Genomic DNA, 57,203 nt, shown 5'->3' on the forward strand with positions numbered 1-57,203 from the left:
GTTCGTCCATGATAACCAACCGCGCCTCGGCGGCGATGGCGCGGCAAATCGCCACCAGTTGCCGATCGGCGATCGACAGTTTTTCCACCTTTTTATCGGGATCGATGCGTATGCCGACCCGCGCCATGGCGTCGAGCGCCGTCTGGCGCATCACCCGCTTGCGTACCCAGAAATGGCCGCCGGGCAGGTAACGGTGGATGGCGATGTTCTCCGCCACCGTCAGATTAGGGAACAGCGACAGGTCCTGGTAGATCACCTGTATGCCGTAATAACCGGACAGCTGCGGCGTCAGGGCGTGGAAGAGTTTGCCTTCCAGCGAAATGTTGGCGCCTTTTTCCGGCTGATAGACGCCGGAGATGATTTTAATGATGGTGCTTTTGCCGCAGCCGTTTTGCCCGGCCAGGCAGTGCACTTCGCCAATATTGAGCGTCAGGTTGATCTGGTCTAATGCCAGCACGCCTGGGAATCGCTTGCTGATATTCTCCAGGGTGATAAATGCGGGGGAGGCTGTCATAACGTTAACCTGTGCTTGCGTAGCGGCCGAAGCCCTGGGCGCAGCAAGCTGCGCCCCTACGAGGGTTTAACTACTTTCCCGGTGTGGCGAAATTACGCGAAAAATCAGAATCCAAGCGATTGGGCGTTGTCTTTGGTCACTTCCAAAATCTTATTAAACCGAATCACTTTGTGTTCCATATCGACGTCAGCCTTGCCAAGGCCCTCGATCGCCAGATCCTTGTTCACTTCCTTGCCCTGCAGCAGCTGGTCGGCCACCGTCACCAGCGCATAGCCGGCGTCTTTCGGATCCCACAGCAGCGCTTTTTTGATGTCGCCGCGCATCAGGTAAGGGGCGGCCTGCGCCGGCATGGCGATGCCCACCACCGCGATCTTGTCCTTGGCGCGTTTCTTGGCCACCGCCTGGCCGGCGCCGATCGGGCCGAGCGAGCCGAAGCCGATGATGCCCTTCATCTGCGGATAGGTTTTCATCAGGTCCAGCGTGGTGGCGTAGGATTTGTCGATGCTTTCCGCCACCGGCAGGCGCGAGGTGACTTCAAACATGTCCGGGTATTTTTCTTTCTGGTATTTGATGGCGGAATCGGCCCAGGCGTTGTGCAGCGGCACGGTCAGCGAGCCGACGTAGATCGCATAGCCGCCTTTGCCGCCCATGTCTTTCGCCAGCTCATCGACGTTGGCCTGCGCGTATTTCTCGCTGTCGATGGTCTCGATGTCCCACTGGCCGATCTGCTGGTCCGGGGATTCATGGGTCAGCACCACGATGCCTTTGTCGCGCGCTTTTTTCAGCACCGGCTCCAGCACCTTGGCGTCGTTCGGCACCACGATGATGGCGTTGACGTTCTTGGCGATCAGATCCTCAATCACCTTGACCTGCGCGGCCGGATCCGGCGTAGAAGGGCCGGTCTGGTAAGCGTTGACGTCGAGTTTTTTCGCCGCTTCGTTGACGCCCACTTCCATGCGGTTGAACCACGGAATGCCGGTCACTTTGGCGACCACGGCAATCTCATATTTATCAGCGGCGAACACAGGTGTTGTCGATAACATGCACGCAGAAACCACACATGCATTTAATAATGCGAGGTTAAATTTCATTAGCTGTACCTTTTTTTATCTGTAGGGGTGGCGGTTTTTCCACCGCTGCAGATTACAAAGGAATGGAAGAGGGGGCGTAGCTGAAGTTAACGAAATGTGATCTGCGCACAGTTAAGTAAAATATTGCAGTATTTAGTGTTAAATAAATGTTTAGTTATTTGGTGGTGGTAAATTTACTACCAATTAAGAAGCAATAAATAACCATATATTAACTTTTATTTAACAAATTGGCATCATTTGGATGGTGAGAAAGCATAAAAAAATGCCGGCGCAGAGGCCGGCATTGAAGCATTTAATCGATGTGTGAACAAGATCACCTTTAAGGCGGATTACAGTACGCCCTGCGCCAGCATGGCGTCGGCGACCTTGACGAAACCGGCGATATTCGCGCCGTGCACGTAGTGGGTTTGCTTGCCTTCGCCGCCGTATTCCACGCAGGCGTGGTGAATATCGGCCATGATATGTTGTAAACGTACATCCACTTTCTCTGCCCGCCAGCCGATGCGCGCGGCGTTTTGCGCCATCTCCAGCCCCGAGGTGGCCACGCCGCCGGCGTTAGCCGCCTTGCCCGGCGCGAACAGCACGCCGGCGTCGAGGAAGGCGTCGGTGGCCTGGATGGTGGTCGGCATGTTGGCGCCTTCCGCTACCGCCTTCACCCCGTTGCGGATCAGCGTCTGCGCCGCCTCGAGATCCAGTTCGTTCTGGGTGGCGCACGGCAGGGCGATATCCACCGGCACGTTCCACGGCTGCTGGCCGGCCAGATAGGTCAGGCCGCGTTCGCGGGCATAGTCCGCCACCCGGCCGTAGCGTTGGTTTTTGATCTCCGCCAGGTGCGCCAGCTTCTCGGTGGTGAAGCCGTCCTCGTCCACCAGGGTGCCGCCGGAATCCGACACGGTGATCACGCGCGCGTCCAGCTCCAGCGCTTTCTCGATGGTGTACTGCGCCACGTTGCCGGAGCCGGACACCGCCACCCGCATGCCTTCAAAGCCCAGGCCGTGGCGCTGCAGCATGGCATCGGTGAAGTACACCAGGCCGTAGCCGGTCGCCTCGGGGCGGATCAGGCTGCCGCCGAAGGAGAGACCCTTGCCGGTAAACACGCAGGCGGTGTTGTTGGACAGTTTCTTCATCATGCCGGCCATAAAGCCGACTTCACGGCCGCCGACGCCGATGTCGCCGGCCGGCACGTCGGTGTCCGGCCCCAGATGGCGATACAGCTCGGTCATCAGCGCCTGGCAGAAGCGCATGATCTCGCCCTGGCTTTTGCCCTTGGGATCGAAATCGGAGCCGCCTTTGCCGCCGCCCATCGGCAGGGTGGTCAACGCGTTCTTGAAGGTCTGCTCAAAACCGAGGAATTTCAGGATCGACAGGTTTACCGACGGATGGAAGCGCATGCCGCCCTTGTAGGGGCCGATGGCCGAGTTGAACTGCACGCGGAAGGCGCGGTTGACCTGCACCTGGCCGCGATCGTCCATCCAGCTGACGCGGAATTGGATAACGCGCTCAGGCTCCACCAGGCGCTCCAGCAGCGCCTGTTCGCGATAGCGCGGGTTGCGTTCGATAAACGGCCACAGCGAGGTGAACACTTCGCGCACCGCCTGCAGATATTCCGGCTGGTGGGGGTTATGGCGCTGTAACGAGGACAGGAAAGACTCTACCGATACGGCATATTCCATGGATAACTCCTTTTAGCATTAAGTTTTCCCCCGCTATTTCTTATAGATATGGGTATAGGCGATGCCCGGGGGAGGATGTTGTGTCTTTAGCGACTATATCATCGGAGGGCGGTTGATTATCAAGCGATTAATCGGCGTGGCGGCATGAAAAACGCCCGCAGGGCGCGGGCGTTGGGCAGTTAAGTTAGCAAGTGCTTACTTTATTCGTCTTCTTCATCGCGCAGCGGCACGATCAGCATATCGATGTGCACGGTATTGATCAGCTGGCGAGCGGAAGACATCAGCTTGCTCCAGAAATCCTGGTGGTGGCCGCACAGTACCAGATCCATGTCATATTTCTTGATGGCATCGACCAATACCTGCGCCAGATCGCCGCTGCCGCTCAGGGTCTCGGTGATCGGGTAGCCGGCGTTTTGCGACAGCTCGGTCAGCGCCTGATGGGTTTCCTCGGAGATGCGTTTTTGCATGTCGCCGAGATTGACGTCGATCAGGCCGGTATAGAGGTCGGAATAGTTGACATCGACGTGGATCAGAGAAACTTTAGCGTTGTACGGCCGCGCCATCGAGACGGCTTTTTCTACCAGGATCTTGCTTTCCGGGGATAGGTCCACCGCGATCAGTATGTGTTTGTAAGCCATAAGAATACTCCTTCCATAAACATGCCGATTAAAAGGGTTAGCAGGCGTTCCGTTTACCCGCCTTGCGCTTTTGGTTCCATAGTATCATTCGGATAACGCAATGATATGTTGGGGCGATCACACTGCGCCGCATCGAAAATCTCTCCGCCCGATACCTTTCGTTCTACACCCGCGCGGCGTAAAAGCCTATTGATTATGCGGATGCTGCCGGTCTGACCGCTTGAATTATAAGCGTTATTAAACAAAGTATAGCGCTAAATGCGCAATCAGCGCTCCAGATGCGGCTGCAGCAGGCTTTCAAACCATTCGTGAAACACCGCCAGGCGGCGTGAGCGCTGGCGACGATGGGGATAGATCAGGGCGATCGGCATGGAGGCGGCGCGGTAAGCGGGCAGGACTTCCACCAGTTCACCGGCGTCGAGCAGGTGTTGCACGTCGTAGCGCGGGATTTGCATCAGCCCCAGCCCGGCGCGGCAGCAGGCGATATAGCTCTCGGCGTTGTTGACCACCACCCGGCTGGGCAGTTCGAGCCGCTGCGTGTGGCCGTCGGCGGTCAGGTATTCCCAGGGGGATTCGCGGCCGGTTTTGGGCGAGGCGTAACCGATGTGCCAGTGGCCGGTGACGAGATCTGCGGGGTGAGTGGGATGCCCGTATTCGCTCAGGTAGGCGGGGCTGGCGCAGTTGATCAGCGCGATATGGCCGAGCGGGCGCATCACCAGGCTGCTGTCGTGCAGATCGCCGACGCGCACAGCGCAGTCGACCCCTTCCTGCACCAGATCGATGGCGCGATCGGCGGAGCCGAGCACCAGCTGCAGGTGGGGATGGCGCCGCAGCAGGCTGGGCAGCGCCGGCGCGATCAGCCGGCGGGCGATGCGGCTCGGCACGTCGACGCTGAGCCGCCCGGAGGCCTGGCGCTGGCTGGCCTGAAACGACTGATCGATATCCTCCACCTCGGCCAGCAGCGGGCGCAGCCGCTCGAGCAGCTGTTCGCCGTCGGCGGTCAGCCGCACCTGCCGGGTGGTGCGGTGCAGCAGGCGCACGCCCAACTGCGTTTCCAGCTGTTGCACGGCGGCGGACACCGAGGCGCGCGGCACCTCCAGCACATGGGCTGCGCGGATAAAGCTGCCCATCTCCGCCACCTGCACGAATACGCGGTATTGATTGAATCTGTCCATCGATGCGCCCGTTATTGTCCTTATTATTGCCGCTTAAAGCATTCTGCGGCGTTATCCGGCAAACCCTCCTTGCTCCAGGAAGGCTTGCTCCTGCGTGGTAGTATCGCGCAACAGCAGCTGATTGCGATGTGGGAAACGACCGAAACGGCGGATGATATCGCGGTGTCCCTCGGCGTGCGCGCGTTCAGCCGGCCCCAGTTGAGCGTTTAGCGCCACGGAAAGATCCTGATCGGCGAGATTTTCCGAGTGGGCGAACGGCAGGCAAAAAAACAGGCGCAGCGAAGGCTCGACGGCCTGCATGTAGTTCGCCGCAATGGCGATGCGGGCGAAGCGGCGCGCCAGCGGATCGGTGGCGTACATGTGGGCGGTGTTGCGAAAAGCGTTGCGCGGAAATTGGTCGAGCAGGATCATCAGCGCCAGCGCGCTTTCCGGCGTCTTAAGCCAGTCGTCGCCTTCACGCCGGGCCGCCGCCAGATGCAGGCCCAAAAAGCGCGCGCGAAAGCGTTGGTCGAAGCGCGGATCCTGCCGGAACCATTGCTCTGCGCCGGCGTCTCGCCAAAACCGCACCACCTCATCGGCCGTTTGATTATCGGCCGCGAGCGCATCGCTGCGCCGGCGGAAAAGGGTCGGCATGCCCGTCATTCCTTCTTCGCCTTGGTCGGCGCATTGCCCAAAATCATCGATGTACCGGCGTAAATGCCGCCGGACACCTCCATCGCCAACCGTTCGGCATCCTTGCGCCGCAGCTCGGCCATCAAATCCGCCGCGGTTTCCGGATCGGAGCCCAACGCCAACATAGCTTCATGCCCGAAAGACATGGCGGACTCTAAGGTGACGCGAATTTGGTAATCCACATTGGCCTTGATCAGCGCGATGGCATGTTCGCGGTCATGAGCGCGAGCCAGCACGCGGGCCTGCGGGAAGTGGGTTTTGGCGTGTTCGACAATCTGCGTGGCGGCTTGCGGATCGTCAATGCAGACCAAGATGGCGCGGGCGTGGCCGGCGCCCGCCGCATGCAGCACATCCATGCGCGCACCGTCGCCATAGTAAACTTTGAAGCCGAAGTCTTGCGCGTCGCGGGCAACCTGGGGTTCGCGGTCGATAATGGCGATATCGGCGCCCATCGCCAAAACGTGCTGGCTGACGATCTGACCAAAACGGCCGAACCCGACGATCAGCACGCTGTTGGTCAAGCCGGTGGGCTGTTCCGTGCCGTCCAACGAGGCGTCGGACGAGACGCGCAGGCGTTGGTGGATCAACACCGCCAGCGGTGTCAAAGCCATCGACAGCACCACGACGGCGGTCATGTTGGCGTTGGCTTCCGCAGGCAGCACCTGATTGGCCAGCGCAGCGGCGAACAGCACAAACGCAAATTCTCCCCCTTGCGCCATGAGTACGGCGCGGTCGAGAGCATCACCGTGCGAGCTTTTCGTCAACCGGGCCACGCAGTAAATACACAGGCCTTTGATGAACATCATCGCCAGCACGCCGCTGACGATCAGCGGCCAGTTGCGCGCCACCACGGCCAGATCGAGAGACATGCCGACGCCGAGGAAGAACAGCCCCAAAAGCAGACCGCGAAAGGGCTCGATGTCGGCTTCGAGCTGATGGCGGAACGTCGATTCCGACAGCAGCACGCCGGCCAAAAAGGCGCCCATGGCCATGGAGAGGCCACCCAGCTGCATCAGCAAAGCGGCGCCAAGCACTACCAGCAGCGCGGCTGCGGTCATCACTTCGCGCGCTTTGGCGTGCGCCAGAATGCGAAACAGCGGGTTCAGCAGCCAGATGCCGGCCGCCACCAGCGCGGCCAGCGCACCGGCGGCGATGGCGATGCCGCCCCAGGCGGAACCGGATACCGGCGTCGATGAACCGGCCGGCGCGATGAACGCCACCAGCGCCAGCAGCGGGACAATCATCAGATCTTCAAACAGCAATACGGCGACGATTTTCTGACCGCGCGGGCTGGCGATGTCGCCGCGTTCGCCCAACAGTTGCATGACGATGGCGGTAGACGTCAGCACGAATCCCATGCCGCAGATGAAGGAGATGGCCAATGAAAAGCCGAAGGCCATGCCGATGGCGGTGAGCAGCAGCCCGCAGCTCAATACCTGCAGGCTGCCCAGGCCGAAAATATCGCGCCGCATGTTCCACAGATGAGAAGGCCGCATCTCCAGGCCGATGATGAAGAGAAACATCACCACCCCAAGCTCGGCGGTGTGCAGGATGGTCTGCGCATCGTTGAACAAACCAAAGCCGAACGGCCCAATCGCCAAACCGGCTGCCAGATAACCCAGCACCGAGCCCAGCCCCAAGCGCTTGAACAGCGGCACGGCCACCACGGCGGCGCCCAGTAGCGTCACCACGTTGAGCAGGTCGCCGGCGCTTTCAGACATGGGCGAGGCGCCAGAATACGAACGCGGCGATGGCGGCGGGGATCGCGAACACCAGCAGCAGGATCGGCAACTCCGCCCGCAGGCTGTAGCCCGCGTGGGCGACGCCCACCCACATATTGACCGCCGCGATCAGCAACCAGGCCGGGACGAAAATTTTTGCCGCCAGCGCCATGCCCGCCGCACTGGCGCCCCAGAGCCAGCCGAACAGCACAAACAATCCCAGGAGAACCACGCCTCCGCCAATGACCATTAGCATGTGCATTGCAATATCCTCTACGCTGCGCCTCCTGGCGGGGGCGGACGCCAGACGCGCGCCCCCCATGCGGCGTTACTTGGTAGTATAGCCGCCGTTGATCAGGATAGTTTGGCCGGTAACCCACCAGCCGTCGCTGACCAGGTGGCGGATAAACGGCACCACGTCTTCGATATCGGTGAGGCCGGTTTTGCTGAACGGCGACAGCGCCGCCGCGCTTTGGTGATACGCCACCGCATCGGCGCCTTCGGCCGGATAGAAGAACGGGGTGTCCATCGGGCCGGGGCCGACCGCCGTCACGGAGATACCGCGTTCGCCGAACTCCTTGGCGGCGGCGCGGGTGAAGTGCTCCACCGGCGCCTTGGTGCCGGCGTAAGCGGCATAGAACGGCGTGAAGGCGCCGAGCAGCGAGGTGACCAGCGTGCAGATTTTACCGTTGTCGTTGAGGTGTTTGCCCGCCTCTTTCAGGAAGAAGAACGCGGTTTTGGCGTTGACCGCGGTCATCTCGTCGTACTCGGCTTCGCTGATGTCGATCATCGGCTTTTTCAGCACTTTGCCGACGGTATTGATGGCGATATCCGGCTTGCCGACGGCGGCGACCGCATCGGCGAACAGCTTCTCGACCGCGCCCGCGGTGGTCAAATCGGCCTGCAGCGCGACGCCTTGCGCCCCGGCGGCCTGGATGGCGGCGACGGTCTTATCCGCTTCGGCTTTGGAGGCGGCGCTGTTGTAGTGGATCACTACCGCTTTGGCGCCTTGTTCAGCCAAATCGCGCGCGATAAGCCCGCCGAGATTTTTGGCGCCGCCGGCGATCAGGACGGTTTTTCCCTTGATTGAATGGTTTGCCATAACAGTTTCCTTGGATGAGCGTAACGGAAACCTGAGTCTAGCCAGCGTGGTGGGAAAGATCAGCGGCGTGGGGCGGGATAGACTATCCAGGAAAAACGACTAATTGCAGACGAACGGTTATCACTTATAACGCCCCGGCGGGGGCGTTTCGGCGCGTGGCGGTAAATTTTATCCACTGATCAGGCCAGTTTGCGTTTCATTAACCTACAATGATGAATATGGGCCTCACCATTTCCCCTCTGAGTGGAATCACGCCGTGCAAATCTCTCTGTGCGGTGCGGTAACGTCTCCGGAGGCGGTGGGTTATGGGCATGGCCCGTGCAGGCAAAAAAGGGGATGAGAGCGGTAAGCTCCAGCAGAGTATCGGGTAATGAGGTAGGGCGGTTGGACCCGGCGGATGGCCGCGGATAACAACGCCTTGAGGGGGTAATCATGATCAGTACCGTCGCGCTGTTTTGGGCCTTATGTGTGGTGTGTGTGGTAAACATGGTGCGGTATTACTCTTCTCTGCGCGCATTGCTGGTGGTATTGCGCGGCTGCGATCCGCTGCTGTACCAATACGTCGATGGCGGCGGTTTCTTCACCGCCCACGGGCAACCCAGCAAGCAGCTGAGGCTGGTGCGCTATATCTTTGCGCAACGCTATGTCGAGCACCACGATCCGGAGTTTATTCGCCGCTGCGAGCGGGTGCGTGGGCAGTTCATGCTGACCTCGGCCCTGTGCGGCCTGGTGGTCATCAGCCTGATAGCGCTGATGATCTGGTATTAATGCCTTCCTGTTTCCCTTGATGCAGGCAAAAAAAAGGCGGCCCTGCGGCCGCCTTCCTCATGATGCTTATCGCTTAGATCAGCTTCAACGCAACCCAATACAGCGCACCGGAAAGCAGAATCGAGATTGGCAGGGTCAGTACCCAGGCCAACAGGATGTTCTTCACGGTTTTGCTCTGCACGCCGCCGCCGTCCACGATCATCGTCCCGGCAACCGCCGAAGAGAGGACGTGGGTGGTGGAGACCGGCATGCCGGTATAACTCGCCACGCCGATAGACAGCGCCGCGGTCATCTGGGCCGATACGCCCTGGGCGTAGGTCATGCCTTTCTTGCCGATCTTCTCGCCGATGGTGGTGGCCACGCGTTTCCAGCCCACCATGGTGCCGAGCGACAGTGCCAGCGCGACGGCGACGATGATCCACATCGGCGCGTACTCGACGGTCTGCAGCAGATCCTGACGCAGGTTCTTCAGGAAGCGCTGGTCGGCGGATGAGGTTTCCGGCAGCTTGGCGACTTTATCCGCCGTGTCGGTCACGCACATCAGCAGGCGGCGCAGGTGGCTGCGCTGCTCAACCGTCAGCTGATCGTAGCTTTGCAGGTTGGTCAGCATGCCCTGAGCCAGCTCGATCGCCGGCATGGCGCGCGAACTGTCGCAGTGGAACTCGGCCGGCTTGTTCGGCGCAGCTTCGTCATCCGGGCTTGGCACCAGCGGCGTCAGCGACACCGCATGCGACAGCGCGTCGCCGTGCTGCTGGTAATATTGCTGCAGGTGGGTCACGGCGTCACGCGTACGGGTGATGTCATAACCGGTTGCATTCATATTGACCACGAAGCCGGCCGGCGCAACGCCGATCAGCACCAGCATGATAAGGCCGATGCCTTTCTGGCCGTCGTTGGCGCCGTGCGAGAAGCTGACGCCAATCGCCGACAGGATCAGCGCGATACGGGTCCAGAACGGCGGCTTGCGTTTGCCGTCGACCTTTTCACGTTCCGCTGGGGTCATGTGGATACGCTGGCGTTTCTTGGTGCCACTCCAATAGCGGCGCAAGGCGAACACCATCACTCCCGCCACCATCATGCCGACCAGCGGCGAGAACAGCAGAGAAAGGAAAATACCAATCATTTTCGGGACGTTAAGCGCATCCACCACCGAAGTGTGGGTCATCAGGGCGTTGGTTAAACCGACACCGATGATTGCGCCTATCAGCGTATGGGAACTGGAGGCCGGCAGACCGAAATACCAGGTGCCGAGGTTCCAGATGATTGCCGCCAACAGCATGGAGAAGACCATGGCTAATCCGTGTGCTGAACTGACGTTCAACAACAGATCGGTAGGCAGCAAGTGGACGATGGCGTAAGCAACACTCAAACCGCCGAGCATTACGCCAAGAAAGTTGAACAAACCTGCCATCACGACCGCAAGTTGCGAGCGCATGGCGCGGGTATAAATAACTGTAGCGACCGCATTGGCCGTATCATGAAAACCGTTGATGGCTTCATAAAACAACACGAACAACAATGCGAGAATTAACATCAGGCCGGTATGGAAATCCAGGCCAGCGAACAAATGCAGCATAAGCGTTACGCCAGTTTGTGGACATGAACGCCGCGCATTATCAGTGACAACCGGGGCCGGGGAAAAGGAAAATATGACGTTTTTTTGATTTGGACATGACGAAATGATGACGCGCCTATAACAAAAATATGGAATATCAATGCGTTATTCTCCTCTGACCTCTGTAATATTTTCTTACTATGGCGTTGGCGGCGCCGGGGCTTTACAATCTGCCGCCGTGAATTTGGCGGTGACCGGCGGCGAAACGGCGTAATATGGCGCCCTTTTGTCGCGATTGTGGTTTTGATAAGAGAGGCTCAGGTGGAACAGTTTGATGTCGTAGTGATTGGGGCGGGCGCCGCCGGCATGTTTTGCGCCGCGCAGGCGGGGCAACTCGGTTGCCGCGTGTTGCTGCTCGACAACGGCAAAAAACCGGGCCGCAAGATCCTGATGTCCGGCGGCGGGCGCTGCAACTTTACCAACATGTACGCCGAACCGGCGGCCTACCTGTCGAACAACCCGCACTTTTGCAAGTCGGCGCTGGCGCGCTACACCCAGTGGGACTTCATCGATCTGATCAACCGCTACGGCATCGCCTACCATGAAAAAACGCTGGGGCAGCTGTTCTGCGACGACTCGGCGCAGCAGGTGGTGGATCTGCTGGTCAAAGAGTGCGAGCTGGGCCAGGTGACGATGCGCCTGCGCAGCGAAGTGCTGGGCGTGGAGAAAACCGAACATGGTTACGCGCTGGCGCTGAATGGTGAAAAAGTGAGTGCTCGCTCACTTGTGGTGGCCAGCGGCGGTTTGTCCATGCCGGGGCTGGGCGCTTCGCCGTTCGGTTACAAGCTGGCGGAGCAGTTCGGCCTCAGGGTGCTGCCGACGCGTGCCGGGCTGGTGCCTTTTACCCTGCATAAGCCGCTGCTGGAGCATGTGCAGACGCTGTCCGGCGTCTCGGTGCCGGCGGTGATCACCGCCGAGAACGGCGTCAGCTTCCGTGAAAGCATCCTGTTTACCCATCGCGGCCTGTCCGGCCCGGCGGTGCTGCAGCTGTCTAGCTACTGGCAACCGGGTGAGTATGTGAGCATTAACTTACTTCCTGAGCTGGATTTGGCGGCCTTCCTGGATGATCAACGCCGCCAGCACCCGAACCAAAGCCTGAAAAACACCCTGGCGCTGCAATTGCCGAAGCGGTTGGTGGAGTGCTTGCAAACCCTGGGACAACTGCCGGAGGCCACGCTGAAGCAGCTGAATGCGCCGCAGCAGACGGCGCTGGTGGAGCTGTTGCAGAACTGGCGCGTGCAGCCGAACGGCACCGAAGGTTACCGCACGGCGGAAGTGACGCTCGGCGGCGTCGACACCAACGAACTTTCCTCCAAGACGATGGAAGCCCACAAGGCGCCGGGGCTCTATTTTATCGGCGAAGTGGTGGACGTGACCGGGTGGTTGGGCGGCTACAACTTCCAGTGGGCGTGGAGCTCGGCCTGGGCCTGCGCCCAGGCGTTGGCGGCGCAGGAGCGTTAACGTTCAGCAGCGTGAAGGGGCTAGGCTGATTTAGAAGGCTATTTTATGATTATCCGACATCCGGAACACACCGTGATTTAATCGGCCGCCGGCCCCTTAAGCTCTATGCGATTGCCGTCCGGATCGCTGAAGTAAACCGATGGCCCGTCGCCTTCCGCGCCGTAGCGCGATTCAGCGGGCTCGACGGCGATCCCCTGCGATCGCAGATAGGCCAGCAGTTCGTCTTCGTTGAAAGGATCGATGCGCAGGCAGAGGTGATCGACATTTTGCCGGTGAGGATCGGGCGCGTCGCCGCCTTTTTTTCCAAGCTGGCCGTTCACGTCGACCAGATCAATCATGGCCGTTCCGGCGCGCAGGTGCACCAGCCCCAAATCGGGCCGCCGTTTGGCGATGTCGCAACCCAGCGTCTGGGTATAGAACCGCAGGCTTTTTTCCGCATCGCGCACGCGCAGAACCACATGATCGATAGTCTTCAGGCTGAAAGGGGGCATGATTTTCTCCCAGAATCGCTGCGTTACTCATCAGCATAATCGGCAACGCCCGATTTATCCTGTTTTCGCCCCCTATTGCTGCCAGAGCCGCCGCTTATCGCAGAGTCGCCACGATCTCTTCCAACGCCGCGCGCTGCGCCTCGCCGAGCGCGCTTTCCGTCGCCGCATTCTCCGCCAGCAGGGTTTGCAGGCCGATCAGCCAGTCATAGATATAAAACGCGGTGTTTTTGGTCGGCGTCGGCGCCAGCCGGGTTAACCGCTGCTGGCTGCTCCAGTCCACCGCCGGCTGCGGCGGCGGGGTAAAGATCGGCTGGCCGGGGTTGACGCGGCTCTCGGGGCGCGTTGCCGCATCGCGCCGCTGGAAGCCGAGCCAGGCGACGAAGTCGCCCAGTATCGCCAGCGCCTGGCTGATTTGCCGATCTTCACTCTGTTCCGGCAGGCCCCCGGCGCACAGCGCGCGTTCCAGCTCATCATCGAGCCGCAGGCGGCAGGCGGCGCCGATCAGCGCATCGACCAGCAGTTCCAGGTGCGGCTTTTCGACGCCGAGCAGCTCCAGCAACCGGCGGCTGTCCGGCAGGCTGCGCAGATGGTTGCTCCAATCCGCGAATACCCGCGCGGCAAAGGATGACGCGGGGGGCTCGCCGGGTGCCGGGGTTTCCGGTGCGCCGAACAGATCGATGTCGAGCCCGAACGGTACAGGCGTCGTCGTCGGGGCCGGCGCGGCGTGCTGCTGTTGCTGATAAAGCTGGCGCAACGTATCGCGCTGCGGCAACAGCCGTTCCAGCAGTTCGCCGTGGCGGCCGGCCTGCGCCTGCAGCGCGCGCAGCAGCTGTTGGCCGCGTTGCTGCGCCGCGTGCGGATCGGCGGCGGTGAGCCAGTTGCCGAGCAGGCTTTCCGTCAGCTCACGCTGCAACTCTTCGCGCTGTTCGAGCAGGCGCGCTTGCTTCTGGGCCGGGCGCGCCTGGGTGGCCAGGTAACTTACCATGCGGCGGCAATCCTGTTCATCCAGCGCCAGCAGCGTGGCCCAGCTGTCGCCGGGTTCGCCGACCTGGCGCTGTACGGCGTCGTCGGGACGCGCTTTGCCTTCCCCGCGTTGATCGAACGGCGTGATCGCCCAGATCAGGCCGGGTTTGCGGCGCTGGCGCAGCGCCGGGGTTTCTCCCTGAGTCTGGTTGACCCAGTTGGCGAGCGCCTGGCCGACGCGGGCGGTGTCCTGCGGCGTGGCGGCGGCATCGGCCACCAGCAGCAGGTTGGCGTGCAGGCCGTCTGCGCAGCGGGTCAGCAAATGGGCGCGTTTCGCCTGTTGCAGCCGCTGCGTCGGTTCCGCCTGCGGGCAGGCGCGGCTGCCGGGCAGGTCGATCAGCGCCACGTCGGCGGGCAGGCCCGCCTGCGCCGTCTGCGGCAGAACGGTGGTGACTTCGGCGGTCAGCCAGGTAAGATCGCTCAACGCGATCCTCCGTTCACCGCCGTGTTCGGCCATCACGACGATCGCGGCGTTTTCCGCTGCGGCGCTCGCGGTCAGCAGCGGTAAGGCGCGGTGCGGAGCATGAACCTGTCGGCTGCCGCCGAGGGCATGCAGCGTGTGCGCCAGCTGGCGATAATGCGCCGTCAGCGTCGTTTCCTCTCCCCACAGCGGCGCAAACAGGCGCGCGCGATCGTCGATGCTCAGCTGCGGCGCCAGCGCCACGGCCTGCGGCCAGAAATGCCTGTCCAGCGTCTGTTGCCCCTTGTCGCCGTGGCAGCGTTGGCTATCCCACAGCGCCAGCACATCGCTGTCGCTGAGGCCGTCGAGGGCGACGGCTTGGCGGTGACGCGCCAACGCTTGCAGATGGCCGGCGATCGCGCGGGCGTCCCAGTCCAGCCGGAAGCCGCCCATCGCGGCGGCATCGAGCGTGATGGCCAGCCACTGCGCTTCATCGAGCAGCGCGAGGGTGAGAGGATACTCGGTGGACGGCGTCGGCGCGGTGGCGCAGTAACGCACCGCCAGCGCGGCGTCGCCGTGCAGCCTTTCTGCGCCGGGGGCCAGCGCCGCCAGCAGGTGGGCCTTGGCGGCGGCGTTGTGGCCGTACAGGCCGATAGCGACCTGCTCAGGTTGCGCCTTCGCCAATTGCAGTGCGCGGTTATGGCAACGGCGCAGGCGCAGCGTCAGGCGATCGGCTTCCCGTTCCAAACGGGTGGACTGCCGGCGCGCGGTGTCCACCCAGGCGATCGCCTGCAGAATGCCGGCGCTGAGGGCGTGGTTCGGGGCCGATTGGGCGGTAGTGATAGCTTTCATCGTGGGTAAATGCTCCCGCTGTCTATCCAGTAGTGGGTCGCGCCGGAGGCGCTGGCAGCCAGGGTATTGAGTTTCAGTTGCAGATGGTGCGCCGGGACGGGGCTGCCGTCGGCCAGCAACGCCTGCGCGATCCTGACGCTTTCCGCGCCCTGTTCGGCGCTGGCGGTAATGGCCAGCCGCAGGGTGATCACCGCGTCGCCGGCCAGTTTGCGCGCCAGCTGGGCGTCATTGATGGTCAGCGTATAGAGCGGCGAGGCCGGCCAGCGTTCGTTGTCCAGTTGGCGGAAGCCCAGGCGCAGCGGGCCGCGCAGCTGGAAGCTGCCGGCGGGGTCGAGCGCGAAGTCGGCGCGATCCAGATCGATGTCGCGGTAATAGACGTTATCGTCCGCCAGCATGTTGTTGCCGTCCAGCATGCCCAGGTGGCGAATGGTGGAGTAAGGCTGGAAATCGCCGACGTTGAAGTAAAAGCTCTCCAGCCGCAGGTCGATCGCCAACAGGCACAACATGGCGCCCACCGCGGCGGTGGATTTCGGGTTGTCGATGCGGCCGCGTTTGTTGAACGGGTACCAACTGCGGGTGTGGTAGCCCTCGAGCGGCAGAATGCGGCTGGCGGGCAGCGGCTGCAGGTGGCGCAGCAGCGCCTGCACGCCGGGGAAACGCGCCGGTCGGCCGGTCAACAGCAGCACGTCGCAGGTATACAGCGCCACCACCTCGGCCAGCAGGCGCAGGCAGCGGCCGATGCCGATGCGATCGGACAAGAAGGCGGCGTGCAGATCGGCCAGGCGGATCACCAGCGGGGTGTGCAGAATCTCGAAGGCGTCGCTGTCGGCTTCGCGCTGCACCTCGCCGTTGATAAACGCCAGCACCTGCGGCGTCGGCGGCTGCGGCAGCAGATCGCCCAGGCTGGCGGCGATTTCCGCCCGGCTGTCCAGCGGGTCGTATTCTTCATAGGCGCCGAGCAGCGCGCGCCCGGCGGGCATGAAAATCTGCAGCGCGGCCTGCTGGCGCAGGGTGGAAAGCCCGTCCATACGCCCTTCGTTGCCGAACAGCCTGTCCATCAACGCCGGGGCGGCGCTTACGCCGGCGGCTTCGAACGCCTGCTGCACGGCGGGCAGGATAAACTGCTGGATGGCGTCCAGCAGGATATCGTCGCCGGCGACCTTAAAGCCCTCGCGGAACAGCAGGCGCGGGTTGATTTTGATGTTGTTGCCCACGCCGTCGTCGAGCGAATAGTGCGTGATCGCCAGATCGGTGGTGCCGCCGCCGATGTCGATGGAGGCGATGCGCAGCGTTTTGCCCGCCTGCTCATCCGGCGCCAGCGGCCGGTCGGGCCGGGCCATGGCGGCGAAAAAGGCGTCGGTGCGGCCGGCGAAGTTCACCTGGGTTTCATTGTACAGATAGACCATCTGGCCGCAGGTGGCCTCGTCCCACTCCATCTGCACCTGCGGCGCCGGGAAGCGGGCGTGCGCGCCGTCGAACGGCGCATCCTGCGGGTGCCAGTCGAGGGCCTTCCACACCAGCCCGATCGCCTCCTGCATGCGGCGGCGGAAGATCTCGCGCTCCGGTTTCGGCATCGCCGAAGGCAGCGTCAGAATGATGGCGCGCAAACGGCGCGGCGCGGCGGCGTTCGGCATGCGGCTGCGCTGGGCGATGCTGTTGATCTGCATCAGCGCCTGCGCCAGCAGCTCGCTCAGCATCAGCGTCATCACCGCGCTGCGGCTGTAATGGGCGGCGAACACCGGCAGCCGTTGCGCCGTCGGCAGGGCGGACAGCGGCACGCCTTCGTCGTTGATCAGGGTGGTCAACGGCGCGGCGGCGGCCATCGGCTCGTGCCGCTCGTTGAAGCGCCAGCCGGGCGCATAGCGCTCCTCGTCCCACAGGTAGCGGCGCGGGCTGGAAATGCCGGTAGTGCCTTCATGGCCCGTTCGCCGCTGCGCCAGTTGCGCGGCTTCGCGGCCGACGCGGGTGATGGACGGCCACTGGAAGGCGTCGTCGCGCCCGCTCTGGAAAGACAGATGCGGCTTGCCGAAGCCGGCCCGAGAAAACTCCACCCGGCTCTCGAACAGTTCGTTGTAGACGCGGTGCGGTTCGGACAGCGAACGCAGCTGCAGCTCGTAGGTTTGCTTCAGGCCGTTGCTCTCCTCCGGATGATCCTCGACCAGCACGCCGCAGGTGTGGGAGTTGCCGACGTCCAGCACCAGATCGACGTCGATCGCCGGTTGCTGCAGTGTCGCCGCCACCATCTTTATCTGCGGCACCGCCAGCTGATGGCCAAGCATGTGCAACAGATTGAGGTAGTGCGCCTGATACTCGAAGGTTTTCAGCCCGGCGTTGATCTCCACTTCGGCACGCTGCTCCCGCTCGGCGGCGCGCTGGCTGAACGCCTCGCGCAGCCAGCCGTCCACCCAGGTCAGATCGAGGAATTCGCCCAGCTCGTGGTTGCGGTGCGCCAGCGCGAAACGGAGATCGGTGCCGAGATCGCTTTCGCCCGGCGCCAGCGCCTCCTGGCCGGGCGCCGCGGCGCGGGTGTCGAAGGCCAGCACCACGCGCAGCAGGTTGCCGTCCTGATCCGGTTCATCCAACTGCACCACCTGCAGGCGCGCCCAGTTGTCCGGGCCCGACAAGAACAGGCCCGCCGGGGTGTGGCGCAAGCAGGGCAGCGGCAACCAGAGCTTATCCAGCAGGTGCAGCGACTGCTGCAGCGGATAGCTGAACTCCGGCCGCACCACTTCGGCGGCCTGGTCGCCCACGGCCGGCAGCTGGTATTTGCCGCTCTCGGCCTCCCATTGCAGGCGCAGCAGCGGGCCGCTGGCGGTCTTGCGCACGAATTTGCCGGGAAACTCGGCGTCCAGCAGCGGCGTCAGGGCAAAGTCCAGAAACTGAATGCCGCTGTCTTGAATCAGCGTAATGCCGTGTTTGTAGTCCGTAAGGGGTGCCAGCATCATTTACTCTCGCGCTTGAACGTCATGGGATAGGTGGTGTCCGCATCGTAGCGGCCGGTGCACTCCGCCGCGCCGGTGTCGCCCTGGCGGCAGACGATCTCCGGGATCTGGTAGCGGCTGCCGTCGCTGCAGCGCGCCTTGGTGCGGCTGTTGATCACCAGATTGCCGGACTGCATCAGCCCGGCTTCGACCGCCACCCGGCAGCTGACGCCGTCGCCGTAGGCGATGACGGCGATGCCTTTACCGCCGTTCAGACGATATTGCAGGCTGGGCCGCTTGCCGGTAATCGGGTCTTTCAGCGCCACCGTGGCGCGCCATTTGCCATTAAGGAAACGGGTGGAGCCGGCCTTCACCGCCTCGGGCGGCAGCACCAGCGCATTTTTGTCCAGCGGCGGCGGGATAACCGGCGCCGGTGGCGGCGGCATCAGCGTCGCGTGCGCCAGCGGCAAGCGCAGCTTGGGCAACGGCGCGGCGGTTTTTTCCGGCGGCGCCGGATGCTGGACCTCCGCCGGCATCGCCGGTTGCGGCGGCGGCGAGCGGTGCAGCCAGGCGGCCAGCGCCGCACTGCCCAGCAACAGTACGGGCAACAGCCAGATAGCGTAGCGCCGGCGCGGGCGAACGACGGCAGAGGATTCGATAGGCGCTGCCGGGGCGGGCGCCGGTTCAGGCTCGGCGGCCGGGGCCGGTTTTACCGGTTCGACAACGGCCGTCTTGCGCGGTGCGGCGGCGATCGGCGCCGGTTTTTCCACTTCCGATTCGAGCGGGCGCAGGCAGGCCAGCGGATCGTCCGGGCTCTGCGCCTGCGGCTTGATAAAGCCCCAGAAGGTCAGCACCGGCCGATCGTCCACCAGGTAAACGTGGTTGGGGTCGGGCATGTGCATCGCTTTGGCCAGCAGCGCGCCGAACAGGCGATGGCTGGGGTGATCGGTCGCCTGGGCCTGTTCCGTCAGGCTGCGGAAGATCGTCAGGCAGTGTTCCAGGTGGCGCACCGCCTGCGCGCGCTGGGCGTCGCTCGCCGCCAGCCAGGAGGTGACCTTGCCGGGGAAGGGCGCATACCAGTCGATGCGGGTGCCGCTTTCGTTCGGCTGGGGGATCGCCAGACAGTCGGCGGCCTGCTGCTGCCGGCGAAGACGCAGGGTTTCCCGCAGCTGCTGCGCGCAGGCGTAGATCGGTTGCCCGTTTTCGCCTAAAGCCAGCACATCATCCAAACTGCCACTGCGTAAGAAGGGTTTCACCACGGCACCGCACCTTGTCCTGTTCTGCAAAAACGCATAAAAGTCCATGATACCCCGCAGGCAGAGCCGCCAAACGGCCAAGGACAGCCCGAAAAACGCCCTTCTTTGGCGTTAGCGGAACCGGCACAGTGAAAATCTCGCTATCCGGACCTGTCCGTGAACCGCTTTATCTGAAAAATAGAACCTGGCCCCGGCAAGTGACGCCGGGGAACGATGTTCTCTTTCACTATGACATCGCCTCGCGGGTTGCCGATTTCGGTATGCCTCAGGCGTGCGGAGCGTTCACATGACGGACAGTCAGTCTGAAAAAACTCTCGTTGTTCCCCCTGCGCATCCCGCCGCCGGGCATTCGCCCCAGGGCTGGATGAACGGCTTCCTCGGCATGATTATTTTCAGCGGCTCGCTGCCCGCCACGCGGGTGGCGGTGCTGGAGCTCGATCCGCTGTTTCTGACGGCGGTCAGGGCGGCGATCGCCGCCTTGCTGGCGCTGTGTGCGCTGCTGATCACCCGCCAGGCGCGGCCGACGCGGGCCGATTTGCCGCCGCTGCTGTTTGTGGCGCTTGGCGTGGTCATCGGTTTTCCGCTGCTGACGGCGCTGGCGCTGCAGCACACCACCTCGGCGCATTCGCTGGTGTATATCGGCCTGCTGCCGTTGGCGACCGCCGGTTTTGGCGTTTTGCGCGGCGGAGAGCGGCCCAAGCCCGCTTTTTGGGCCTTTTCCTGTATCGGGGCCGGGCTGGTGGGGGCGTTCGCGCTAAGCCAGGGGAGCGGCGGCGGCTGGCAAGGGGATGCGCTGATGATCGGTGCGGTGCTGCTGTGCGGCCTGGGTTATGCCGAAGGGGCGGTGCTGTCGCGCCGGATCGGCGGCTGGCAGGTGATCTCCTGGGCGCTGGTGGCGGCGTTGCCGTTGACGCTGGCGGCCACCTGGCTGGCGGCGCCGGCCGGTTGGCCTGCCGTCAGCGGCGCCGCCTGGCTGTCGCTGGTTTACGTCTCGGTGTTCAGCATGTGGATTGGGTTTATTTTCTGGTATCGCGGCCTGGCGCAGGGCGGCATCGCCGCCGTCGGGCAGTTGCAGCTGCTGCAGCCGTTCTTCGGCCTGGCGCTGGCGGGCTGGCTGCTGCAGGAAACCGTCCAGCCGATGATGATCGCCGTGATGGCCGGCGTGGTGGTTTGCGTGTTCGGCGCCAAGCGCTTTTCCCGCTAGGCGCCGCTGCCGGCGCAGGCCAGGATCACCTCGCCGAGCCGTTCCACCGCCTGTTGCACCTGGCGGTCGGCGTAACCGCCCAACCCCAGTACCAGGCCCGGCTCACCGTGGCCGGGCGCATACATCGGCGACACCGCCCGCAGCGCCAATCCGGCTTCGTTGGCCTGCTGGGCGACCCGCACGTCGTCGAGATCTTTCCTCAGCCACAGCACCATGTGCATGCCCTGATCGCAGGGCTGCACTATCGCCAAATCGGCGGGGATATGCGTGTTGATCGCCTCGATCAGCACCCGGCGTTTCTCGGCGTAGACGCCGCGCATTTTGCGGATATGCCGGTCGAGATACCCTTCGGCGATAAAGGCGGCCAGCACGTATTGATCCGCGCTGGGCGGATGGCGATCCATCAGGATCCTGGCGCCGCAAAAGGCGTCGACCAGCGGTGGCGGCACGATGGCGTAACCCAGCCGCAGCGAAGGGAACAGCACCTTGCTGAAGGTGCCGAGATAGAGCGTTCGCTCGGGCGCCAGCCCCTGCAGCGAAGGGAACGGGTGGCCGGCGTAGCGCATCTCGCTGTCGTAGTCGTCTTCCACGATCCAGGCCTGCCGCTCTTTGGCCCAGCCCAACAGGGCGCTTCTTTTCGCCATGCTCATCGGCATGCCCAGCGGATATTGATGGGACGGCGTGACAAAGGCGGCGCGGGCGTCGGCGGCCAGGCGGATACCGGCGGCGACGTCGATGCCGTCGGCGGCGACGGGCACCCTAATCATGCGCCGATCGCGAAACAGGCTGTCGAAAATGGCGGTGATGCCGGCGTAGGCGGGGTCTTCCACCCAGGCGCTGTCGCCGGCGTCCAGCAGGATCTGTGCGGCCAAATAGAGCCCTTGTTGCGTGCCGGAGGTGATGAGGATTTGCTGCGGCGTGCAGTTTACCGAGCGGGAACGGCGCACATAGTCGCAGATGGCTTCGCGCAGCGGCAACGCGCCCAGCGGATCGCCGTAGCCTGACGGGGCGCCGGGGCCGCGCGCTCGGATGCGGTTGCCGAGCCGCCGCCAGATATCGTCGGGCGCGGTATCGCCGATCGGCACCGAGACGGTGAACGGCACCGGCGGCAACGCCCGCGCCTGGGCGGCAAAGCGCGCCAGATGCTGCGCCTGTGCGGAAAGCGGCACGGCTGTGGACGGAGCGGCCTGCACCGTGGCGTGCGGCGTGCGGCGCGGCGCCTGATAGTGGGCGACCCGGGTGCCGGAGCCGGGCTGCGGTTCGAGAAAACCTTCCGCCGTTAGCTGAGCGAACGCCTCCAATACCGTGCCGCGCGCCAGATTCAACGCCGCCGACAGCCGGCGCGTCGAGGGCAGCAGGTCGCCCGCTTTCAGATCGCCCCGGTGGATGGCCTGGCGCAGGGCCTGCGCCAGCTGGTGGCTAAGTTGACCCGCCTGACGATCGAGCTCGCCGAGGGCGGGGACGTCAACGGCTTTGGCTGTTCTGGGCATGCATTCCGGCTCGCTTTGCAGTGCGAAAATGAGTATTCAGAGTAAACCACTCTGGCGTCACTCGCGAGCCTGTTGTCGTTCAGTTCAGCTCCCGCTGATTCAGCAGCACCCGATTCAACTCGCTGTTTTTGCGCACGTTCAGCTTGCGCATCGCTGAACGTTTGTGGGCGCTGATGGTTTTCTGGCTGCGCTGCAGCAGGCCGGCGATGCTGCAGGCGGACATGCCGCTGCTCATCAGACCCAGCACCTTTTTCTCACAGTGGCTCAGCGCGGCGAGGCGGCAGGCCTGGCATTTCCATATGTCGGCGGCGTGCAGCGCCATCCACGGCTGCTGAATGAATTTTTCCAGCGCCATCTGCAGCTTGAGGCGAATGGCGTAAACCGAGTCGCGCCGGTGGATGCTGAACAGCGGAGACAGGTTTTTCACCTGTTGCTGGGCCGTGTCGTCGAGGATCAGCAAGGTCAGCTGCCGCTGGCGCGGGATGCCGTAGGGGCTCCGGTAGCAGCAGGCGCAGCCCCAGCGCTCTTCCGGCGTGCGGAACACGATTTCGATGTTATCCAACGCCTGCAGCGCCAGCGGCGAGAACTGCGGGTACAGGCGTTGGCATTCGTTCAGGGAGTGCAGATAGTCCTGCAGCAGCAGACGCAGCCCCTGCTGGTAGAAGTTATCGCTGTCGAACAGCGTGAAGCGAATATCTGGCATGGGTGGCTCCTTAAAAGGCCGCGGCGCCGCGCCGGAGCGAACGGTGACGGCCAATCGCCGGCGTTCGCGCGCCGGTCGTTTTCCTGATTTCCTTGGGGCGGTGCGGGGCTTATTGGTACGCCAGCACAAAATTGGCGACGGAACTGAATTCGCCTTCGGTAAGGCTTTTATCTTTCATCGCGCTCGGCCGGGCCTGGACATAGGCGCTGAACCTCAGGGCGTTGGGGCCGTCTTGCAATGTCACCGCATCGGTCGGCGTGCCCAGATCAATCGCTTTGCCAGCACCGTCAAACAGCGCGATAGCGGCGCCGTTGGCGCCATTGTTGATCGCCAGCTTGCCCGGCAGTTCGGCATCTTCGGTGCCGGTAAAGGTGGCGGTGACCGATTTGAAAACGGCGGTTTTACAGTCGGTTAAGCGAATGGAAAATGACACGGGGTTGGTGTGGCCGTAGCGGTACAAGGTTTTGATCAACACCGTATCCATCTCGACGGTCTGGTGAAGAGACTGCGGGTCGATATTGCAGGGTCTGCTTACCACGGAGCCGAAAAAGTCTATTTCCTTATTTTCCGCCGCGACTGCGGAGGAAAATAGAAAACCGATGCCGCACAGAGCGGTGATTGTCCGATAGCTCTTCATCATCACCACCATTAAATATAATTAATCAGCAAGATTACGGTCTTGCGGAAATTGCCTTCCTGTCCTTCCCCGCTGGCCTGCAATGAGGCGCTGTAGGATTTTTGCACCTGATCGCGGCCACTCATGTCGGCAAAGCTGTCGAACTGATTGTATTTAATCCATTTGGGGTTGGAATTATCGTGGATGCGCAAGGTTGAACCATTGTCCATATTCAAGCCGGTAGCGTCGGTCAGCGTGCCGTTTTTCACCATGAAATTGGCCTCCAGCGCGAAGCTGTCGCTGCAGCCGTTTTTGCGGATCAAGATGCTGAAATCCTTGCTCGCTACGGTGCCCGCATTGGGTTTCCAGGTCGGGATCTCACCGAAGTCAACGCCTTCCGGGGTTGAAAGCTCCACCGAAGCGGCGCACTGGATCACCTTGATTTTATCCAGCCCGGTTAGGGTGAAACGGTAATTTTTTCCCGGGTGGACGTTGATGCCGCCTACGCCATCGAGCTGAAAAACGGCGATCTGACTGGCGCCCCCTGCGGTGATTTCTCCGGTTTTTTGCAAATAAACCTGATAGTTGACATGACCGAGCTCCCGTTGCTTGGGGGTACGAAACATATCGGTTTGTACTCGGGAGTTGATCAAGCCGAGATCCCGGCCGTTATAAATCACCCCCATGGCGATGCCGGCGGCGAACTGCCGGTTGTCCGGATTGGGATAGAAATAAACCCATTCCCCCTTGGGTTTGCTGGCGTGCGCCCAGCACATAACGTCGCGGCTCATCGGTTTAGAGGTCCAAAGCCGGCTGCCGACCGGTAAGGTGGCCGGTATGGTCAACCGGCCGATATCCTCGCTCTCTTCGGTAATGCCGTTCTCGGTATTCAGGTGGCATTCCAGCGCCTGAGCGCCGAACGGCGTCGCCAGGCAACCCAGCAACGCCAGGCGTTTATAAATAGACCAGCTGGACATGCACCACTCCTTTGAATTGGTTTGCTTCGATGAACGGACGGGTTGATTCCAATTGAGCGCTGAACCACAACGTATTGCCGCCCGGCTGCAATACATAGGGGGCGCCGGGTTGGTTGAGGGACAATGCACGGCCCCGTTGATCTTTCAGCCGCAGGCCAACGCCTTGTACGCCGCCGTGCAGCTTCAGCAACTGCGGATTGTCGGGATCGCTTTCACCGAGGAACACCAGCGTGGCGGCCTGCTCCCCCCGCAGGTAGAGCAGGCCGGCATCGCCATTGCGCATGCCGGCCGGATTGTCCGCCAGCGCCCGCGCGCCCAGCAGGCAATGGGTAAAGGCGAGACGAAAACGTACCGGCGCGCTTTGATCGCCGACACGCCGGAAGGCGAGCGTGCCGATCTCACCGAGATCGACCGACTGATCGCGGCTGTCCGGCGCCAGGCTGCAGGGAGAGCTCAGCAGAGCGCCCTGAAAACCGACGGTGCCGCTGGTGCCCTGAACCTCTCCCGGCGGAGAGGCCATCGCGGCGCCGTTGCCGAGCAGCAAGGCGCCGATCAGCAGAGGCCGCAGGCGGCCGGTGAAGTCAGCCATGGCGTATCTCCTTATTTTTTTCCGGGTGCGGCGGTGCAGAGGCTAGTGCTGCAGGTGAAGCGCAGCTCGGGGTGGCCGCCGAAATCATTGATATAGGTGACGACGAAGGCGTCGAACCCATGGTCGCGCAAACGCACTTTTTCGCTGGATTTGGGGGACAGCATCACCGGCTGAAAATCGCCGATCGCGCCACCGCCTTGTTTCTGCGTCTGACGGGCGATGCCGGTCAGCGTGATGTGGAACGGCGTCGGATTTTCGATGGTGAAACCGTCGGCGGTTTTGTGGAACACCAGCTGTTCTTGCCATATCTCACCCTGCGGCGCGACGATGGCCTTCGGGCGGAAGAACAGTTTGATCTGCGTTTGCAGCGCCAGCTGCATCACGTTGGCTTTGCTGCTTTTGGGCGGAATTTCACGCAAATTGAAATAAAACACAGATTCGCGATCTTGCGGCAATAGCTCGGCTTCCGGCGTTTTGGTAATGCGCACGACGCTGCGTTCTCCGGCTTCCACCCGTTGCAACGGCGGCAATACCACTAGCGGCGAAACGATCTTTTGATGTTGCGCATTCTCGATCCAGGCCTGAGCAAGGAAAGGCAACTCTTTGTTCTCATTGGTTATGTTAAGGCTGATCGATTTGGCGTCGCTCACATAGATGGCGCGCGTGCGATCCAACGCGATCGCCGCGTCGGCCGTCGAAGCCAGCGTCATCAACGCCAGGCTGCCCGCGGTTACTGCTATCGAATGTTTGTTCATGTTATGCGTCTACTCTCAATGTGTTGCGGATTACGGTTTGGCGCACGGCAACAGCAGCCGGTCCAGCGGTTTGGCGGCGCCTGGGATGGCGATGCGGCACTGACGGCGGCCTTCCCAGGCGACGTCCAACCGCTCTTCCGGTTGGACGCCGGTCAGATACACCGAGCCGCCGTCGTTCACCACCGCGATCTCCCGTCCGGTTGCACTCAGCACCGTGGCGCCGAACGGCGGTTCGCTGCCGTCCGCCAGTTTGATGGTGGCTAACAGCTTGCTGCCTTTCACCACCTCGAAGTGGCGATAACCGATGGCGCCTTCCGTCAGCGTGCCTTGCACCACCGCGCGCGTGGCTTCAACGTCGTCCGCCAGCTTGTTGACGTCGATGCGCGTATCGGTGTTGTAGTAGCTGGTGATGTCCGAGATCACCGCCAATCCGAAGCGGTTGCTGTAAGCGCGGCCGTTGTTGATCGGCACGCCGGCGACGCCGTTGGTATCCAGCATCATGCGGCTGCCGCCGTTGCCGGCGTTCTGGTGCGCGGCGACGCCGTGCCGGGTAGCGGTCAGGCCGCCGCGGAAAGTTCCGCCTATCGAGGAGTAACTGCCCTGCTGATAAGACGCGTTGGCGTTGAGCGTGCCGAACGACGCGTTATGGGTGTAGTAACCGCTCGCCGTCGGTTTGCCGGACTGGGTGACGCCGCTGCCGACCTGCCAGGTATTGTTGATGTCGCTGTTGTCGGTGTAGGTCGCCGTTTGGGTCACGTCGCGGTTATTGACCTGCAGCGCGTAGCCCAGACGGTTGTGCTCGCCGATAGGCACGGTGAAATTGAGCATCGCGCTATCGTCGGTGCGGCCCCGATAGTGAGTGCGATAGGCCGCCAACGAGGCGGTGATGTTGCTGATCCCGCCGAAGTCGAACAGCTTGCTGGTCGACATGCCGTAGCGGTTTTGCGCGCCTGCGTCCCAGTAAGTCTGGTGTGAGTAGGTCAGATAAGCGGTGATCGCCTGAGCGCTGTCCTCCGCCATAAAGGTTTTGCTGGCGGTGACGGTATACAACTCTTTTTGTCGGCCGCTGTAGCGATCGTCAATGTCGCCGTAGCGCGCCTGCAGGTACTGCGACATGGTCATAAATTTGCGCTGCGAAAAGCGGTAGCCGGCAAAGGTGATTTGGCCGTTGAGCTCGTCGAAACGTTTGGCGTAGTTGACCTTGAATGACATGCCTTTGGCGCTGGGTTCATCGGGCAGGCGCGCGATCGACTGCGTGGCGTCCACCGACAGGGCGCCGAACAGGTTCAGGTCGCGCCCCAGGCCGAGAGCCCAGGCGTTGTAATCGCCGCCGAGCAGCGCGCCGCCGTACAGCGACCAGGCGTTGCTCAAGCCCCAGGAGAAATCGCCGGCGGAGAACACCGGCCCTTGCGTGCGGTGATCGTAGGCAGACGGCTTGCCCAGCGCCACGTTATAGCGCACGTAGCCGGGGCGGGTCAGATAAGGAATGCTGGCGGTATCTACCTGAAAAGTGGAAACACTGCCGTCTTGTTCTTCCACTTTCACATCCAGTTTGCCGCGTACCGAGCTGCTGAGATCCTGAATGGCGAACGGCCCGGCGGGCACCGTGGTTTGATACAGCGTGCGGCCTTCCTGAGAGACGGTGATCCGCGCGTTGCTTTTGGCGATGCCGCGTACTTCAGGCGCGTAACCCTGCAGGTTGGGCGGCAGCATGCGCTCGTCGCTGGCGAGGTTGAGGCCGGTAAAACGGTAGGCGTCGAACACCGGCGAATTCAGGTAGGTTTCACCCAGCGTCAGCCTGGCGGCCTGCATCGGCAGCGCGCGGTATGCGTAGATCTGATTCCAGTCGAAATTGCTGTCGCGCCGGCCGTATTGTTGGTTGAAATCGGTCTGATAATCGGCGCGCAGGCGCCAGGCGCCCAGGTTGGCGCCCAACGTACCGTAGCTGCTGAGGCTTTCGGCGGTGCCGTTGTCGTGGTGCTGTTTACCGATTTGGCCGCTGAGATTGTAATCCAGCAGCACGCCGGGGATGCCATCGTCCCACTGCTCGGGCGGCGTCCAGTCGGGATCGGAGTATTTCATCCAGGCCTGCGGAATGGTGATCGCCAGCACGCCGCCGCTGATGCGATCGGAAACCGTTGCGCCTTTGATGCCGCGAATGTCGGCACACTGGTTGTCGCGCCACAGGGTGACTTTTTTGGCCGCTTCTTCTTTCAGCGCCATTTTTTCCACCAGGTCAGGCGGCAGGCACACCTGGCTGCCGCTCTTGTTATCCGGCGACGGGAAATACTGAATGCTGCGCTGGGGCAGCGTTTTCTGGTTGATTTTGATATCCAGCAGATAGGTGCCCGGCATGACGTAATCGGCGTCGGAAAAGCGGGATAAGTCCACTTTGCTGCGTTCGCCAATATCCAACACGTCGGTATTGAATTCCGTGGCGGAAAAGACCGGTTTTGCCCAGAGAACAGAGAGAATGACGATGATGGGCGTTTTTTTTATTGTCAGTAAAGACGTCATAGAATGATCACTCATGGCAAATCCGCGCCTAATAGCAGGTCATCCCGTAAGACCTGAATACGTAATGCTGTACAGCGTTCCTAACGAAAACCGGCTACAGATAAGACAGGGTGAATTTGGCCAATGAGCTGAAACCGCCCGCCCGTGCCCTGTCGGGGTGAATGCGCAGCTGGGCGCCAAAGCGCAGCGTGTTATCGCCGGCAACGATCAGATAATCCGCCGTCGTGCTGCCGAGCGGGATCGGGGTGCCGGCGTCGGTCAGCAACTCGATAGCCATGCCGCGCGCCTCGCCATGGACGGCGAGCCATTGCGGATCTTGGCTATCCGCGATGCCGCTGAAGGTGAGGTTGGCCGCGCGATAAATAAAATCGGGCTTTATCTGGCTGGCCAGTTCGCAGTTCACCAACCTGATGGCGAAGTGGCGGCGGCTGCCAATGAGGCTCGGCTGGGCATCTCGCCCGGCGTCGCTCATTGAAACCAGCCCGAAATCAACGGTTTGATCCAAACTGTCGCCGGCGATGTTGCACGGCGTTTCGACGATTTCGCCGCCCAGGCTGACTTTGCCGTGGCCCTGAGTTTTCGCCGTGGCGCTAGCGCTGCCGATGCTGAGCGCGATCAGCAATGCGCCTCGCCAATGGATGGTCATGCTGGCTTCTCCCTGTCGAGATCGGTTCCTTTGCCGGAGCCGGCGTCGTTAAGCATGGGGATGCCCGCGCCGGCATCCCCAACGAGGCTTACTGATAAGCCAGGGTAAAGTTCGCCACGCTGGTGAACTGGCCCGGCACGACGGCGCCGGAAGCGCTGTTGCCTTGCAGGTATGCGGCGAATTTCAGGGCGTTGTTGCCTTCGTTCAGGCCCTGGCCGTCCGTTGCGGTGCCCAGCTCAACTTCCTTGGCGTGCAGCTGGTCGTAAATCACGATGCCCGCGCCGCTGGCGGAACCGCTCAGCGCCAGCAATTTGCTGTTGACGGCATCCGGCGTGCCGGTGAAGGTCACCTTGACGTTTTTCATGGTGTTGAGCGCGCAGTCTTTCAGCTCAATGCTGAAGGGTTCGGCGCTGGATTTGCCTTCTTTGGCCAGGATGCGGCTGCTGATCTGGCCCATCGGGACGGTTTGATCGACGGAGTCCGGCGTGATGCTGCAAGGCGCATCGATAATTTCACCGCTAAAGGTCACGGTGCCGCTGCCCTGGTTCGGGGTCGGCGCCGCATGTGCAACGGGGGCGGTAGAAAAAGCAATGGCGGTCGCCAGCATTAATTTATTCAGTTTCATTTCTCAGGTTCCTGTAGAGAGTATTTAAATAAAAAGAAAAGCACACCTAAATCCCCGCAGAGCAGCAACGCCCTGTTAGCCGCACTGCGATGGGAGCCAGATCCTTTTGCTTTGGGCAATACGCACACTTTTCGTTATTTGCTTTTAATAACGAAATGGTTATGTGATGTTTGGTCGGTTTTATTTGATTTTAAAACCCGAATATCAGTATGGCGTTTTGCTGGGAATATTCTTGCAAACAATAGCATTACTTGGAAATAGATTTTGTTGAAATAACTCAAATTCAGAATATAAAACCAAAAGGAAAAAGTTAAATATAAGATCAAAAACCAATAGATCGTATGTAAATATTATCCAGAATAAATGACTGCATAAATAAGGTTATGCGAGATATTAGATCGACTGTAATAGCTGTTGCCCTACAATGCGCAATATCGCTTTGCTAATATTACGCTTTGACGAACATTGAAGAATTTTCTTTATGAAACAAAATGAAAAACATAAGCATTTGTTTTGTATGATTTTGTGTGGTTAGTTGTCCCTATGGCGTTCCACCGCCTATTCCTGGGTTGTCGAAGGGGTGTTAACAAAAAAATAACAACAAGGCAGAGGGAAGATTATTCTTATCAGATGCTATTTTTTGGACGCGCTTATGTTATTTAACCCATTGTGATTAACCAGAAAAGGGCAGGTGATGCCGTAGGCATTACATAATAATGACCTAAGTGATAATCAAAGGATGAACGATGGAATGATTACTGCGATTAATGCATTTAACAGATGTAAGGCGCATGCGTTGACAATGTTGGTAATTATGTATTCGCGGTTCGTTATGGGATTGTTTAAACATCTTCATATCATGATAACCATGAAAAAAATTGCACAGAAAAATCCTAGTGAAAAATCCGAGGAACAATGCATGACATTTTATCGGCAAAGGTTGGATTTATTAATAAATATTCATTCGCGCGGTGATAGGCAGCGCCAGGTCTATTTTATCGGAACAACGTCGTTTGCGCGGACGCCGCCGTGATTTATGCCCCTGCGCATCACTGACGTGCAGTCATGAACGGGGGCTCAGCAGTAACCACTCAGGAGGAATGCTATGGCCAAGGTGCCGAAAACGTTTGAAAGTAGAAAATCGCTGATGCTGGATGTGTTGCGGGGATTGTGCCGGGATCTTGTGGAAGGGGCCGGGGGCCTGCATCCCCCGCCGGAGCAGTGGCCGAAGACGCGCGAGCTGGCGGATAAATGCGGCGAAAACATTTATACCACCCGCACCCTGCTGCTGGCGCTGGAAAAGGAGGGCAAGGTCCGCTGCACCCACCGCAGCATCAACAATTCTCTACGCTGGTACAGCTGCGACGAACAGGCAGCGATAAAAAAAGAGTGATTCGACCCTGGCGGTCGCTTTTGACTATTCCTACAGCTAATCATTAGTAAAATTTATTATTTGACGGGGCGTTTTGCTCCGTCAATCCTCCTCTCCGCTCGCTGCCATCCGCACAGGCATTGCTAATATGTTTTTTGCGGCCATATACTTATCGCTCAGACGGGAACAGGTGTAGGGAGCCGGCATCGTAATGAAGGAAAAGAAAGACATACTGAGATTGGATGATATTCATTATCAAATAGACAACCAGGTGATCCTGGACTCCGTCTCTTTCACGCTGGGTGAAGGCGAGTTCAAACTGATCACCGGGCCTTCCGGCTGCGGGAAAAGCACCCTGCTGAAAATCATCTCTTCCTTAATGGATCCGACCAGCGGAAACCTCTATTTCGACGGACGAGCGATCGCCGAGATGTCGCCGGAGGCGTATCGCAAACAGGTTTCTTACTGCTTCCAGACGCCGGCGCTGTTCGGCAATACGGTTTACGACAATCTGGCGCTGCCCTACCAGATCCGTCAACAGTCGCCGGATGAACGAAAAATGCAGGCCGATCTGGCGCGTTTCGGGCTGCCGGAGGCGATGCTGACCAAAAGCATCAATGAGCTGTCCGGCGGGGAGAAGCAGCGCGTGTCCCTGATCCGCAACCTGCAGTTTATGCCCCGGGTGCTGTTGCTCGATGAGATCACCAGCGCGCTGGACGAGGAAAATAAGCGCAACGTCAATGAGATAGTGCATCAGCTGGTGGCGGAGCACCGGCTGGCGGTGCTGTGGGTGACGCACGATACCGAAGAGATAGCGCATGCGGACGAGGTGATCACCCTGCGCGCGCACGGCGCCGAGCAACAGGAGCAACAGCATGAATCAGCATAACATCACCAACGAATCCTTAGGCTTGTCGATGATCCTGGTGGTGGTCGCCATTCTGATCAGCCACCGGGAAAAGCTGGCGCTGGAAAAGGACATTATCTGGAGCATCTGCCGCGCGGTGGTGCAGCTGATCATCGTCGGCTACGTGCTGAAGTACATTTTCGATCTGGATAACGCGGTGCTCACCGTGTTGATGGTGCTGTTCATCTGCTTTAACGCGGCCTACAACGCCAAGAAACGCAGCAAGTACGTCGAACACGCGTTCGTGACGTCGTTTATCGCCATCACCACCGGCGCGGTGCTGACGCTGGCGGTGCTGGTCTTGACTGGCTCCATCGAATTTACGCCGATGCAGGTAATCCCCATCTCCGGGATGATCGCCGGTAACGCCATGGTGGCGGTGGGATTGTGCTACACCAACCTCGGCCAACGTTTCAAAAGCGAACAGCAGAAGATTCAGGAGATGCTCAGCCTGGGGGCGACGCCCAAGTTCGCTTCGGCGGCGCTGATCCGCGACAGCATCCGCGCTTCGCTGATCCCGACCGTGGACTCGGCGAAAACCGTTGGGCTGGTCAGCCTGCCGGGCATGATGTCCGGGCTGATCTTCGCCGGCATCGACCCGGTGAAAGCAATCAAATACCAGATTATGGTGACCTTCATGCTGCTTTCCACCGCCAGCCTGTCGACCATCATCGCCTGCTATCTGGCCTACCGTAAGTTTTACAACGCGCGCCACCAGCTGGTGGTCGGCAACCTGAAGTAACGCCATGAAAAACGGCCTCCGCGGAGGCCGTTTTTTTACCCTTGCAGCAGGGCGATGCTCTGGCGGATTTCCCGTTCGATATCCGCCTCGCTCCAGCTGTCCAGCTGCGAAGAGAAGGGCTCGAAGGCATAGACGCCGGTGTAGCCCAGGCGTTCCAGGTTTTGCACCTGGCGACGGCTCTCCAGCCGATCGCCCTCGCTCAACATGATGCGCTCTTCGTCGCTCAGCGCGCCTTTATCCCGCCCATCCTCCACGCCGGACAGATGCACCAGGCCGATCTGCGCCACCTGGATCTGCGCGTCGAAGTCGGCCTGCGCCACACCGCTTAAATAGTGGTGGAAAGTATCGAGCACGATGCGGTACGGCGCGCCCGAATCGCGGATGAGCGCCTGGGTCAGCAGCGACGATCGCAGCGAGCTGATGCCGAAGCCCAGCGGCTCGACGTACCCCTGCACGCCATAGCGGGCAAACAGCGGCGCCAGCAGCCGCAGCGCGGCGAGGGTGTCGTCGCGTTTTTGCTGCTCGCTGCGCGTGTCATCGGCGCTGCAGTGCGGGCATAGCACCAGCGCCCGGCTGTGGATGGCCTGCGCCTGCGCCAGCAACGCTTCGGCGCGCTGCTGCAGCGCCGCCGGGTTGTCCATCAGATTGAACATGCCGAGGGCGTTGATCGTGACGATCTCGATGCCGTATTGCGCAGCGAGCGCATTGAGCTGCGCGTCGCTCAGATCGTCGGTCACCTTGCCGCTGGGCATATCGTTGCGCAGCTCAACCTTACTGAGCCCGCAGCGTTTCACCAGGCGGAAAAAACTGTCCAGATCGAGATTCGGCGCGATCTTGCGGTTAATGCAGAAGCGGTCCAGTGCAATGGTCATGAGGCATTACTCCAGCGGTCAGGGTTGAGAGATCAGGATTTGCCGTTTTCCAGCGGCAGCGGCTTGCCGTCGGGCAGGGGGTGGCGGTGGCGTTTGGCCAGCACTACCTGCTCCATTTTTTCCAGCGAGACGCCTTTGGTTTCCGGAATATAGCTGCCGATGAACCAGTAGCTGAACAGGCAGCAGGCGGCGAAGATCCACATCGGGAAGGCGCCGTGGAAATGCGAGAACAGGTAAGGGTGGTCGTTGATCATCGGGAACGACTGCGACACCGCGAAGTTGGCGACCCACATGCAGCCGACGGCGATGCTCATCCCCTGCGCGCGCATGCGGTTCGGGAAGATTTCCGACACCAGCACCCAGGCGCCGACGCCCCAGGACAGCGCATAAAACACCATGAAGAACAGCATGCCGAACAGCGCGAAATAGCCGGTGGCCTGGGTGTAGAGCGCGTACGAAGTGAGCAGCAGGCCGGCGATGGCGCCCAGCGTGCCGTAACGCATCAGCGGAATGCGGCCCATGCGATCCATCAGCATGGCGCCGATGACCGAACCGACCAGCTGCAGCACGCCGATCCAGATGGTCTGAAACAGCGCTTCCTGCGCGTTTTCGGTGACGGTTTTCAGCACCACCGGCGCGTAGTACATCATCACGTTGACGCCGGTCACCTGCTGCAGCATGGCGATCATGCAGCCGACGAACAGGATGAAACGCACCCGCACATCGCCGTAGTTCAGCTTCCGATGCCGCTGCTGTTGATCCTGCTGCAGCGAGTCTTTGATTTCTTTCAGCAGATTCTGCGCGTGGGCGGCGTTGGAAACCTTGGTCAACATCGCCAGCGCCTGATCGTCGCGGCCCATCATCACGTTCCAGCGCGGCGACTCAGGAATGACGAACACCAGGATGCAGAACAGAATGCAGGGGATGACGCCCGAGGCGAACATCCAGCGCCAGCCCATTTCCACCAGCCAGGCTTCGCTGGCGAGGCTGGCGATTTTGAAGTTGACGTAGAAAATCACGATCTGGCCGAACACGATGGCGAACTGCTGCATGCTGAGCGCGCGCCCGCGCATGTCCTTTGGCGACACTTCCGACATGTACATCGGCGACACGGTGGCGGCGATGCCGACCGCCAGCCCGCCGATGATGCGGTAGATGACGAACCAGGTGAAGGTCGGGGCCAAGGCTGCGCCGACGGCGGAAACGGTGAACAGCAGCGCCGCCAGCATCAGCGCCTTTTTACGGCCCCAGCGCGCCGCCAGCGGCCCGGCGGCGAAGGCGCCGACCACGCAGCCGATCACCACGTTGGAGACCGCCCAACCGGTTTCGGCCGGGCTGAGATTGAAATAGGTTTTCAGCGCTTCGATCGCGCCGGAGATCACGGCGGTATCGTAGCCGAACAGAATGCCGCCCAAGGCGGCGATGCCGCAAATTCGCAATATGTAGCCGGTATTGTGCTTACGCTGATATGACATGTGTTGCTCCGATTTTTATCCTGGCTTCCGTCCGCACGGTTGGGTTATCGGGAAGAGGGCGAGCGGAAGGGTGTGAACCGTGCCTGTCATCAAGGCGATGTCGTCGATAAATGCTGGAACAAACAAGAACATTTATTTCATAATTAGTGAATAATGGAATATTGATTTTTAGATCCAGTTCAAAAAAAACCGTCACGCGCGATCCGGGCGCCTTGGGCGTTCGGGGGCGGGCGGTAACGGCGACAGGGCAGGCGCGGTGCGGGTTTTCTGTAGCAAAGTCAGTGTGTATTGCCCCTGGTTTCTCCTGCGCCGTTGCGCTTTCCCTGGCGCGGTAATGAAAGCGCCAACCCGATCGACACCGCAAAATTGCGACCTCACGCACTAAAAACAAATTTTTCAAAACAATTTATTTGAAACTTTTTTTTCAATGAAATAGAGTTTGCTGCATCCGGTCAGGATGTAGCCGGCTTGCCGACGGGGTTTGGCGAGCGGGACGATTAACGCCGCGCCGCCGGCGAGTGGCCAGGCGACAGCGGACTTGAAAAGAGGGCGTGACATGAAAACCGTGGGTAACTTTATTGACGGGCAGGTGTGCCTGAGCAGCAGCAATCAAACCGTCGACGTGCACAACCCGGCCAGCGGGCAGGTTGAGCGGCGCGTCACGCAGAGCACCGCCGCCGAAGTCAAGCAGGCCATCGACGTGGCCCATCGGGCGTTTGCCGATTGGTCGCGCACCACGCCGCTGCGCCGCGCGCGCATCATGTTCAATTTCAAGGCGCTGCTGGAACAGCACCGCGACGAGCTGGCCGAGCTTATCGTCAGCGAGCACGGCAAGGTGTACTCGGATGCGCTGGGCGAACTGACGCGCGGCATGGAAGTGGTCGAATTCGCCTGCGGCATCCCGCATCTGATCAAGGGCGAGTATTCGCCGGACGTCGGCAGCGGCGTCGACAGCTTCTCGCTGATGCAGCCGCTGGGCGTGGTGGCGGGCATTACCCCGTTCAACTTCCCGGCGATGGTGCCGATGTGGATGTTCCCTATCGCGCTGGCCTGCGGCAACACCTTCATCCTCAAGCCGCCGGCGCTGGTGCCTTCCGCCTCGGTGCGCCTGGCGGAACTGCTGAAAGAAGCCGGCCTGCCGGACGGCGTGTTCAACGTGGTGCACTGCGCCAATGAAGACGCGGCGCAGCTGTGCACCGATCCGCGCATTCAGGCGGTGAGCTTCGTCGGCTCCTCCACCGTGGCGGAACATATCTACACCACCGCCAGCGCGCACGGCAAGCGGGTGCAGGCCTTCGGCGCGGCGAAGAACCAGGCGATCGTCATGCCGGACGCCGATCTGGACGCCACGGTCAACGCGCTGATGGGCGGCGCGTTCGGCTCCGCCGGCGAGCGCTGCATGGCGCTGCCGATCGCCGTGGTGGTCGGTGACGACACCGCCGATAAACTGATCGCCAAACTGAAGCCGCTGATCGCGCAGCTGCGCGTCGGGCCGGGCTTGCTGCAGGGCGGCGAAGAGAATGAAATGGGGCCGCTGGTGTCGTCCGCCCACCAGAAAAAGGTGCTGGGTTACATCGATCTGGGCGTGGAAGAAGGCGCCACCCTGGTGGCCGACGGCCGCAATTATCAGGTGCCGGGCTATCCTGAAGGCTACTACGTCGGCGGCACGCTGTTCGACCATGTGAAGCCGAACATGCGCATCTACCGTGAAGAGATCTTCGGGCCGGTGCTGGGCATCGTGCGGGTGCCGGATTACCGCACCGCCATCGACACGGTGAACGGCCACGAGTTTGGCAACGGCAGCGCCATCTTTACCGGCAGCGGCCACTACGCGCGCCAGTTCGTGCAGGAAGTGCAGGCCGGGATGGTCGGCGTCAACGTGCCGGTGCCGGTGCCGATGGCGTTCCACAGCTTCGGCGGCTGGAAACGCTCGGTGTTCGGCGCGCTTAACGTGCACGGCACCGACGGCGTGCGCTTCTACACGCGCATGAAGACCGCCACCGCGCGCTGGCCGGCCGGGCAGCAGACGGTGTCCGAATTCAGCATGCCGACGCTGGGTTAAGCCATCGCAAAGTATGAGCGGGCCGTTGCTCCTTCGGGGCAACGGCCTTTGCACGGGGAGTTAACAGGAGAATCGAGATGTCTTCACTGCTTGCCAAATGTCAGACGCCGAACGCCGAGGGGCGTATTCAGCACGTGACGCCGGAAAATGCCGGGTGGCGCTATGTCGGTTTCGACGTTTATCGCCTGGTCGCCGGGCAGTCGCTGCAGCTGGAGTGCGGTGACAAGGAGCTGTGCCTGGTGCTGGTGGCCGGTATCGCCTCCGTCGCCACGCTGCGCGCCGAATACCCGCATATCGGCAAACGCATGAGCCCGTTCGAGCGCACGCCGCCTTACGCGGTGTATGTGCCGCACCACGATCGCATCGACGTGCGGGCAGAAACCGATCTGGAGCTGGCGGTGTGCAGCGCGCCCGGCAGCGGCCACCTGCCTTCACGGCTGATTACGCCGGCGGATATCGGCGTGGAGCGGCGCGGCAAGGGGCGCAACCAGCGGTTGGTGCACAACATTCTGCCGGACAGCGAGCCGGCCGACAGCCTGCTGGTGGTGGAGGTTTACACCGACGAGGGCAACACCAGTTCCTACCCGAGCCACAAGCACGATCGGGAAGACTCGCCGGACGAAACCTATCTGGAAGAGACGTATTATCACCGCATTCAGCCGGAGCAGGGATTCTGCATGCAGCGCGTCTATACCGACGATCGCACGCTCGACGAATGCATGCCGGTCTACAATCGGGACGTGGTGAAAGTGCCACGCGGTTATCACCCGGTGGCGACCCTGGCGGGCTACGACAACTATTATCTCAACGTGATGGCCGGGCCGGTGCGGCAGTGGAAGTTTACTTGGGAAAAAGACCACGCCTGGATTAACGGCGACGGCTATCCCGCCGCGCAATAAGCGCTTGAGGCCCGGCTTGCCGGGCTTTTTTGTCAGCCTTACTCGTCCCGGGCGTTATTCAGCGCCAGCGAGACCGCCAGCGTCTGCGCCAGGCACATCGAAGCCACCTGCGAACGGAAGCCGTCCACCTGCGCTTCGCGCACCACGAAACAGACGTCGCTGAAGGCGGCCAGCGGGCTGACCTGGCTGTCGGTGATGGCGATCTGCTGGGCGCCGCGCTTGGCGCCCAATTCCACCAGTTCCACCGCCTCGCGGGCGTACGGCGAATAGCTGATGGCGATCACCACGTCCTTCGGTTTCACCATGCTCAGCTGTTCGGTGAACATGCCGCCCAGGCCGTCAATCAGAAACGCGCGGCGCTCCAGATGGCGCAGCGCATAGGTGAGGTAGGAAGCGACGCTGAACGAACGGCGCAGGCCGATCACGTAGATATTTTCGGCGTTGTTGAGCAGCTCGACGGCGCGATCCAGCTGCTCGGGGGCGATCTGCATCGCCAGCTGCTGCAGCGCCTGCGCGTTGACCATCGTGAATACGTTGAGAATCTCCGCCGGCTTCTCCGGCGCGACGTTGTCGTCGGTGGAGGTTTGACGGAACAGGCGAGCGCGCTCGGTATAGTTCACCGTCTCTTCCATCAGATGCTGACGGAACACCTGCTTCATTTCGTTGAAGCCGCTGAAACCGAAGGCGTTGGCGAAACGGATCAGGGTGGAAGGCGGCACGCTGGCCTGTGCGGCGATGGAGGCAACGGTATCGAAAGCGATGCTGTTACTGTTATCCAAAATATAGCGCGCCACCTGCTTCAAACGCTTGCTCAGCGTTTCGTAACGGTGGCGGATCTCGTCCTGTAACAGCGAAAGTTGAGTTGGGTTGTTCATCCATTCGGCTCGCAGTGGGGTGAAGGCGCATTGGCCTGACGCCTGAAATATTGACAGGGTATTTTAACAGACGGAGCGGAAATTTCATTTCCTCAAAAAGCGATTTATTCGATCGCACATTGCGTGACTTCACAGAAAAGGGGCAAAAAATCCCCTTAAAGCGGCGAAATGGCCTTAAGGGGACGTGAACCTGCTCTCGCTGTCAGTGCGCGCCGCCCGCCTGCGGGCGGTACTGGCGCCAGAAACCGATCAGCGTCAGGTATTTTTGTTTCACCTGCTCGATCAGGGCGGCGTCGTCGATTTCCCCCTGCAGCCAGCGGCGCGAAGGTTGGCCGAAGATAGTGCGGCCGACGGCGAAACCCTTCACCCAGCGCGCATCCGCGGCGGCGGCAAAGCCCGCCTTCAGCACCGCTTCCGGGGAGTCGAGCCCCAGGATCAGCACGCCGCGGCAGTAGGGATCGTAGGTATCGATTAGCGCACCGACCCGCCGCCAGTTTTCCGCGCTCAGCGGCGGCAGTTTCCACCAGTCCGGCTGAATGCCCAACCGGTAGAAGTGCTCAATCATCTCCAGGTAATAACGTTCGTCTTTGTCGGGGTTGTTGTCCGGCAGGATCACTTCCAGCAGCAGCTCGTGGCCGGACTTACAGCAGCCGCGGTAGACGTCGGCGATCAGCTCATCCTGCTCGCGACGCAGTTCCGCCGCGTCGTGCGGGTGATAAAACACCAGGCACTTCACCACGTGCTCCTGCGGCCAGTCGATCAATTGCGAGCCGATATTGCCGTGCTCCAGGCGCAGCGGACGCGAACTGGGCAGCTCTACCGGCCGGCCGATCCACCATCCCTGGCCGGTGATCTCGTTCAGCGCCGCCTGCCCGTAAGTGGTGTCGGCCAGAATGCCGCTGTTGCCGTTCAGGCCGGCCTGCGCGGCGGCCTGTTGCGCCGCGGTCAGCAGCAGGGTTTTCAGGCGCGGAATGCGCTCCTCGCCGACGCCGGCTTCGCGTGCCATGTCCGCCAGCTGCTTGCGGTGATCGAAGGCGAAGACGCACAGTTCCGGCCACTGTTGCTTGCGGGTGGTGACCCGGTGCAGGTGGTTCAGGCGCGCATCGCGGTCCGGGCGCGTGACCTGCCGTTCACGCAGCAGGTAGTCGTCCAGCTCCCGTTTGGTCGGCATCGCCGGCGCGCAGCCGTGGCGCGAGACCACCAACGCGCCGCAGGCGTTGGCGTAGCGGCAGGCCTGATCCCAGCCCTCATCGTTCAGGTAGCCGCGCAGCAGGCCGGACATAAAGGCGTCGCCGGCCCCCAGCACGTTCAGCACCTCAACCCGCACGCCGGCGTGCAGTTTCACCTGTTCCCAGCCATCGGCGATTTCGCCCTCGAACACCGAGCAACCCTGCGCGCCGCGCTTGCACACCAGCGTGGCCGCCGTGGCCCGGCGCACGTTTTTCAGCGCCGTCAGCGTGTCGGTGCTGCCGCCGGCGATATGAAACTCTTCTTCGGTGCCGACGATCAGATCGAAATGGTGCAGCACCTCCTGCAGCTCGCGCGTGACCTGGTCCGATTCCACAAAGCGGGTTTCTCCGTCGCCCAGCGACGTCAGCCCCCACAGCACCGGGCGGTAATCGATGTCCAGCGCGGTGCGCAGGCCGTGGCGGCGCGCGTATTCCAGCGCCTTCAGCACCGCGGCGCGGGTGTTCGGGTGCGACAGGTGCGTGCCGGTGATGGCCAGCGCGCGCGAGGAAGCGATGTAGGCCTCATCGATGTCGTCCGGCGTCAGCGCCATGTCCGCGCAGTTTTCGCGGTAGAAGATCAGCGGGAAGGTTTCCTGATCCTTGATGCCGAGGATCACCAGGCCGGTTAATCGCTGTTTGTCGGTGATCAGGCAGCGGGTATCGGCCCCGACGCGCTGCAGTTCTTCGCGCAGAAAGCGGCCCATGTGCTCGTCGCCGACGCGCGCCAGCATGCCGGATTTTAACCCCTGAATGGCGGTGCCGTAGGCCACGTTGCCGGAAGAACCGCCGAGGTACTTGGCGAATGTGCCGGCGTCTTCCAGCCGCGCGCCGATCTGCTGAGCATAGAAATCGACGGCGATGCGCCCGAGACAAATGACATCAAGCTGTTTTTCTTGTGTAGCCATACCCGTTTCCTTCTGTTTAAGCAAAACTCCGGCGGCGGCCCGAGCGTGGCGCCCTGCAGGAAGCATGTGGACAGTATGGGGAATGAAAATTTCAATTTCAATATAGAATGAAATTTACACCCCAAAAATGTGATGCATTTAAAACATCGACAGAGGCGTGGGAAAAGGCGGTGAAACGGCTACGGGAGGGGGGCCGGGGCACGCATAAAAGAGGGGAAATGACAGGGTAAAAGGCGGTCAGCCCATGAGCCAACGGCTTTTATTGGCCGGTGCGTGGCGCGAAGCCAGTGAAGGCTGAATCACGAGATGAAACGGGCTTTTCATGCATTATGCGATCTTTATCGCAAAATGAAATGTTTCTTCTGTAATGTGATTTTATGAAAAATATATTTGTTTATAATCGCTTCACGTTTCAGGTTGTCGACTTCGTGAGCAGCGGGCATCGCCTGCTCAAGATAATAGCTGCCGCCGCGTAACACAAACACGGAATTGTCGGCTCGGCGCGAGCCCTTTCCGGGGCGGCCCTCAATCTAAAGGGTGAGTAAATGGGCAAGATCAGGCTAACCATGGCGCAGGCGCTCGTCAGATTCCTCGATAACCAGTATCTGCTGGCCGACGGCGTGGAAACCAAATTCGTCGCGGGCATTTTTGCGATTTTCGGCCACGGCAACGTGCTGGGGCTGGGGCAAGCGCTGGAGCAGGATAGCGGCGATCTGCGGGTGCATCAGGGCCGAAACGAGCAGGGGATGGCCCATGCGGCGATCGGCTTCGCCAAACAGAAGCTGCGCCGGCAGATCTACGCCTGCACCTCATCGGTCGGCCCCGGCGCCGCCAATATGATCACCGCCGCGGCCACCGCCACCGCCAACCGCATTCCTTTATTACTGCTGCCGGGCGACGTTTACGCATCCCGCCAGCCGGATCCGGTGCTGCAGCAAATCGAACAGTCTTACGATCTCAGCATCAGCACCAACGACGCGTTCCGCGCGGTGAGCAAATACTGGGACCGCATCGTGCGGCCGGAACAGCTGATGAGCGCCTGCATCAACGCGATGCGCGTGCTGACCGATCCGGCGGAAACCGGCGCGGTGACGCTGTGTCTGCCGCAGGACGTGCAGGGTGAAGCCTACGACTATCCCGACTATTTCTTCCAAAAACGCGTGCATCGGCTCGATCGCCGCCCGGCGACCGACGGCATGTTGGCGGACGCGTTGGCGCTGCTGGCGGCCAAACGCAAACCGCTGCTGGTGTGCGGCGGCGGCGTGAAATACTCGCAGGCCGGGCGGGCGCTGCGCGAATTCGCCGAGCGCTTCGGCATTCCGTTCGCCGAAACCCAGGCCGGCAAAGGCACGGTGCCGAGCGACCATGAATTCAACCTCGGCGGCATTGGCGAAACCGGCTGCCTGGCGGCCAATACGCTGGCTCGTCAGGCCGATCTGGTGATCGGCGTCGGCACCCGTTACACCGATTTCACCACCTCGTCCAAATGGCTGTTCCAAAATCCGGACGTCAGCTTCCTCAATATCAACGTCAGCGCCTTTGACGCCGGCAAGCTCGACGGCGTGCAGGTGCTGGCGGACGCCCGCGAGGCCCTGAGCGAACTGGGCGCACTGCTGGCGCAGGCCGAGTACCGCGCCGGCTGGGGCGACGCCATCGCCGCGGCGCGCAGCGCCCAGCGTGAAGAGACCGAGCGCGTTTACGCGGTGGAATACGGCGGCGCAGGCTTTGTGCCGGAGATAGACGATCACCTCGATCGCGAGCGGGTGTTCGCCGAATTTATCGCCCAGACCGATTCCGCGCTGACCCAGAGCCGGGTGCTGGGGGTGCTGAACCGCGAGCTGCCGGCGGACAGCGTGATCGTCGCCGCCGCCGGCAGCCTGCCGGGCGATTTGCAGCGGGTGTGGCACAACCGCGGCGAGCACGGTTATCACGTGGAGTACGGTTACTCCTGCATGGGGTATGAGGTGAACGCCGCATTGGGGGTCAAGCTGGCCGAGCCGCAGCGCGAGGTGTACGCGATGGTGGGCGACGGCGCCTTCATGATGCTGCATTCCGAACTGGTCACTTCGATTCAGGAAGGCTGCAAGATCAACGTGATGCTGTTCGACAACATGACCAACGGCTGCATCAACAACCTGCAGATGGAACACGGCATGGACAGCTACACCACCGAATTCCGCTTCCGTAATCCACAGGGCGGCAAGCTCGACGGCAAACTGGTGCCGGTCGATTTCGCCATGCTGGCGGCGGCTTACGGTTGCAAAACCTATCGCGTCACCACCGAGCAGCAGCTGCTCGATGCGCTGGCCGACGCCCGCAGGCAGACCGTGTCCACGCTGCTGGACATCAAGGTGCTGCCGAAGACCATGGTGCACAAGTATCTCAGCTGGTGGCGCGTGGGCGGCGCTCAGGTGGCCGACAGCGAGAAAATCGTCGCAGTGGCGCGCAAGCTGCAGGAAAACATCGATAAGGCGCGCGATTACTGATTCGTTTTCATACATAAATCTCGAGGGTAGCGAAAATGACATTGAACATTGGGGTTATCGGCACCGGCGCCATCGGCCGCGATCATATCCGTCGCTGCAGCAAAGTGTTGCAGGGCGCCCGCGTAGTGGCGGTGAACGACATCAATCGCGACAACGCCGCCAAGGTGGTGAGCGATCTGCAGCTGGATGCGCGGGTGTATGACAACGGCCACGATCTGATCAAGGCCGCCGATGTGCAGGCGGTGCTGGTCACCTCCTGGGGGCCGAGCCACGAAGAGTTCGTGTTGGCGGCCATCGCCGCCGGCAAACCGGTATTCTGCGAGAAGCCGCTGGCGGTGACCGCGCAGGGCTGCAAAAACATCGTCGATGCCGAAGCGAAACACGGCAAGCGGCTGGTGCAGGTCGGCTTTATGCGCCCCTATGACCAGGGCTATCGCGCGCTGAAACAGGTGCTGACCAGCGGCCAGATCGGCGAGCCGCTGATGCTGCACTGCGCGCACCGCAACCCGACGGTCGGCGAGGCTTACACCACCGATATGGCGATCACCGACACCCTGATCCACGAAATCGACGTGCTGCGCTGGCTGCTCGACGACGACTATGTGTCGGTGCAGGTGGTGTTCCCGCGCAAGAGCCCGAAGGCGTTCCCACACCTGAAAGATCCGCAGATTGTGCTGTTCGAAACCGCCAAAGGCACGCGCATTGACGTCGAAATCTTCGTCAACTGCCAGTACGGCTACGACATTCAGTGTGAAGTGGTAGGGGAAACCGGCATCGCCAAACTGCCGGAGCCGTCTTCGGTGCAGATGCGCAGCGGCGCCCGCCTGTCGACCGAAATCCTGACCGACTGGAAGGATCGTTTTATCGACGCCTATGACGTTGAGCTACAGGGCTTCATCAACGACGTGGCCGCGGGCAAGTTGACCGGGCCTTCCGCCTGGGACGGCTACGCCGCCGCGGTGACCGCCGACGCCTGCGTGGCGGCCCAGCTCAGCGGCGAGATTGTGCCGGTGACCTTGCCGGCGCGCCCGGTGTTCTACAACAAATAATCGGCTTGTCCCCCATACCTACGATTGCAGAGGAGTGACCATGAAGATCGCTTTTGATGTCGACGTTATCCGGGATTTGGGCGTCACCAAAATGGTTCAACAGGTGGCGGACTGGGGCTACAAATATATCGAGCAGTCGCCGCACCCGCAGATCAACCCGTTTTACAAGCATCCGAAGGCCAGCCGCGAAATCATGGCGGAGTATAAAAACGCCCTGAAAGCGACCGGCGTGGAGATCTCCTCATTTATCGTGGTGTACCGCTGGTCCGGGCCGGGGGAGGATCGCCGCCAGGCGGCGGTCAAAAACTGGCGGCGGATGATCGAAATCGCGGTGGAAATGGGCGTGCAGGTGATCAACACCGAACTGGCGGGCAACCCCAACGAACCGGAGATCTGCGAGGAGCTGTGGTATCGCTCGATGGAGGAACTGCTGCCGATCGTCGAGCGCGAGGGTATCCGTATGGAGATCCAGTCGCACCCGTGGGACTTCTGCGAACTGAGCAACGAAACCGCCGATCTGGTGAAATCGCTGCGCAGCGATCACGTCAAATACCTCTACAGCGTGCCACACACCTTCTACTACGACAAGGGGCAGGGCGACGTGGCCGGCATGCTGCAGTACGCCGGGGACGATCTTTCCCACGTGCTGATCGCCGACACCATGAACCACACCAAGCATTGCCGTTATATCGTCAACCCGCCGGGCGTTGACGCCGCGGTGCACCAGCACGTCGGCATCGGCGAAGGTGAGGTGAATTTCGACGCCCTGTTCCAGACGCTGCGCGACATGGAGTTTGCCAACCGCAGCTTCAAGGTCGGCGGCGAATCGATCATCTGCACTTCGCTGTTCGGCTACCCGGAAAAGATGCCGAGCCAGGCGGTGGCGACCAGAGAGCGCATCGAAAGAGAGCTGTTGGGCAAATAATCTTATTCGGCTCGCCGGCGGCGTTTGCGCCGGCGGCCCTCCAAGCACCGAGGCAGACCATGAATAAAGACAACGTGAAATTGGCCATTGCGCCGATCGGCTGGACCAACGACGACATGCCCGATCTGGGCAAGGAAAATACCTTCCAGCAGTGCGTCAGCGAAATGGCGCTGGCCGGCTTCACCGGCAGCGAAGTGGGCAGCAAATACCCGCGCGATCCGGCGGTGCTGAAACCGATGCTGGACATTCGCGGTATCCAGATCTGCAACGCCTGGTTCAGCACCTTTTTCGCCGACGGCCAGAAAGACAAAACCATCGATGAATTTATCAACCACATGAATTTCCTGCATGCCATGGGCGCCAGGGTGATCGGCTGCTCCGAGCAGAGCAAGAGCATTCAGGGCACCACCAAAGGCGTGTTCGAAGAGAAACCGTACTTCAGCGATGAAGAGTGGCAGCGGGTGGCCGACGGTTACAACGAGCTGGCGAAGATCGCCGCCGGTAAAGGCATGCAGGTATGTCTGCACCACCACATGGGCACCGGCATTCAAACCACGGCCGAAATCGATCGCTACATGAGCATGGTCAACGACGACGTCTACCTGCTGTTCGATACCGGCCACGCCTACTATTCGGAAGGCAGCCAGCAGGCGATGATGGCGATCCTGGAGAAGTATCTGCCGCGCATCAACCACGTCCATCTGAAGGACGTGCGCGATGAGGTGGTGGCGGAAGTGAAGGCCAACAAGCTGAGCTTCCTCGACGGCGTGAAGAAGGGCACCTTCACCGTGCCGGGTGATGGTGTGATCGACTTCAGGCCGGTGTTCAAGCTGCTGGACGAGCGCGGTTACAAAGGGTGGATGGTGGTGGAGGCCGAGCAGGACCCGGCGCTGGCCAACCCGTTCGAGTATGCGGTAAAAGCGCGCCGTTATATTCGGGAAACCGCCGGCATTTAAGCGGCGAGGGTCAATAAAGCTCGAGGGGAGCCGCCGGCGCCCCTTTTTTGATGGCGGCGTGTTAACCGCCGAGCGTTTGCCAGGTTGCAACCTGGCTGCCTGGCCACGGGGTGGCGGCATGCACGCCACGGGCGATCGCCCGGGCCAGGGTGTCCGCCGCCAGCGCGCCGATTTGCAGCACCGCCAGTTCGCGGCTGCCCTGAACCTCGCGCTGCCCGGTGGACAGGGCGAACACCACGTCGCCGTCAAACGGGCTGTGCAGCGGGCGAATAGCGCGCGCCATGCCGTCTTGCGCCATGATGGCCACCCGTTTCAACTCCACTCGCGTCAGCGCCAGATCGGTGGCGATGCAGGCCAGGGTGGTGTTCTTTCTGCCGCCCTGCGGCTCTTGTTCCATCCAATCTTCGCCTTGGGCGCGCAGTTGCGCCAGCGCCGCCGCGCCGCCGTTGCCGAATTCACCGTCAATTTCATAGGGCGTCGCCCAGAAGGCGCGGGTGCCGGGCGCTACCACTGCACCCAAACTGTTGACCGCCACCAGCGCGCCGACGGTAGCGCCGTTGGCGGCAATGATAGATGCCGAGCCGAGGCCGCCTTTCAGCTTGCCCATGCCGGTCATGGCGCCATAGCCGGCGCCGACGGTGCCGAGCGGAAAATTCAGCCCGGCCTTGCCGACCGCATCGATGCCCAACTGGCGATACGGCGGCGTGAGCTGCCAGTTTTTGTCGCCGCCGTTGGCCAGATCGTACAGGCAGGCGGTGGGCACGATCGGGGAGACCGGCACGCCGGGTGCCGGGCGCAGCGCGTAGCCTTTACCCTGTTGCCCCAGCCAGGCTGCGACGCCGTCCGCCGCCGCCAGGCCGTAAACCGAGCCGCCGCTGAACGTCAGGGCATCGACGGTCTGCACCAAATTGTCTTCGCCCAGCGCGTCGGTTTCCCGGGTGGCGGGGCCGCCGCCGCGCACGTCCACGGCGGCGATCGCCGGGCTGTCCGGCAGGATAACCGTCGCGCCGGTGCGCACCCGGCTGTCCTGCGCCACGCCGACCTTCAGGCCCGGCACATCGGTAATCAGGTTGCGGGCGCCTGGGCGTCCGGCGGCGGAAGTTGGCATAGCGGCACCTAATGGGGTGAGAGGAGAGAATATGCCGACGGCGGCGGTCAGGCAGGCCAGCGCTTGTAAAAAGGTTCGGCGGTTGATGTTCAGGGGCCGGCGCAGCGGCCCCTGTGGGTGGGGAAGATTACGCATCGCCGCGCGGCTGCCCGGAGCGAAAACGCGCCATATGGTAGGCATCGACCAGTACGCCGTCGCGCATGGCATAGGCGCGGCTGGTGCCTTCTATCTCGAAACCGAATTTGCGGTATAGCGCGATGGCTGCCGGGTTGTCGGTGAATACCTCCAGTTCGATGCGCTCGATGGCCGCCCAGTTGTCGCACAGGTCGATCATCGCCTGCATCAGGCGGCTGCCGACGCCTTTACCGTGGTAGTGCGGATCGACGCCGATGCCGAAGGTAGCCACGTGGCGGCGGCGTACGCGCTGATTCAGCATCACAACCAACTGGCCGGCAAGCTGCCCGTCGATAACGGCCGCCAGGTTATACGTGCCCGGTTCGGGATTGGCGAGGCGCTTCTGCCAGGACTCGACGGACGGTAGCGGTAGCTGCAGCGTATCGCGGTAGACGGGCGCCAGAGAATAAAGATGATGCAGGGCCTGCGCATCCGTTGTTTCCACGTGGCGTATCACGATCTCGCTCATCTCGCTGCTCCTGTTGCTTACCGGTTGAATAACCTCTGAATTTATCCGTTTACTGCCTTGAGTCAATATTATTTCAACGGGTCAAAAAAAACGCTTTACAGGTGCGAATGATAATGATTATTATTGCGATGCGTTCCGGGGAGGGCATCAACCCTTGATACTCTCGCTGCGAAGGCACGACATTGCTCACATTGCTTCCAGTGTTTACTTAGCCAGCTCGGGTGCTGGCTTTTTTTTTGCCCTTTTTCAACCGCTTCCGCCTTCAACAAATCCGTTGCCAATCCGCCGTTTCATTCCATCGAAATTTTTGAACAGAGGCATGAGTTTTTTACGCTTTCTTATTCTGCCCGCAGGACTAGACTGTAAAAAAACATTGAGGAGAGTTGAATATGATTTATGTACGTAAAGCGGAAGACCGCGGCCACGCCAATCATGGCTGGCTGGATAGCTGGCACACCTTCTCATTTGCCGACTACTACGATCCGAACTTTATGGGGTTCTCGGCGCTGCGTGTGATCAACGAAGATGTGATCGACGCCGGGCAGGGTTTCGGCACCCACCCGCATAAGGACATGGAAATCCTGACCTATGTGCTGAGCGGCACGGTGGAGCATCAGGACAGCATGGGCAACAAGGAGCAGATCCAGGCCGGCGAATTCCAGATCATGAGCGCGGGCACCGGGGTACGTCACTCCGAGTACAACGCCAATCAGGATCGTCCGCTGCACCTGTACCAGATTTGGATCATTCCGGATCAGGTCGGGCTGGAGCCGCGCTACGAGCAGCGTATGTTCGACGCGCCGCAGGGCCGTCAGCTGGTGCTGTCGCCGGATGCGCGCGACGGTTCGCTGAAGGTGTTTCAGGATATGACGTTGTCGCGTTGGGCGCTGAATAAAGGCGAACAGGGTGAGTACCCAATCGCCGCCGGCCGTCGCATTTGGATCCAGGTGGTGCGCGGCAAGGTCTCGGTCAACGGCCAGGCCGCCGGCATCAGCGACGCGTTTGCGGTGTGGGATGAATCGGGTCTGACGATTCAGGCCGACGAAGAGAGCGAAATCCTGCTGTTCGATCTGCCGCCGGTGTGATTAGGCGGTAAATATCAAGTTGTTGCCTTCCGCTGATGCGGCTGGCGGCGCAATATGACCAACCTGGTGCTTCAGGCTTAGCCTGGAGTGCGGGTTGGTTTTCTTGTTATGGCCCGGTTATTTCCTCGGTTTTCTGGCGTTTCCTTCGCGCCAGGCTGCAAAAAGTGTTTGCCTTCTTTTGAGCAAGAAAGTTAATTCTGGAGCCGCTGTGTGATTTTTATACGCCTGACATAAGAGCGGCAACGATTAAATTAAGCTGGCTTTACATTATTGATAATAATATTTACAGCCTGTCTGTTTATTGAGCGATTTAATAAAGGATTTAGAATTATTATATAAATAAATTATTTCCTGATAACGTATTAATTGCAAAGGCAATGCCATTGTTTGTGTTTGCATGATGTTAATTTCAGGTAGGGCGTCTGTGAACTGATGGTCAAATAGTATTGACGGGCTGAAATACGTAAATAAAACGGTCCGGAAATGAGTGCCAGAACGGTGGCTGATTTTTGACTTGGACGATAGCCGCTCAGTGGGTTGCGTGCTAAATATATTTTTAATTTCTTTCGTCAGTTTATTTTTTGGTTTTCCAATCGCTCCACAGAGGGGCGTCCGAGCTCACGCGTACGGGCTTTCGCCACGCTGAATGCCATTGCAGAAAACAATCTCATACCTGGAGGTAGAGGAAAAATGATGAAAATTAAAAATGAACGTAACGGCACTTATGATGATTTCTTAAATGCGATACTCACTTTCGAAAGCACGATCGATCCGCAAAAAGCGCAATATTATGCGGAAAATTATGATAATCCAACCGCGACATCTTATCAGGATGTGGAGTATCCCGGCCGGGTTATTCGGGCCCAGGATGGCACGACAACCAAAAGCAATGTCTCGATAAGAGAATATTTCGAGCGTTTGGGTATCGGCAAATACTATACTCAAGGTTCAACGGATCCTCAGATGTTCAAGCAAATGCAGTATGCGACGATGAACTATCTCGGTTTTATCGGTTACCAGCTCAGCGAACAAGACTTCTGGGATCTGGGATATTACACGCATTATGATGAAAACCATCTCCCTAAATATTATTCCGACGTGCCGGTGTCAAATTGGGCCAACGGCGTGCGGGATAAGGTCATGAATCTGCCTGGCAAAGGCGAAGTGCATGTCACGGATGTGAATACCTGGCAAGGGACCTTTACCGGCAAACACGGGATTAATAGTTTTGACGATGTTCTCGATCCGGATAAACAGGACTATGTCGCCAAAGATCATTTTGTCGATAAGTACGAGGGCATGGTGCGTTTGCTGGCGGAGAGAGGCAAAACCCTGAATGATTATTTGGGCACCACTATTCGTTGGTCTGAATGCCATCCCGTGTTGACGCCGCCGCCGGGCGTGCCGGATGCGGTGGAAATCACGCTGTCGGGTTTACTCGGCGGCGCCCATCTGCGCGGCGCGGAGGGCATTACCGCCCTGCTGGTCGATCGTGAAAATCGGGCGGATGAAAACGGCACGGCGATTTTGCAGTATGTCTATCAGTTCGCAGGCTATGACACACCGTTTAACCCCTAATGCTCTTCCATAGTCGCCGCGGAATGGCATGATTCCCCCGCGCGCAAGCGCGGGGGAATCGACGCGGGCTAAGGGTCAGCGTTCTTCCGTTTGCTGCTGCAACAGCCGATCTATCTCTCGTTTTGCTTCCCGAAATTGCTGCTGATATTCCGCGCTGGCTTGCAATCGAGCAAAGGCACCGGCCGCCAACACGCGGCCGGCTTCGACATCGCTGGCCCAGTGTACGCCGCAAATCAGCCGGCTGCGGCCAAACTCATAACCCTTGCGCATGAGCTCCGTCGCACGTTGCGGCACCATGGCCGTCAGCGTCATCGCCCATACGAAACCGGTTACGGCATGCCCGGAGGGATAGGAACCGCCATCGTTGCTGAGCGCACTGTGCTCTTGCGGGGTACAGCTCTCCACCCGCAGCGCGGAGTAGGGGCGAATGCGGGCGTGGGCCTTTTTCGCGCCGTTGGAAGCATAGCCGGCGTCCGTGAGCAGGCGGCTCAGCAAAAGGTGGGTATGCGGCGTGCGCTGGCGCGATATCTCCGTCCCCAACGCTGCGGAGAAAGCCCGACCGATGGCATTGAAGGACAGATTGGCATCCTCCACCGCCAACCTGCCCCGGGGCGTATCGCGCAGTTTGCGAAGCTGGTAAAAGTTTTCCTCGTCGGCTTTCCAGGCCGCGCTGCCTTCAATCGGCGGGGCCGGCAGGATTGCCGCGCCGTCCGGATAGTCTGCAGGCGTAAGATAACCGTTGATCCAGCCTTCTATGTAGGGAGAAAAGCCTACATTCGGATAGCCGATATCCGAATAGTCTACCCGCCACCGCTCGCGGGTATCGCTGTTGGGCGCGATGGACTCGGCATGCGCCGGCGCGTTTTGCAGACAAATCAGGGCGAGCCCTGTAACGGCGCTTCGTTTTATGTTCAGAGCGAATATAGCCATCGTTATATATTCCCTTCCTGGCATGACGCTGTTTCAGTAATGGCGACGGTTTGATCACTGCGGCACAAACAGGCCGATCCAGCCGAAAATATTGAGCAGAATGCCGGTGATAATGACCGCCACCACCGGCGCGGCGATTTTCAGCACCGGGCGGCCGAGCGCTTCGTTAAGGAAATAGAGCGCCGCCGCCATGCTGAAGCCCGTGTACCCGGCCATTTTGATGGCCGCGAAAGTGGAGCCGATCAACAAGGCGAATTCCATCAGCATATTCATCGCGTTGCGGATATTGTCGGATGCATTGCGCACCGAAGGATATCGGCCCAGCCATTTGCCGATATAGCGCAGCAGCAGGATTTCCAGCGTGATGACGATGGCGCCCGCCGGTGCGGCAAGCCAGGGCGAGGGGGAAAGGTAACCGACGACAAAGACGAACGTGAAGCCCGCCACCGCATATACCCCGGTCGCCAGCGCGGTAGTGGCGATCAGCGGAATGAATCCAAGTCCGCGCATGAATTCGGCCAGCGCCGCCTGGTGCAGAAGGGCGTCTGATTCTTCGGGCGAGATGCCGGGCGCGTAGGCTTTCGCCAGCGTATAAATCGAGACTTCGGAGCCTCCGAAGATCTTCATGCTGGCGACGGCAGAAATCAGCGCGCCGGTTACGGCAATAAGCGGCAGGTTGTTGATAATGCGCTGTGTGCGCTCCTCAAACATCGACGGGGCCGAAGCCTCTTCACCCGTTGGGGAAGTCCGCCGATCTCTCAGATCGCGGAAAATCGCGATGCCCAACAGCAAAACCATACCGACGAAGATTTCGATCGACTCCGGGAACAGATGCGGGAAATAACGCACGACGATCAGGCGCGACAGCAACACCAGCAGGGCCGCGACCACGCTCTGTTTCCAGCCGAACTGGTAGAAAATGGCGACCAGGGGAAAGAGCGCGAAGGCCGACACGACCGGGTTACTCAGTTCCCCCAGCGCGCCAATGATGTCTACCGGCAGCGAGGTCAGGAGTTGGTTGATGGGCTGCAGGCTGGTGAAGACCAGAATGCCCCAGATGGCGCCGAGAATGAATGCCAGCCACACGTTGACGGCCAGCACGCCGATGATGTCGGTAGGCAGAAACAGCAGCCAGCTGTTCAGCAAGCCGGTGGACAAGGTAAATGAAATGCCGACGGAGGCCACGAACCCTATGCTGAGGCCAAAAGCGATGCTGCCCGCTTCCCGACGGTTCATATGGCCTTCCACCAGTTGCGGAAGGATAGGGCGAATGCCGTCATGAAAGACTGCCGCCGAACGGTGAGATAACAGCGCCGTCATGCCCGTCAACAGGGACACCAGAATGACGGAAAGGATAGGGTCCATTTTCGCCTCCTTATGACAGTTGCCGAATCAACAGCGGGATCGCATGTTCGACGTGCTCGACCGAAAGGCCAAACGCGACTTTTCCTTCCGCCACCCACTTCGTTATTTGCTCTTCTTTCGCACGAATGCCCGGCTTGGCGATCGTGCAGCATTTGTTGAAGCCGATGATGGCTATCGCGATGGACAGCGCAGCGCCGGCGCCGGTATTGCAGGCGCCGATGAAATAGTCCAGTTCGCCGTTTTTGACTCGGGCGGCGGCGTCCATGTCGCTTAAGATGCTGACGTCAAAAATGCCTGGGGCGGCGCTCTCGATGGCCTGTTTGATCTGTTCCCGCTGTAAACCTGCAATTCCGATTTTTTTCATGGCTATCACCTTATTATTTGAAGAACCGATTTGGGTTGTGTTGCAGCATTGCGGTCACGGCTTGCTGACCGATCCCCGCCTCCAGCAACAGCGGAACGAAACTGTCCATGAGGTAGCTGAAGCCGGGGCCGCCGTTGCCGCGCAGATGCGAACGGCGCGTGATGTCCATCGACAGCATCACCCGATCGAGCAGGCCGCGTTGCGACAGCGCGGTCAGCATCGCCACGCGTTTTTCATCCGGGTAGTAGCTGTTTTTGCCAATGGTGTCGAACTGCACCCACGCTCCCCGGTCGATCAGGTGCAAGACAGTTTCCAGATTGTCTTTCAGATCGCAGTGGCCAATCACGATGCGGTCGGCCGGCACGCCGTAAGATTGCAGCAGGGCGAGCTGCTCCGGCCCCATGGTGCTGAAGCTGGTATGCGTGGAGATTGGCCGCCCCGTGGCGTGGTGAGCGAGGGCGGCGGCGTGGAACATTTTTGATTCGTCGGGCGTGATTCGGCCCTCGCTGCTGCCGATTTCGGCAATCACGCCAGCGCACAGGCCGCTGCCGTCGATGCCGCATTCAATTTCGGCAATCATTTCGGCAGCCAGCGTTTGCGCGTCTCGGGTGGCGACGTGTTCGGGATAGAAATCCTGTTGGTAGTAGCCGGTGGAGAGCAGCACGTTGATACCGGTGTCGCGCATCAGGCGCGCGATGAAGTGGACATCCCGCCCCATATAGCGGTTCGTTACCTCGACGATGTTGCGGACTCCCCGCGCCATCAACGCCTCCATTTCATCGCGCAGCAGAGCATAGCTGTCGAGGCGACAGTCATCGTTATGCTTAAACGGTGAAAGATCGATGTGCAGATGTTCATGCGCATAGGTGTAGCCGTCGGCGTTGAGCCATTCAATCTGATCAGCCATGAGAATTCCCCTGCAATAATGAGAAAAAAGAGGTGCCGTTCTGCGGTGCGGGAGCGCCGAAGGCGTCGCAAACGGAGGCGCCCACGTCGGACAGCGTGGCCCGATCTCCCAGCCGGACGCCAGTAACGCCCGGGCGCCAGACCAGCAGGGGCACGCACTCGCGCGTGTGCTGTGAATGCCCGATCGTTGGGTCGTTGCCATGATCGGCCATGACCACTAACGCGTCGTCCTTATCCAGCAGCGACATGAGATGCGCCAGATATCCGTCCACCAGTTGCAGGCGCTCCGCATAACGCGCCACATCCTGCGCATGCCCGGCCAGATCGGTTTCCTGAATGTTGGTGCAGATAAACCGCCGGCCCGGTCGTTGCGCTTCGCTCAGGGTCAGCGCCATGATTTGCGCGGAATCGACAATCCCGCCGAAGTTATCGCCGTCGGGATTGGCGACGATATCCGCCACTTTCCCTATCAGGGATGTCGGGATGCCTTGACGTTGCAGACAGGCGGGAACCTGTACGGCCTCATCGACGCCGTAACCCAAATGAACGACCCGGAAGCCTTGCCGGTAGACGCCCGAACGCGGGGCATCGATGCCGGCGTACATGTCTTGCCGGCTTTGCGCCGCTGCGGCGATGGCTTCGTTGCTGGTGCTTTCTCCGCCGAAGACAATGACGCGGCTCACGGGCGCGCATCGCCTAACGATGGCGCCGATTTTTCTGACCGTGTCGTAATCGATCAGGTTCAGATTGGCGGTCACGTTGTAGACCAGGCCGGGGTCGGTTTCAAGGTTATCGCCGACGGCCACGGCGTCGTTGACCCAAAGGTATGCCGTATTCGCCGTCACCGGGAGCCGCTGCACCCGGTAGCCCGCTTTCCGCAGGGCGCCAGCCGTTTTATCCATGATTTCGCCGAACGGCATTCTGAAGGGCTGTTTGGGCTGAGTTCCCATAATTTCCTGATGCCCCATGAACGAGTCGGCGCCTTCATGTTGCAGCGCCGCTTTGCCGACGTTTGCCTGCGGATTGGGCTCCATCACGTTGGCCCGGTATCCCAGCGCGTTGATCAGGCCCAATCTTTCCATTGCGGGCAGGCGCAGGTCGGGACATTGCTGCAAGATATGGCCGCAGGTATTGGCGCCTGCGTCGTTCGGCCTGACTTGCGGCACATCCTCCATGGCGCCGACGCCAAAGCTGTCGATCACCAGGACTACAAATTTGTTCATGCTGTGTTCCCCCCTGATATTGGCGGCTAAGACGCCGACGGCGTTTGGCTATTGCCGCGAGACGATGGGATTGCCCAGGCTGTCGTAGAGCCCGGCCAGCGTTGGCCGGCCTGCGCTGATGCCCTGGATAAGCGCTACGTCGCTGCGGGTGACGAAGATCTGCGTGCGGAAACACATGATTACCGGGCTGCCAACCGCGAAATTGCCCTCCAGCCCCAGGTAGTAATCGATATTGTCCGATTTGAACGGCAGTGTCCGCGTCTCGCTGGGGGTATCCCCGGTGAAAACCAGCGCGTTCCGTAGGCGGCCGCGGCGGTAATAGCCGCCGCCGAAGCACAGGCTGTTCGATCCTGCGTTATGAGACACTTCCGACAGATACAGCATGGCGATGCGTTCCGGTTGATCGCCGTATTCATTGGCCGGAATGGTGCCGGTAAACGCGTGGCCAGGTTCAATATGCGTCGCGCCGCCGCGGGCAAGCGCAGGGATGGTGTTGCAGCTATTGGCCGACGGGGCGTTAACCTGCTCGATAGGAAAGCCCGCCGCGCGCAGCGTTTTCGCCGCGTTGACCAGCGTGGTAAAGTTCGGCGTGGTGAGGCTTTCGCCCGCCGTTGCCGACGCCAGGGCGCAAGGAAAATTCGTGACGCCGACGATCTCCACGCCGCCAAGCGCGGCGATGCGCGCCGCGACATCGACCAGCTCGTCAGGCTGGAAGCCGCCTTCCTGACCGGGGTAGACGATATCGCCGGTCTGGCATACTTTCAGCAGCAGGCGTTGCCGCATGCCGAGACGCCGGGCGCATTCGGCGATCCTGCGCGCTTTCTCAAATGAGAAAACCGTGATGACTTCCGGCCGGCATCGCAGCGCGCTCTCGATTTCCCCGTCCGGAATTTGCACTAAATGCCCCAGATGGCGAAGCGGCACGCCGTTATTGGCCAGGCATCGCGCCTCGCGGAAATCCACCGCCACCGCTCCGCTGAACCCCTGGTCGATAATTTGTTGGGTCAGCCAGGGATTGCGGCCGAACTGCTTGCTCATCACATACGGCGTCACACGATATTCTTCCGCCGTTTGCAGAATGCGGCGCGCATTCTGTTTCACCATATCCACATCGATCACCCAGGTGTCCGGCGTGAGTTTGTGCTGGCGCAGCAGCCCGATCGACGCGTCAATCAGCGGCTGATTTTGTTTGCGTAGCGCATCTAAAAACATAGGGTTGGCAACTCCTTAAGACAGCGGTTTCCGGAACATCAGATTGGCCGTCATTTAAATATTCATTTTTTTGAACATTTGTTGCGAAAAAATCAATGCCGCTGTTGGGGAGACAAGCCGAACAGGTTGGCCAAGAGATAACCTTCCTCGTTGGGATGCAGCCGTACGCTGAACTTTGCCAGCAGCCCATCATTCAGCCGCCGCAGGCGGGGCAGTTCACCCGATGCGGCGATCTCCTGCAGAAAATCCTCGCCCAGCGGTGCGATGATTTCGCCGCGCCGTGAACGCATCAGCGCGTTCGCCATATGCGCGATGGCCATCCATCCCTGTTCCTCGGGCAGCGGGCGCCCCCAGCGCGTTTCCAGATCGTCAATGACTTGCAACATGCCGCGGAAGATATCTTCATCTATCACTCCGGCCTGGCAAAGCAGCTTCATCTTCTCTTCCACAATCTCTCCTTCAATAGCTGGGCTCAATCTCTTCTGACACCACGGCGCGCTGATGCTGGCGAACCCGATGCGTATCGACAAAAGTATCCAG

51 protein-coding genes (2 of these 51 only partly in view) are annotated in these 57,203 nt (G+C 60.7%); 14 read left to right on the forward strand and 37 right to left on the reverse strand.

All coding sequences use genetic code 11. The features are described from left to right. The 9 genes from ACJ8HN_RS22400 to ACJ8HN_RS22440 form a co-directional block, all read right to left on the reverse strand. Positions 1–514 carry the start of a sugar ABC transporter ATP-binding protein gene (locus ACJ8HN_RS22400; RefSeq protein ID WP_442523974.1) on the reverse strand. 986 nt of this gene lie to the left of the window's left edge, so only the first 514 of its 1,500 coding nucleotides appear in the window; the start codon lies at positions 512–514; the stop codon falls past the left edge of the window. A gap of 104 nt (positions 515–618) precedes the next feature. Then, complete coding sequence (locus ACJ8HN_RS22405; protein ID WP_033649381.1) at positions 619–1,605, reverse strand: autoinducer 2 ABC transporter substrate-binding protein; 987 nt, start codon at positions 1,603–1,605, stop codon at positions 619–621. A 329-nt stretch (positions 1,606–1,934) separates the two neighbouring features. Further along, a complete protein-coding gene (gene gdhA / locus ACJ8HN_RS22410; RefSeq protein WP_442523975.1) occupies positions 1,935–3,278 on the reverse strand; it encodes an NADP-specific glutamate dehydrogenase in 1,344 nt (447 codons plus the stop codon). A 200-nt stretch (positions 3,279–3,478) separates the two neighbouring features. Beyond that, positions 3,479–3,916: a universal stress protein UspA gene (uspA, locus tag ACJ8HN_RS22415; protein ID WP_004930988.1), complete on the reverse strand. Its 438-nt coding sequence runs from the start codon at positions 3,914–3,916 to the stop codon at positions 3,479–3,481. Positions 3,917–4,182: 266 nt separating this feature from the next. Further along, on the reverse strand, positions 4,183–5,091 hold the full coding sequence (locus ACJ8HN_RS22420; RefSeq protein WP_047570115.1) for a LysR family transcriptional regulator: 909 nt from the start codon (positions 5,089–5,091) through the stop codon (positions 4,183–4,185). A gap of 51 nt (positions 5,092–5,142) precedes the next feature. After that, positions 5,143–5,724: a DUF924 family protein gene (locus tag ACJ8HN_RS22425; protein ID WP_442523977.1), complete on the reverse strand. Its 582-nt coding sequence runs from the start codon at positions 5,722–5,724 to the stop codon at positions 5,143–5,145. Between the two features lie 5 nt (positions 5,725–5,729). Continuing rightward, the gene (locus ACJ8HN_RS22430; protein ID WP_060431120.1) at positions 5,730–7,484 is read right to left on the reverse strand and encodes a monovalent cation:proton antiporter-2 (CPA2) family protein; all 1,755 of its coding nucleotides are present in this window, start codon (positions 7,482–7,484) and stop codon (positions 5,730–5,732) included. Beyond that, positions 7,477–7,740, reverse strand: coding sequence for a hypothetical protein (locus tag ACJ8HN_RS22435; RefSeq protein ID WP_223182202.1), 264 nt, complete (start codon positions 7,738–7,740; stop codon positions 7,477–7,479). The genes ACJ8HN_RS22430 and ACJ8HN_RS22435 overlap by 8 nt, the downstream gene beginning before the upstream one ends. A 72-nt stretch (positions 7,741–7,812) precedes the next feature. Next, entirely contained in the window at positions 7,813–8,586 is a 774-nt protein-coding gene (locus tag ACJ8HN_RS22440; protein ID WP_043148361.1) for an SDR family oxidoreductase, read from the reverse strand. 432 nt (positions 8,587–9,018) lie between these two features. Here ACJ8HN_RS22440 and uspB point away from each other — a divergent pair, with 432 nt between their 5' ends. Then, positions 9,019–9,354 (forward strand): universal stress protein UspB, encoded by a 336-nt coding sequence (gene uspB / locus ACJ8HN_RS22445; RefSeq protein WP_016930435.1) that lies wholly within the window; start codon positions 9,019–9,021, stop codon positions 9,352–9,354. 73 nt (positions 9,355–9,427) lie between these two features. Here uspB and pitA read toward each other — a convergent pair whose 3' ends face one another. Next, positions 9,428–10,930, reverse strand: a complete 1,503-nt coding sequence (gene pitA, locus ACJ8HN_RS22450; RefSeq protein WP_033636373.1) for an inorganic phosphate transporter PitA — start codon at positions 10,928–10,930, stop codon at positions 9,428–9,430. 300 nt (positions 10,931–11,230) lie between these two features. Between pitA and ACJ8HN_RS22455 the strand changes: the two genes are divergently transcribed. Beyond that, positions 11,231–12,430 (forward strand): NAD(P)/FAD-dependent oxidoreductase, encoded by a 1,200-nt coding sequence (locus ACJ8HN_RS22455; protein ID WP_442523979.1) that lies wholly within the window; start codon positions 11,231–11,233, stop codon positions 12,428–12,430. Between the two features lie 77 nt (positions 12,431–12,507). Here the strand turns inward: ACJ8HN_RS22455 and ACJ8HN_RS22460 are convergent, their stop codons facing one another. The 4 genes from ACJ8HN_RS22460 to ACJ8HN_RS22475 all read right to left on the reverse strand — a co-directional run bounded on the left by ACJ8HN_RS22460 (position 12,508) and on the right by ACJ8HN_RS22475 (position 19,376). Further along, on the reverse strand, positions 12,508–12,921 hold the full coding sequence (locus ACJ8HN_RS22460; RefSeq protein ID WP_033649375.1) for a VOC family protein: 414 nt from the start codon (positions 12,919–12,921) through the stop codon (positions 12,508–12,510). 94 nt (positions 12,922–13,015) lie between these two features. After that, positions 13,016–15,196 carry a virulence factor SrfC family protein gene (locus ACJ8HN_RS22465; protein WP_442523981.1) on the reverse strand — a complete coding sequence of 727 codons (2,181 nt, stop codon included), beginning with the start codon at positions 15,194–15,196 and terminating at the stop codon, positions 13,016–13,018. Further along, positions 15,193–18,138 (reverse strand): virulence factor SrfB, encoded by a 2,946-nt coding sequence (locus ACJ8HN_RS22470; RefSeq protein WP_033649400.1) that lies wholly within the window; start codon positions 18,136–18,138, stop codon positions 15,193–15,195. The genes ACJ8HN_RS22465 and ACJ8HN_RS22470 overlap by 4 nt, the downstream gene beginning before the upstream one ends. Beyond that, the gene (locus tag ACJ8HN_RS22475; protein WP_442523982.1) at positions 18,138–19,376 is read right to left on the reverse strand and encodes an SrfA family protein; all 1,239 of its coding nucleotides are present in this window, start codon (positions 19,374–19,376) and stop codon (positions 18,138–18,140) included. Before ACJ8HN_RS22475 ends, ACJ8HN_RS22470 begins: the two co-directional genes overlap by 1 nt. 283 nt (positions 19,377–19,659) lie before the next feature. Between ACJ8HN_RS22475 and ACJ8HN_RS22480 the strand changes: the two genes are divergently transcribed. Then, complete coding sequence (locus ACJ8HN_RS22480) at positions 19,660–20,577, forward strand: DMT family transporter (RefSeq protein ID WP_048322019.1); 918 nt, start codon at positions 19,660–19,662, stop codon at positions 20,575–20,577. Here ACJ8HN_RS22480 and pdxR read toward each other — a convergent pair. The 9 genes from pdxR to ACJ8HN_RS22525 all read right to left on the reverse strand — a co-directional run bounded on the left by pdxR (position 20,574) and on the right by ACJ8HN_RS22525 (position 29,495). Then, on the reverse strand, positions 20,574–22,067 hold the full coding sequence (pdxR, locus tag ACJ8HN_RS22485) for a MocR-like pyridoxine biosynthesis transcription factor PdxR (RefSeq protein WP_442523983.1): 1,494 nt from the start codon (positions 22,065–22,067) through the stop codon (positions 20,574–20,576). The genes ACJ8HN_RS22480 and pdxR overlap by 4 nt on opposite strands. Before the next feature lie 79 nt (positions 22,068–22,146). Continuing rightward, complete coding sequence (locus ACJ8HN_RS22490) at positions 22,147–22,770, reverse strand: helix-turn-helix transcriptional regulator (protein ID WP_033649366.1); 624 nt, start codon at positions 22,768–22,770, stop codon at positions 22,147–22,149. 109 nt (positions 22,771–22,879) lie between these two features. Further along, complete coding sequence (locus ACJ8HN_RS22495) at positions 22,880–23,419, reverse strand: fimbrial protein (protein WP_086556970.1); 540 nt, start codon at positions 23,417–23,419, stop codon at positions 22,880–22,882. Further along, a complete protein-coding gene (locus tag ACJ8HN_RS22500; RefSeq protein ID WP_060446112.1) occupies positions 23,419–24,363 on the reverse strand; it encodes a fimbrial protein in 945 nt (314 codons plus the stop codon). Before ACJ8HN_RS22500 ends, ACJ8HN_RS22495 begins: the two co-directional genes overlap by 1 nt. Further along, entirely contained in the window at positions 24,341–24,952 is a 612-nt protein-coding gene (locus tag ACJ8HN_RS22505) for a fimbrial protein (RefSeq protein ID WP_033654468.1), read from the reverse strand. Before ACJ8HN_RS22505 ends, ACJ8HN_RS22500 begins: the two co-directional genes overlap by 23 nt. A gap of 11 nt (positions 24,953–24,963) precedes the next feature. After that, positions 24,964–25,707: a fimbrial biogenesis chaperone gene (locus ACJ8HN_RS22510; protein ID WP_101427522.1), complete on the reverse strand. Its 744-nt coding sequence runs from the start codon at positions 25,705–25,707 to the stop codon at positions 24,964–24,966. 30 nt (positions 25,708–25,737) lie between these two features. Continuing rightward, positions 25,738–28,239, reverse strand: coding sequence for a fimbria/pilus outer membrane usher protein (locus ACJ8HN_RS22515; protein ID WP_060446113.1), 2,502 nt, complete (start codon positions 28,237–28,239; stop codon positions 25,738–25,740). A 79-nt stretch (positions 28,240–28,318) separates the two neighbouring features. After that, positions 28,319–28,870, reverse strand: a complete 552-nt coding sequence (locus ACJ8HN_RS22520; protein ID WP_033649363.1) for a fimbrial protein — start codon at positions 28,868–28,870, stop codon at positions 28,319–28,321. A gap of 88 nt (positions 28,871–28,958) precedes the next feature. After that, entirely contained in the window at positions 28,959–29,495 is a 537-nt protein-coding gene (locus ACJ8HN_RS22525; RefSeq protein WP_442523984.1) for a fimbrial protein, read from the reverse strand. Positions 29,496–30,600: 1,105 nt separating this feature from the next. On the opposite strand from ACJ8HN_RS22525, the gene ACJ8HN_RS22530 reads away from it, so the two are divergent. The 3 genes from ACJ8HN_RS22530 (at position 30,601) to fetB (ending at position 32,516) form a co-directional block, all read left to right on the forward strand. Beyond that, positions 30,601–30,888 (forward strand): FaeA/PapI family transcriptional regulator, encoded by a 288-nt coding sequence (locus ACJ8HN_RS22530; RefSeq protein WP_033649362.1) that lies wholly within the window; start codon positions 30,601–30,603, stop codon positions 30,886–30,888. A 190-nt stretch (positions 30,889–31,078) separates the two neighbouring features. Then, on the forward strand, positions 31,079–31,756 hold the full coding sequence (fetA, locus tag ACJ8HN_RS22535) for an iron efflux ABC transporter ATP-binding subunit FetA (protein WP_033636353.1): 678 nt from the start codon (positions 31,079–31,081) through the stop codon (positions 31,754–31,756). Then, entirely contained in the window at positions 31,743–32,516 is a 774-nt protein-coding gene (gene fetB / locus ACJ8HN_RS22540; RefSeq protein ID WP_033636352.1) for an iron efflux ABC transporter permease subunit FetB, read from the forward strand. The genes fetA and fetB overlap by 14 nt, the downstream gene beginning before the upstream one ends. Before the next feature lie 35 nt (positions 32,517–32,551). Here the strand turns inward: fetB and ACJ8HN_RS22545 are convergent, their stop codons facing one another. Continuing rightward, positions 32,552–33,388, reverse strand: a complete 837-nt coding sequence (locus ACJ8HN_RS22545) for a TIM barrel protein (protein ID WP_033649361.1) — start codon at positions 33,386–33,388, stop codon at positions 32,552–32,554. A gap of 32 nt (positions 33,389–33,420) precedes the next feature. Next, positions 33,421–34,863 (reverse strand): sugar porter family MFS transporter, encoded by a 1,443-nt coding sequence (locus tag ACJ8HN_RS22550; RefSeq protein ID WP_442523986.1) that lies wholly within the window; start codon positions 34,861–34,863, stop codon positions 33,421–33,423. A 556-nt stretch (positions 34,864–35,419) separates the two neighbouring features. On the opposite strand from ACJ8HN_RS22550, the gene ACJ8HN_RS22555 reads away from it, so the two are divergent. Further along, positions 35,420–36,925, forward strand: coding sequence for a CoA-acylating methylmalonate-semialdehyde dehydrogenase (locus ACJ8HN_RS22555; RefSeq protein ID WP_442523988.1), 1,506 nt, complete (start codon positions 35,420–35,422; stop codon positions 36,923–36,925). A gap of 77 nt (positions 36,926–37,002) precedes the next feature. After that, on the forward strand, positions 37,003–37,824 hold the full coding sequence (gene iolB / locus ACJ8HN_RS22560; protein WP_442523989.1) for a 5-deoxy-glucuronate isomerase: 822 nt from the start codon (positions 37,003–37,005) through the stop codon (positions 37,822–37,824). Positions 37,825–37,862: 38 nt separating this feature from the next. Here the strand turns inward: iolB and ACJ8HN_RS22565 are convergent, their stop codons facing one another. Both ACJ8HN_RS22565 and ACJ8HN_RS22570 read right to left on the reverse strand, forming a co-directional pair. After that, positions 37,863–38,699: a MurR/RpiR family transcriptional regulator gene (locus ACJ8HN_RS22565; protein ID WP_004930856.1), complete on the reverse strand. Its 837-nt coding sequence runs from the start codon at positions 38,697–38,699 to the stop codon at positions 37,863–37,865. 202 nt (positions 38,700–38,901) lie between these two features. Next, positions 38,902–40,833, reverse strand: coding sequence for a bifunctional 5-dehydro-2-deoxygluconokinase/5-dehydro-2-deoxyphosphogluconate aldolase (locus ACJ8HN_RS22570; RefSeq protein WP_049195625.1), 1,932 nt, complete (start codon positions 40,831–40,833; stop codon positions 38,902–38,904). Positions 40,834–41,378: 545 nt separating this feature from the next. On the opposite strand from ACJ8HN_RS22570, the gene iolD reads away from it, so the two are divergent. From iolD to iolE, 4 genes are read left to right on the forward strand one after another with little or no spacing between them, the layout of a single operon-like run. After that, positions 41,379–43,319 carry a 3D-(3,5/4)-trihydroxycyclohexane-1,2-dione acylhydrolase (decyclizing) gene (gene iolD, locus ACJ8HN_RS22575; protein WP_033649355.1) on the forward strand — a complete coding sequence of 647 codons (1,941 nt, stop codon included), beginning with the start codon at positions 41,379–41,381 and terminating at the stop codon, positions 43,317–43,319. Positions 43,320–43,354: 35 nt separating this feature from the next. After that, positions 43,355–44,368, forward strand: a complete 1,014-nt coding sequence (locus tag ACJ8HN_RS22580; RefSeq protein ID WP_038871433.1) for a Gfo/Idh/MocA family protein — start codon at positions 43,355–43,357, stop codon at positions 44,366–44,368. Positions 44,369–44,408: 40 nt separating this feature from the next. After that, positions 44,409–45,293, forward strand: a complete 885-nt coding sequence (locus ACJ8HN_RS22585; protein ID WP_004930845.1) for a sugar phosphate isomerase/epimerase family protein — start codon at positions 44,409–44,411, stop codon at positions 45,291–45,293. A 59-nt stretch (positions 45,294–45,352) separates the two neighbouring features. Next, entirely contained in the window at positions 45,353–46,249 is an 897-nt protein-coding gene (gene iolE / locus ACJ8HN_RS22590) for a myo-inosose-2 dehydratase (protein WP_019455194.1), read from the forward strand. Between the two features lie 61 nt (positions 46,250–46,310). Here the strand turns inward: iolE and ACJ8HN_RS22595 are convergent, their stop codons facing one another. After that, positions 46,311–47,492, reverse strand: coding sequence for a P1 family peptidase (locus tag ACJ8HN_RS22595; RefSeq protein ID WP_442523991.1), 1,182 nt, complete (start codon positions 47,490–47,492; stop codon positions 46,311–46,313). After that, entirely contained in the window at positions 47,485–48,000 is a 516-nt protein-coding gene (locus ACJ8HN_RS22600) for a GNAT family N-acetyltransferase (protein ID WP_039569096.1), read from the reverse strand. The genes ACJ8HN_RS22595 and ACJ8HN_RS22600 overlap by 8 nt, the downstream gene beginning before the upstream one ends. Positions 48,001–48,389: 389 nt before the next feature. On the opposite strand from ACJ8HN_RS22600, the gene ACJ8HN_RS22605 reads away from it, so the two are divergent. Both ACJ8HN_RS22605 and ACJ8HN_RS22610 read left to right on the forward strand, forming a co-directional pair. Next, positions 48,390–49,085 carry a pirin family protein gene (locus tag ACJ8HN_RS22605; protein WP_033636340.1) on the forward strand — a complete coding sequence of 232 codons (696 nt, stop codon included), beginning with the start codon at positions 48,390–48,392 and terminating at the stop codon, positions 49,083–49,085. 690 nt (positions 49,086–49,775) lie between these two features. Next, complete coding sequence (locus tag ACJ8HN_RS22610; protein WP_041037055.1) at positions 49,776–50,663, forward strand: hypothetical protein; 888 nt, start codon at positions 49,776–49,778, stop codon at positions 50,661–50,663. Positions 50,664–50,738: 75 nt separating this feature from the next. On the opposite strand, the gene ACJ8HN_RS22615 is transcribed toward ACJ8HN_RS22610, so the two are convergent. The 8 genes from ACJ8HN_RS22615 to yhfZ all read right to left on the reverse strand — a co-directional run. Beyond that, positions 50,739–51,593 (reverse strand): acid phosphatase, encoded by an 855-nt coding sequence (locus tag ACJ8HN_RS22615; RefSeq protein ID WP_442523994.1) that lies wholly within the window; start codon positions 51,591–51,593, stop codon positions 50,739–50,741. 54 nt (positions 51,594–51,647) lie between these two features. After that, the gene (locus tag ACJ8HN_RS22620) at positions 51,648–52,958 is read right to left on the reverse strand and encodes a YhfT family protein (RefSeq protein WP_047570181.1); all 1,311 of its coding nucleotides are present in this window, start codon (positions 52,956–52,958) and stop codon (positions 51,648–51,650) included. Between the two features lie 10 nt (positions 52,959–52,968). Beyond that, positions 52,969–53,322, reverse strand: coding sequence for a DUF2620 domain-containing protein (locus ACJ8HN_RS22625; protein ID WP_033654455.1), 354 nt, complete (start codon positions 53,320–53,322; stop codon positions 52,969–52,971). Positions 53,323–53,335: 13 nt separating this feature from the next. Beyond that, entirely contained in the window at positions 53,336–54,229 is an 894-nt protein-coding gene (locus ACJ8HN_RS22630) for a phosphotriesterase-related protein (RefSeq protein ID WP_047570184.1), read from the reverse strand. Then, positions 54,222–55,451, reverse strand: a complete 1,230-nt coding sequence (locus ACJ8HN_RS22635; RefSeq protein WP_047570186.1) for a phosphopentomutase — start codon at positions 55,449–55,451, stop codon at positions 54,222–54,224. Before ACJ8HN_RS22635 ends, ACJ8HN_RS22630 begins: the two co-directional genes overlap by 8 nt. Positions 55,452–55,499: 48 nt before the next feature. Continuing rightward, the gene (locus tag ACJ8HN_RS22640) at positions 55,500–56,663 is read right to left on the reverse strand and encodes a YhfX family PLP-dependent enzyme (RefSeq protein ID WP_060453123.1); all 1,164 of its coding nucleotides are present in this window, start codon (positions 56,661–56,663) and stop codon (positions 55,500–55,502) included. Between the two features lie 92 nt (positions 56,664–56,755). Beyond that, positions 56,756–57,112: a hypothetical protein gene (locus ACJ8HN_RS22645; RefSeq protein ID WP_033654451.1), complete on the reverse strand. Its 357-nt coding sequence runs from the start codon at positions 57,110–57,112 to the stop codon at positions 56,756–56,758. Positions 57,113–57,122: 10 nt separating this feature from the next. After that, positions 57,123–57,203, reverse strand: the 3' end of a protein-coding gene (yhfZ, locus tag ACJ8HN_RS22650) for a GntR family transcriptional regulator YhfZ (protein WP_049235332.1). Its footprint extends 831 nt past the window's final position; the window shows 81 of its 912 coding nt (coding positions 832–912); its start codon lies off the right edge, out of view; its stop codon occupies positions 57,123–57,125.

It is taken from the genome of Serratia sp. CY29653 (genome assembly GCF_052169255.1).
Taxonomy (GTDB): Bacteria; Pseudomonadota; Gammaproteobacteria; order Enterobacterales; family Enterobacteriaceae; genus Serratia; species Serratia sarumanii.

Bases quoted from the DNA above. Each gene is read 5' to 3' on its own strand.
- ACJ8HN_RS22480 (WP_048322019.1), top strand. From the start codon at position 19,660: ATGACGGACAGTCAGTCTGAAAAAACTCTCGTTGTTCCCCCTGCGCAT.
- iolE (WP_019455194.1), top strand. From the start codon at position 45,353: ATGAATAAAGACAACGTGAAATTGGCCATTGCGCCGATCGGCTGGACC.
- uspB (WP_016930435.1), top strand. From the start codon at position 9,019: ATGATCAGTACCGTCGCGCTGTTTTGGGCCTTATGTGTGGTGTGTGTG.
- ACJ8HN_RS22405 (WP_033649381.1), bottom strand. From the start codon at position 1,605: ATGAAATTTAACCTCGCATTATTAAATGCATGTGTGGTTTCTGCGTGC.
- uspA (WP_004930988.1), bottom strand. From the start codon at position 3,916: ATGGCTTACAAACACATACTGATCGCGGTGGACCTATCCCCGGAAAGC.
- ACJ8HN_RS22510 (WP_101427522.1), bottom strand. From the start codon at position 25,707: ATGAACAAACATTCGATAGCAGTAACCGCGGGCAGCCTGGCGTTGATG.
- ACJ8HN_RS22530 (WP_033649362.1), top strand. From the start codon at position 30,601: ATGGCCAAGGTGCCGAAAACGTTTGAAAGTAGAAAATCGCTGATGCTG.
- fetA (WP_033636353.1), top strand. From the start codon at position 31,079: ATGAAGGAAAAGAAAGACATACTGAGATTGGATGATATTCATTATCAA.
- ACJ8HN_RS22610 (WP_041037055.1), top strand. From the start codon at position 49,776: ATGATGAAAATTAAAAATGAACGTAACGGCACTTATGATGATTTCTTA.
- ACJ8HN_RS22625 (WP_033654455.1), bottom strand. From the start codon at position 53,322: ATGAAAAAAATCGGAATTGCAGGTTTACAGCGGGAACAGATCAAACAG.
- ACJ8HN_RS22585 (WP_004930845.1), top strand. From the start codon at position 44,409: ATGAAGATCGCTTTTGATGTCGACGTTATCCGGGATTTGGGCGTCACC.
- ACJ8HN_RS22595 (WP_442523991.1), bottom strand. From the start codon at position 47,492: ATGCGTAATCTTCCCCACCCACAGGGGCCGCTGCGCCGGCCCCTGAAC.
- ACJ8HN_RS22525 (WP_442523984.1), bottom strand. From the start codon at position 29,495: ATGAAACTGAATAAATTAATGCTGGCGACCGCCATTGCTTTTTCTACC.
- ACJ8HN_RS22465 (WP_442523981.1), bottom strand. From the start codon at position 15,196: ATGAAAGCTATCACTACCGCCCAATCGGCCCCGAACCACGCCCTCAGC.
- ACJ8HN_RS22440 (WP_043148361.1), bottom strand. From the start codon at position 8,586: ATGGCAAACCATTCAATCAAGGGAAAAACCGTCCTGATCGCCGGCGGC.
- ACJ8HN_RS22550 (WP_442523986.1), bottom strand. From the start codon at position 34,863: ATGTCATATCAGCGTAAGCACAATACCGGCTACATATTGCGAATTTGC.
- ACJ8HN_RS22425 (WP_442523977.1), bottom strand. From the start codon at position 5,724: ATGCCGACCCTTTTCCGCCGGCGCAGCGATGCGCTCGCGGCCGATAAT.
- ACJ8HN_RS22615 (WP_442523994.1), bottom strand. From the start codon at position 51,593: ATGGCTATATTCGCTCTGAACATAAAACGAAGCGCCGTTACAGGGCTC.
- ACJ8HN_RS22500 (WP_060446112.1), bottom strand. From the start codon at position 24,363: ATGTCCAGCTGGTCTATTTATAAACGCCTGGCGTTGCTGGGTTGCCTG.
- iolD (WP_033649355.1), top strand. From the start codon at position 41,379: ATGGGCAAGATCAGGCTAACCATGGCGCAGGCGCTCGTCAGATTCCTC.
- ACJ8HN_RS22620 (WP_047570181.1), bottom strand. From the start codon at position 52,958: ATGGACCCTATCCTTTCCGTCATTCTGGTGTCCCTGTTGACGGGCATG.
- ACJ8HN_RS22605 (WP_033636340.1), top strand. From the start codon at position 48,390: ATGATTTATGTACGTAAAGCGGAAGACCGCGGCCACGCCAATCATGGC.
- ACJ8HN_RS22630 (WP_047570184.1), bottom strand. From the start codon at position 54,229: ATGGCTGATCAGATTGAATGGCTCAACGCCGACGGCTACACCTATGCG.
- ACJ8HN_RS22515 (WP_060446113.1), bottom strand. From the start codon at position 28,239: ATGAGTGATCATTCTATGACGTCTTTACTGACAATAAAAAAAACGCCC.
- ACJ8HN_RS22495 (WP_086556970.1), bottom strand. From the start codon at position 23,419: ATGGTGGTGATGATGAAGAGCTATCGGACAATCACCGCTCTGTGCGGC.
- fetB (WP_033636352.1), top strand. From the start codon at position 31,743: ATGAATCAGCATAACATCACCAACGAATCCTTAGGCTTGTCGATGATC.
- pitA (WP_033636373.1), bottom strand. From the start codon at position 10,930: ATGCTGCATTTGTTCGCTGGCCTGGATTTCCATACCGGCCTGATGTTA.
- ACJ8HN_RS22505 (WP_033654468.1), bottom strand. From the start codon at position 24,952: ATGGCTGACTTCACCGGCCGCCTGCGGCCTCTGCTGATCGGCGCCTTG.
- pdxR (WP_442523983.1), bottom strand. From the start codon at position 22,067: ATGCCCAGAACAGCCAAAGCCGTTGACGTCCCCGCCCTCGGCGAGCTC.
- ACJ8HN_RS22640 (WP_060453123.1), bottom strand. From the start codon at position 56,663: ATGTTTTTAGATGCGCTACGCAAACAAAATCAGCCGCTGATTGACGCG.
- ACJ8HN_RS22545 (WP_033649361.1), bottom strand. From the start codon at position 33,388: ATGACCATTGCACTGGACCGCTTCTGCATTAACCGCAAGATCGCGCCG.
- ACJ8HN_RS22580 (WP_038871433.1), top strand. From the start codon at position 43,355: ATGACATTGAACATTGGGGTTATCGGCACCGGCGCCATCGGCCGCGAT.
- ACJ8HN_RS22420 (WP_047570115.1), bottom strand. From the start codon at position 5,091: ATGGACAGATTCAATCAATACCGCGTATTCGTGCAGGTGGCGGAGATG.
- ACJ8HN_RS22565 (WP_004930856.1), bottom strand. From the start codon at position 38,699: ATGAACAACCCAACTCAACTTTCGCTGTTACAGGACGAGATCCGCCAC.
- ACJ8HN_RS22470 (WP_033649400.1), bottom strand. From the start codon at position 18,138: ATGCTGGCACCCCTTACGGACTACAAACACGGCATTACGCTGATTCAA.
- ACJ8HN_RS22635 (WP_047570186.1), bottom strand. From the start codon at position 55,451: ATGAACAAATTTGTAGTCCTGGTGATCGACAGCTTTGGCGTCGGCGCC.
- gdhA (WP_442523975.1), bottom strand. From the start codon at position 3,278: ATGGAATATGCCGTATCGGTAGAGTCTTTCCTGTCCTCGTTACAGCGC.
- ACJ8HN_RS22490 (WP_033649366.1), bottom strand. From the start codon at position 22,770: ATGCCAGATATTCGCTTCACGCTGTTCGACAGCGATAACTTCTACCAG.
- ACJ8HN_RS22555 (WP_442523988.1), top strand. From the start codon at position 35,420: ATGAAAACCGTGGGTAACTTTATTGACGGGCAGGTGTGCCTGAGCAGC.
- ACJ8HN_RS22520 (WP_033649363.1), bottom strand. From the start codon at position 28,870: ATGACCATCCATTGGCGAGGCGCATTGCTGATCGCGCTCAGCATCGGC.
- ACJ8HN_RS22435 (WP_223182202.1), bottom strand. From the start codon at position 7,740: ATGCTAATGGTCATTGGCGGAGGCGTGGTTCTCCTGGGATTGTTTGTG.
- iolB (WP_442523989.1), top strand. From the start codon at position 37,003: ATGTCTTCACTGCTTGCCAAATGTCAGACGCCGAACGCCGAGGGGCGT.
- ACJ8HN_RS22570 (WP_049195625.1), bottom strand. From the start codon at position 40,833: ATGGCTACACAAGAAAAACAGCTTGATGTCATTTGTCTCGGGCGCATC.
- ACJ8HN_RS22460 (WP_033649375.1), bottom strand. From the start codon at position 12,921: ATGCCCCCTTTCAGCCTGAAGACTATCGATCATGTGGTTCTGCGCGTG.
- ACJ8HN_RS22600 (WP_039569096.1), bottom strand. From the start codon at position 48,000: ATGAGCGAGATCGTGATACGCCACGTGGAAACAACGGATGCGCAGGCC.
- ACJ8HN_RS22430 (WP_060431120.1), bottom strand. From the start codon at position 7,484: ATGTCTGAAAGCGCCGGCGACCTGCTCAACGTGGTGACGCTACTGGGC.